The following is a 55,738-nucleotide window of genomic DNA, read 5'->3' on the forward strand; positions in this document are numbered from 1 at the left end:
GTGCCGGAGAATACTTCTCACCGCGCACTTCGACCCAAGCGTCACCATTGCCGCCGTTGGTGATCTTGTAGGGCATGTTCTTCTGGTCTTTGACGATGACCGGATCGTCATGGCGACGACCAATCAAACGCTTGACCGCGAAGATGGTGTTGCTGGCGTTGGTGACAGCCTGCCGTTTTGCAGCTTGCCCGACCAGACGTTCGGTTTCCGTGTAGGCGACGATAGACGGCGTGGTGCGCGCGCCTTCCGAGTTTTCGATGATCCGGGGTTGCGATCCGTCCATGATGGCGACGCAAGAGTTGGTCGTCCCGAGGTCAATCCCAATGACTTTGGCCATAAGTAGGTCCCTTTCCTTCGGCGATGTTGTGGTGCGGAACCCAAGCAGGCATTCCGTCCCGATCCCATGAGACCCGGAAGGGCTACTGCCCGTTTCCGGCTTCTGGGCGTATATAGGCAGGCTGATTTGACCCTGCAAGCGCTGCGTGGGGGGTAAAACTCAATGAATGATCGGAAAAATTGCCGGAGTTGGGTTACACGCCAGATTCAGGGCACCAAACGGCAGCAGCCGTGCAGGGTTTGCGCAGTCTGATTTGGGCGGGCAGACTGGAACAGATCAACGCTGATGCCAAAGCTTTGGTCCGACATGCCATCCGAACAGGCCTGACCGCGCAGCACGGCCATGCCACTGGCGTCTGCGCTGCTGTATTGCACGGCGGCAGTGGGGTGAAAGGCGCTGCCCGGCCATGTACCGGTCACGTCCATTTCGGGCCCCTCCTCCTCGGGGGTGGTGATCTGTGCCGAAAGCGTGACGGGATCAACCGACAGCGCCCAGAACGGCTCGGTCCCCGCACAATGCAGGCCATGCTCCAGCGCAAACCAGTCGGGCCGATCTTGTTTGTGCAAAAAGCGCAGCGCGACCCAGCCCGCGCCCTCACCCGCATTGATCTGCGCCCATTTGCCATCAGCGCTGAGTGCTACCACCTCGACGGCTTTGGCATCCGGGGGCAGCGCACCCATCACCGGGCTGGAGGCATCCGCCCCAGAGCGGATGTTCAACACGTCATCACTGGCCACCCCGGCCACGTCATAAAGCGCGGGCAAAACCTGCGCCCCCGCCAGCCCTGCCCAAAGCAGGCCGATCCACAACACCAACCACTTCATCGCCCGGCTCCCCAACTGGCTGAGACATGTTTGCGGGTGTAGTTTTCACCCATCAGGCCAATCACGATTAGCACGAAGGTGACCCAGATGGTGTATTCGATCGAGCTGTTGTGCGGATGATAGTTCTGAAACATATAGCCGCGGGTCTGGTCGATGGAGTGAAACAGCGGGTTCCATGTGTAATAGTGCAAAAGGCTGGCGGGCATCGAATTGGCCAAAAACATCTTGCCCGAAAAGATCATGTTGGCGCGTGCATAAATCGAGGTGGCAATGCTGAAAAACTCTGGTTGCCAAGGCGTTGCGGCCTTGAAGATCATGCCCACGCCGACGCCCGAAGCCCAGGACAGCATGTAGATCCCGATCACCGGGACCGGCTCATAGATGGTGATCGGTGTCCACAGCGCATGGTAGGCAAACAGGATGCAGCCAGCCGACAGGGTTTGCAGATAAAGTGCACCAAGCGCGGCGGACGAAATAGAAACGATGGTATTCATCGGCGAGTGTTTCATCATCGCCGAGGTTGGCCCATCAGACTTCGATACGGCACTCAGCGTCTTGGCATGGGTGGCAAAGTTGAACACCCCCGACATGATATACAGCACGAAATCGCCGCGCAGCGCCGAGCCACGCATCCCCAGCAGATCGAACAGCAACACCATGATCACGACCATCAGCACCGACTGAATGATGCTCATCAACAGGCCGATGACCGCATTGCCATGTTGTTTGCGCACGTTGCGTACGGCGGCGTGAAAGATCAGCTCCAGCATGCCAAAGGCGCTGGTCACCTTGGTCCGTTTGACTTCCGGGCGAAACATCTACCGCAACCTCATTCTGGGCTTGACCCATTATAGCGCAGGAAATCTTGCTGTTCCCTTTCCAAGCGATGATAAAGGCGAAGCATGTAATAATCAACAACGCGGCAATTCGATGGCGCGCTTGTCAGGAGAGCCTATGAACTTTGACCATCTGATCCCCGTCATCCGCCGCCTCGCGCTTGAGGCTGGCGACCGCATCATGCAGGTCTACAATGGCCCGGATTTTGAGGTGAAGTCGAAATCTGACACCAGCCCGGTGACCGAGGCCGATGAGGCTGCCGATGTGATCATCTCGGCTGGCCTGCGCGCGGCCTTCCCGGATGTCGTGCTGATCACCGAAGAGCAGGCCGACAGCCACGCGCTGACGGCGTCAACCTTCCTGATCGTCGATCCGCTGGATGGCACCAAGGAATTCGTGCAGCGCCGTGGCGATTTCACTGTGAACATTGCCTATGTTGAAAACGGGGTGCCGTTGCGCGGTGTGGTCTATGCCCCGGCGCAGGGGCGGTTGTTTTACACCCAAGCGGATGGCGTCACGGTCGAAGAGACGGGGGCCTTTGCCAAGGATGCGGCTGGTCCGGTCAGCGTATTGTCGGTGTCAAAGCCCGACAATGCAGCGCTGATGGTGGTGGCCTCGAAATCGCATCGCGATGCGGCAACCGATGACTACATCGCGAAATATGCCTGCAAGGATATGAAATCTGCAGGCTCCAGCCTGAAATTCTGCCTGCTGGCGACCGGAGAGGCGGATCTCTATCCGCGCCTTGGCCGCACGATGGAATGGGACACCGCTGCAGGCGACGCCGTGCTGCGCGGCGCTGGTGGTCATGTCGTGCGGTTTGATGATCACACCCCGCTCGCCTATGGTAAGCAGGGCTGGGACAACCCGTTCTTCATCGCCTACGCCCCCGGCGTGACCTTGAAAAAATGAGCGTGCTTCTCGTCATCCCCGCCCGCTACGCAAGCACGCGCTACCCCGGCAAGCCCTTGGTTTCGCTGAAAGGCAAGGATGGCGAGAAGTCCCTGATCCGTCGCAGTTGGGAGGCCGCAATGGCCGTGCGTGGCGTCAGTCGTGTGGTGGTGGCCACCGACGTCGACCGCATCCGCGACCATGCGACGGGCTTTGGCGCCGAGGTGGTCATGACCTCGTCCACCGCGCAAAACGGCACCGAGCGCTGTGCAGAAGTCGCCGCCTTGCTGCCGGGCTATGACATGGTGGTGAACCTGCAAGGCGACGCACCGCTGACGCCCGCATGGTTTGTCGAAGACCTGATCGCGGGCCTGCGCGCCGCACCCGAAGCCGATATCGCCACCCCGGTTCTGCGCTGTGACGGTCGCGCGTTGAACGGCTTTCTTGCGGATCGTCGAGCGGGTCGCGTTGGCGGCACAACGGCGGTTTTCGGTGCGGGGATGCGAGGCCTATACTTCTCGAAAGAGGTTATCCCCTTCACCACCCGCAGCTACGCCGATAATGAACCCACCCCGGTGTTCCATCACGTTGGCGTCTACGCCTACCGCCCCGCAGCACTGGCTGCCTATCCAGACTGGCCCGTTGGCCCGCTGGAAACCCTCGAAGGTCTGGAACAGCTCCGCTTCCTGGAAAACGGCCGACAAGTTCTGTGCGTTGAGGTCGATGGCAAAGGTCTGACCTTCTGGGAGTTGAACAACCCCTCCGACGTGCCGGTGATCGAGGCCGCTTTGGCAGCGCTTGGATGACCACCCCGCCCGTCAGCGTCATCGTGGTCAGCCGCCACCGCACGGCGGCGCTGATGCGCTGCATTGTGGCTCTGACTCAGCAGGATCACCCGAATTTCGAGTTGATCGTGGTCGCTGACCCCGAGGCGATAGGGCAAGTTGAAACCCTTCCCTTGCCGCTGAAATGCGTGCGTTTTGATCAGGCCAACATCAGCGCCGCCCGCAACGCAGGGTTGGCTGTGGCCGCAGCCCCGGTGGTGGCTTTCATTGACGATGATGCGGTCGCCGAGCCGACGTGGCTATCTCGGCTGACCGTCCCCTTAGCCGATCCAGACGTAACCGCCAGCACCGGCTTTATCCGGGGCCGCAATGGCATTTCCTATCAATGGCAGGCCTGCGAAGTCGATCAATTCGGCCAAGACCATCTGCTGATGATCACAGAGCCCACGCTGCGCCCCGCTACCCCAAAACGGGCGGTGAAAACCCAAGGCACCAACTGCGCCTTTCGCCGCGATGCCTTGCTGGCCATCGGCGGCTTTGATCCGGCCTATCGGTTTTACCTCGACGAAGCCGATGTGAACCTGCGCCTGCCCGGACTGACCGCGATCATCCCCGACGCCCAAGTCCATCACGGCTATCTTGCCAGTAACCGCCGCGCCGCCAATCGGGTGCCGCTCAGCCTGCATGACATCGCGGCCAGCACCGCGATTTTCCTGCGCCGCCATGCACCAGAGGCTGATCTGGCTGAGGCAATGAAGGCTCTGTCTCTGCGGGAATCGAGCCGTATCGCCGCACATCGCCGCGCTGGTCGTATTGACGCTGTGGCCGAACTTGCCCTGCTCACCAGTCTCACCCAAGGCTGGGCCGAAGGGCTTGTCCACCCGCTGACCGCCCTACCGCCCCTTCCCCCCGCCACTGCTCCGTTGCAGCCGTTGGGCACTGGCCCGCGCCCCGGCAAAATTCTTGCCGGAAGGTTCTGGCAAAAGCGCCGCCTGCTGGCCGAAGCCGCCGCCAGCACCACAACCATCACCACGGTTTTTCTGTTCAGCCCCACCGCCCGCCCGCACAAGCTCAGCTTCCAGTCGGAAGGCTATTGGCTGCAAATCGGCGGTATATTTGGCCAATCCACCCGGCAAGGCCCGCGCGTTCGGCTGGTGTCTTTCCGCAAGCGCATCGCCGAAGAAACCGCGCGGCTCGCCCGTTATCGCCCCACGGATTGACCGGAAGAACGTCGCGCTGCGTCGGCGCAAATTTTCCCCGCAGCTTGTCATTCAATTCCGTGGTATTACATTGCTACAAACACAGACGCCAAAAAGCTGACAGATTGTTCTGTCAAGCATTGTGCGTTAGTGTGTAACCTGCCCAAAAATGCTTGGGCAGCGCGAAAGATTGGGCAAATGAAGATCAAAAAAGTCACGAAAGCAGTGTTCCCGGTTGCCGGCATGGGCACACGGTTCCTGCCAGCCACCAAATCTATCCCGAAAGAGATCATGACGCTGGTTGACCGGCCCCTGATCCAATACGCGATCGACGAGGCGCGCGCGGCGGGCATCAAGGAATTCATTTTCGTCACCTCGCGTGGCAAATCCGCGCTTGAGGATTACTTTGACCACTCGCCCGAGCTGGAAAGCGCCCTGCGCAAGTCTGGCAAAGATGATCTGTTGGAGATTCTGAAAGAAACCAACATGGATTCCGGCGCAATCGCCTATCTGCGCCAAACCCGGCCCTTGGGGCTTGGCCATGCTGTCTGGTGCGCGCGTCGCCTGATCGGGGATGAGCCGTTTGCCGTGCTGCTGCCGGATGACGTGATCGCCGCTGAAAAACCCTGCTTGCAGCAGATGATGGAAGCCTATGAGCAAACCGGCGGCAATATGGTTGCCGCGATGGAAGTGCCGCCGCACAAGGCATCCTCCTATGGCGTGTTGGATATTGCCGAGGATATGGGCGCGATCGTGAAAGCCAAAGGCATGGTTGAAAAACCGAAAGCCGAGGATGCACCGTCGAATCTGGCAGTGATCGGGCGTTATATTCTGTCGCCCAAGGTGCTGAATAACCTGAATAAAATGAAGCAAGGCGCGGGCGGAGAGATTCAGCTGACCGACGCGATTGCCGAAGAAACCAAGACCGGCAACGTCTATGGCTATCGCTTCCGCGGTCAGCGCTATGACTGCGGCTCGAAGGCGGGATTCCTGCAGGCGACGGTGGCCTTTGGCCTTGCGCGCCCTGATCTGCGTGAGGAATTCAGCGCCTATCTGAACGACATGATCGCGCTGCAAAAGGCGGCGCAGTAAGCTGTGGCCCCGGCGCGGCTGCTTGACCTGACGCGGCTGATGTCGCGTCTGGGCAAGGGGCCGATGACCGGGGTAGACCGCGTCGAATACGCTTATCTTGAGCAATTCTTGCAGCTGGAAACCCCCTGTTTGGGCCTTGTGCGTACAGCTGCGGGTTTTTTGCTTTTGGACCATGTGGGTATGACCGCCCTGCGCAACGGCAGGCTTGATCTGACCCGCAATGACCTGATTGGCCGCATCGCTTGGCGCCGCGATCCTGCAAGGGGCGGGGCAGAGGCCGCTTTGCGCCGCCTCGCCATCGCCCGCTGCATCAAGCGCGGTCTGACCCGTCTGCTTAAGCGTCACCTGCCCCCCGGCTCCAGCTATTTCAACACCGGCCACGCCAATCTCGACGACCGCAGTTTGCGCCAGATCCGCGCCGCTGGGCTGAAGATTGCCGTGCTGGTGCATGACACCATCCCGCTTGATCATCCCAGATTCGCCCGCCCCGATAGCGTGGAGCCGTTCCGCCGCAAGATGCAGGCGGTTGCCAGCCATGCCGATCTGGTGATCCATACCACCCACACCACCCGCGCCCAGACCGAGGCGCAACTGGCGCAGCTGGGCCGCGTGCCAGACGGCATCACCGCCAATCTGGGCGTTCCTGTTGCGAAACCTGTTGCCACAGCCCCGCCAAGGCAGCCCTATTTCGTCGTGCTTGGCACCATCGAGCCACGCAAGAACCATGCCCTTCTTCTCGACCTTTGGGCGCAGATGCCTGACCCGCCCGGACTGCTGATCATTGGCGGCCGCGGCTGGTCCAACGCCGCTGTCACCGCGCGGCTGGATGCGCTGCCAGCTGATTCCCCAATCCAGGAATGCGTGGGCCTGAGCGATGGCGAAATCGCCTTCCTGTTGCAAGGCGCACAGGCTTTGCTCTTTCCAAGCTTTGTCGAGGGCTTTGGCATCCCCGCGCTAGAGGCCGCAGCGCTGGGCACCCCGGTTGTCACATCAAATCTGCCAGTGTTTCAAGAGCTTCTGGGGGAGTTCGCAGTTTACCTTGACGTTGCGGACAGTTATTCTTGGATGGAAACAATCAGCCGTCTTACTATGGCTGATAACACCGACAGGAGGGTACAGACGCCGCCGCAGTGGGCAGAACATTTCAGGCTTGTGTTAACCAGAATGTGATACCCCGTTCGGATCGGTGACGGGGCGATTGGAAGTTTAGGGTTGAGCGTACTTTCAAGATACATGCTGCGGCTGGCGCGAAAACGCTGGCGCATCCGCGCTTTTCGAAAGCGGCGGGAGTTGCGCGGTGTTGTTGATCGCACCAATCTGATCGGCTCGGATCATATCCTGCTGTTCTCAACCCTGCGCAATGAGCGTATCCGCCTGCCCTATTTCCTGCGCTACTACCGTAATCTGGGCGTCAACCATTTCATTATCGTGGATAATGACAGCGACGATGGCAGCCGCGAATATCTGCAAGCCCAGCCCGATGTCTCGCTCTGGACCACCCAGCACAGCTACAAACGTGCCCGTTTTGGCGTTGATTGGCTGAACTATCTGCAAAATAAATACGCCCACGGCCATTGGGCGCTGATTGTCGATCCCGATGAGTTCTTCGTTTACCCGTTCTGCGATACGCGGCCGTTGCGGGCGCTGACCGATTGGCTGGACGCCTCGTCAATCAAATCCTTTTCGGCGATGTTGCTGGATATGTATCCGAAAGGCCCGTTCGACGCCGCCCCTTATGCCGAGGGCCAAGACCCATTTGAGGTGGCTCCGTATTTTGATAGCGGCAATTACATCATTCACCGCAACAAGAAATTCGGCAATCTGTGGATCCAGGGCGGCCCGCGTTTGCGAATGTTCTTCCAGGATCTGCCCGAACGCGCGCCCGCGCTGAACAAGATCCCGCTGGTGAAATGGGATCGCGATTACGCCTATGTGTCATCGACCCACATGCTTTTGCCACGGGGCTTGAACCAAGTTTACGACGAATGGGGCGGTGAAAAAGCCTCAGGTTGCCTGCTGCATGCCAAGTTCCTCGATACCTTCGCCCATAAGGCCGAAGAAGAGATGGAACGCCGCCAGCACTACGCCAACAGCCACGAATACCGCGCCTACCGGGCCGGGATCAGCACCCAGCCCGATCTGTGGTGCAAGTGGAGCGAGAAATACATCAACTGGCGTCAGTTGGAGATTTTGGGCCTGATGTCGAAGGGCAACTGGGCATGAGCGTGGGCATCGTCATGCTGTGCCATACCGCGTTTGATCGTGCGGCCCAAGTGGCGCGGCATTGGGCGGTGCGCGGTTGTCCAGTGGTGATCCATGTGGATCGGCGGGTGAAGCGCAAGGCCTATGACGGCTTGGTCAAATCCTTGATAGACCTTGATAACATTCGCTTTTCGGGCCGCCATGCCTGCGAATGGGGCACTTGGGGCATCGTCGCCGCCACGCAAGAGGCGTCAACCATCATGCTGCGTGATTTCCCGCAGGTGCGGCATGTCTATCTGGCTTCGGGTTCCTGTCTGCCGCTGCGCCCGGTCGAGGAAATGGTTGCCTATCTGGCGGAACGGCCGCGCACCGATTTCATCGAATCCGTCACCACCGAAGATGTCGGCTGGACCATCGGCGGCTTGGATGTGGAACGTTTCACCCTGCGATTCCCCTTCAGCTGGCGCAAAAAGCGCCGGCTGTTTGATGGCTACGTCCGCCTGCAACGCCGTCTTGGTTTCCGTCGCCGCATTCCGGCAGGCATCGTGCCGCACTTAGGCAGCCAATGGTGGTGCCTGACCCGGCAGACCTTGTCGGCCATTCTGGAAAACCCCGAGCGTGCCGAGATTGATCGCTATTTCCGCCGCGTCTGGATCCCGGATGAAAGCTATTTTCAAACCTTGGTACGGCAGGTCTCGGCCAATGTCGAAAGCCGCTCGCTGACGCTGTCGAAGTTTGATTTTCAGGGCAAACCGCACATCTTTTACGACGATCACCTGCAACTGCTGCGGCGGTCCGATTGTTTTGTTGCCCGCAAAATCTGGCCCCATGCCGGGCGGTTATACAAGACATTTCTGTCCAATGACCCCGGCGGCCAAGCGGCGGCAGAGCCTAATCCCGGCAAGATTGACCGGCTGTTTGCCAAAGCGGTGGAACGCCGCACCAAGGGCCGCCCCGGTCTTTACATGCAGTCGCGCCATCCCAATGAAAACTGGGAAAATGGCCGCACCGCAGCCCCCTATTCGGTGTTTGAAGGCTTTGCCGATCTGTTTGAGAATTTTGAAATCTGGCTTGGCAAAGCCACTGGCACCCGCGTGCATGGCCATCTGTTCGCCGCAGAGTGCATCGAGTTTGCCGGTGGTGAGAAGATCTACAACGGTGCGGTCTGCGATTCCGCCGCCATCCGCGACTATAATCCCACCTCGTTTCTCACCAACCTGATCTGGAACACCCGAGGTGAACGCCAGTGCTTTCAGTTCGGCCCAAATGACAGTCAGGTGCTGACCAATTTCATCGCGGGCGATCCAAACGCGCAAATCTCGGTGATTTCAGGGGCTTGGGCGATCCCGCTGTTTCACTCCAACAGCAATTTCGGCGAAATCCGCAAGGAAGCCGCCCGCCTGCAAAAGATTGAAGCCGAGTTCCTGACCGAGCTGCGCAAGCCTTGGGTCAAAGCGCGGGTGCGCAGTTGGTCTTTGGCTGAATTTGTCGAAAACCCGATGGAGCCTTTGCAAACCATCGTTGATGAAATCAGCCCGCGCGCCATGCGCCGCCTGACCGAAGCGCCGCGTCTGGCCGATCTGACGGGCTTTGGTCAATTCCTGCAAAACCTGCGCAATCAGGGCATGCAGCCCGTGTTGATGGGTGATTTTCCGACCGGCGATGGCCCGCGCCCCTCGACTTCGCGGCGCGGCCGCCCCTATTTGGTGAAGTGATTTGCCCGACCTAAATACCCGATTCAGCTCTTTCGTGATCTTCGCCGAAATGCGCACCGGATCGAACTTTCTTGAGGCCAATCTCAATTCCCTCGACGGCGTCACCTGCCACGGTGAGACCTTCAATCCCTACTTGATCGGCGGCGAAGGCAAGCAAGAGATGTTCGGCATCGACATGGCCGGGCGCGATGCCGATCCCGCAGGCTTTCTGCGCGCCATGCGGATGCAGACCAAAGGGTTGGCGGGTTTCCGCTATTTCTCAGATCACGACCCTCGGGTGTTTGATCTGGTGATGGCCGACCCTGCCTGCGCCAAGATCATCCTGACCCGCAACCAGCTGGAAAGCTTCATCAGCTGGAGGATCGCGATGGAAAGCGATCAGTGGTGGCTGGCCAATACCAAACACCTGAAAACCGTGCGGCCGCGGTTCGATCTGGCAGAGTTCAACGCGCGGATTGACCAGCTTCAGCAGTTTCAACGCAAGCTGGTGCATGCGCTGCAAACCACCGGCCAGACCGCTTATTACATTGATTATGAAGACATTCGTGACTTGGATGTGCTGAACGGCCTTGCCAGTTTCCTCGGCGTGCCCGCCCGTATCGAGGCCTTGGATTTCCGTTTCAAAAAGCAAAACCCCGAGGCGATTGCGGAAAAAGTCTCCAACCCGTTGGAGATGCAGCAGGGTCTGGCGACGCTGGATTGGTTCAACCAAAGCCATGTGCCGAATTTTGAGCCTCGACGTCTGGCCGCCGTGCCGCAGTATGTCGCGTCAGAAGGGGCCGATCTGCTGTTCATGCCGATCAAATACGCACCCGAGGCGCAGCTGAAGAAATGGCTGCAAAGCTACGGGCCGCTGTTGCCCGGCTTTGATCGGCAATCGCTGCGCAAATGGAAAGCCGCACATCCCGGTCAGCGCAGTTTCACTGTGCTGCGTCATCCGCTTGCCCGTGCCTATACTGCGTGGTGCGACTTCACCGCCAAGGAATGGATGCCAGAGCTGCGGCCCTACCTGAAACGCGTGCATAAATTCCAGCTGCCGCCAAAGGGCAAGCCCTTTGAGACGATGGAAGAGTTTCGCGCGGGCTTTCTGGTGTTCCTCGAACTGATCAAGCACGTTTTGGCAGGCCGCACCGAATTGCGGGTGATGGCACAAATCGCCTCACAAGGGGCGATCCTTCAAGGCTTTGCGCAGGTGCAAAGCCCGGATTTGTTGATCCGGGAAGACAAGCTTGCTGAAGGTCTGACCTGTCTCTGTGCCGATCTTGGCATTGACGCCAAAGCGCTGCCAACTGTGGCTGACAAGCACCCCTACCCCCTGGCGCAGCTTTACGGCCCCGATCTCGAAGCCGCCGCGCGGGAAGCCTATTGGCGGGATTACGAAGGCTTCGGCTTTCGTAACTGGGCTTAAGCGAGCTTCGGCAGTGGGGCTTACGCCGCCACCTGCGGCGTCCGCGCTTCGGTCAGGATCGCATACAGCTTGTCGGGGTCGGTGTTCGCCCGCAGCTTGGCGCAAATCCCCGGATCACGCATGGTGCGCGACACTTGTGCCAGCGCTTTCAAATGCTCAACCCCGGAATCCTTCGGTGCAAACAAGCCGAACACCAGATCCACCGGCTGGCGATCCACGCTTTCATAATCCAGCGGTTTCTCCAGCCGGATGAAAACGCCGAAAATCTTCTCAATTTCCTCAAGCCGCGCGTGGGGCAGGGCGATGCCGTTGCCCACCCCGGTTGGCCCAAGGCTTTCACGTTCCTGCAAGCCATCGACGACGATCGCCGAAGACAGCCCATAGGCCTGAAAGGTCACCTCTCCCAGTTCCTGGAAGAGGCGCTTTTTACTGGTTAATTGACCAAGAACCCGGACAGCTCCCGGTATCAGAAGTTTAGATAGGTCCATCCGGCGTCTCGTCCTTCCGCGCCCTGAAAGAGCTGCGTTATTTGGTGTTGCGCGGGTCAATCCAGCCAATATTCCCGTCGTCGCGACGGTATACGACATTCACGCCCGCATGTCCTTCATTACGAAACACCAGAAACTTCTGACTGGTCAGTTCCAGCTGCATCACGGCCTCACCCACGGTGATCGACGGAATCTTGGCTTCCATCTCGGCAATGATGATTGGCTGCGCGACCGCGTTGTCATCGTCTTCCGGTTCTTCGGTTGGAGCGAGGATATAGGACGAGCCTTCGCCGAATTCAACCGGCACCGGACGGCTGTGGTGATGGTTGCGGATACGCCGCTTATAGCGCCGCAACTGTTTGTCCATCTTCTCGCGGCAAGATTCAAAAGCTGCGTAAATCTCGGTCGCATGACCCTTGGCTTGGGCGTTCAGCCCGGTCGACAGATGGATCACCGATTCGCAAACAAACTCATGCGCCGACTTGGAAAAAACGATGACGGCCTCGGTCGGACGCTGAGCGTATTTCTCAACAACCTCGCCCAGTTCGGACTTCACATGGGTTTGCAAAGCCTCGCCGATGTCAATTTGTTTTCCGCTGATCTGGTAACGCATGATGCCTCCTTTAGCGCATAGGGTCATAGACTTCCGCAAGACGCGGAAGGGTAGACTTGCTTTGATTTACAGGTGGTTAACGAGACCAATCGCCAACAGTGGCGGGGCCTTTTAGGGGCCGCTTCCGTCTGATTGGGCAAGGCGCAATGGGCTCGCATCCTTATCATTTGGGGATGCGACAGGGCACTTGTCAACAGGGCTGTCACGCCATTGTTAAACTTGCGCTAGATGATGCGGAAATTCTCGCCCAGATAGACCCGGCGCACCATTTCGTCTTTGACGATTTCCTCGGTCGTGCCGGTTTTCAGCACCACCCCATCGTGGAGGATGTAGGCGCGGTCCACGATCTCTAGTGTTTCGCGCACGTTATGGTCGGTGATCAGCACGCCGATGCCGCGTGATTTCAGATCATGCACCAGATGACGGATTTCGCCGACAGCGATGGGGTCCACCCCAGCGAAAGGTTCATCCAGCAGCAGATATTTCGGATCAGCGGCCAGACAGCGCGCGATTTCGACTCGGCGACGCTCCCCCCCTGACAGGGCCAGCGCAGGCGCGCGGCGCAGGTGGGTGATCGAAAATTCGGACAGCAGTTCTTCCAGCCGCTCGCGCCGCTTGTGGTGATCCTTCTCGCGGATCTCCAGCACGGCGAGGATGTTGTCTTCCACCGACAGCCCGCGAAAAATCGAGACTTCTTGCGGCAAATAGCCAATCCCCAACTGCGCCCGCCGATACATCGGCAGGCTGGTCACATCGCGCCCGTCGATCACCACCTGCCCGCTTTCCGGCGTCACCAATCCGGCGATGGTGTAAAATGTCGTGGTCTTGCCGCAGCCATTCGGCCCCAGCAACGCCACAACCTCACCCCGGTTCAGATGCAGCGACACGTCGCGGATCACCGGGCGGCGTTTGTAGCTTTTGCGGATATGCCGGATCGACAGACCAAGTTCAGTCTGGCCCGCATCGCCATCCGTCATCGTCGGATCAGGCATCACTTCTTCCCCGGCACGAAGGTGGTCTTCACCCGGCCTTCCATGCGGCCCATGCCGGTTTTCAGATCAATCACCAGCTTGCCCGCGGACATCGCCGCCTGGCCTTGGGTCAGCAGCACATTGCCGGTCATCACCACCTCGCCCGAGGCGATGGTATAAACCGCGCTATCCGCCTGCGCCGCATCGGTGGCATTCACCAGCAGCACCTTGCCGGTCGCATACAGCGTCTCGATGCTGGTCTTGTCGGCACCATAGGCGACACGCACCTCATTGGCCGAAAGCTTCATCGCGCCCTGACTGACCACGACATTGCCGGAAAACATCGCGGTGCCATCGCCTTGATTGACCGTCAGGGTGTCGGCGTTCACCTCAACCTGTGCTGTCGGGTCAGCCTTCAGCCCACCGAAGGCCACTTCCGCCCCTTGGGCCAAAGCAGTCTGTGCAAGCGCCACAAGCAGTGCGGCGGAATAGGCGATATTACGGATCAGCATCGGAAAATCCTGTCATCTACCCGGCTGGTATAGCAGCCGCACCTTGCCGTTGAAAACCAGAAGATAGGGGCCCGCCGTGCCTTGCTGCGAAAGCAGCATATGATCAGCGGTCAACTGACCACCCGGACCCATTGCGCTGATCGGGCCACGGCTTTCGATGCGGGTGGTATCTGTCGCCACGCCCATCCCCTGCGCCTGCACGACATAACCATTGGACGAGCGCAGTTCCGCCCCGTCGGTCAGCTCGATCATCTTCTGCGCGGTATCCAGCGCCACCGCAGCCGAAGCGAGTTCGGTCTTTGTGCCATCGGGTGTTTGCAGCAGACCTTGCACCAGCTTCAGGCTGCCACCCTCTGCCGTCGGTTTGGCTTCGCCCGCCGTGATGCTCAGCGAAGCGCCGTCCGAGGTCATCCCGGCAAACCCCGCATCTGTCATCTTCGGGTCGCGCAAGCGATCCTCAACATCAACCGCGGCATAGGGGATCGCGTCTTCGGGATTGATCTTGCGCGAGAACAAGAACAGCGTCGACAGCAACACCAGCGCGATCAGCGGCAGCAGCACTTTCAACACGGCCACCAAGCGCGAATGCCACTTGTCACGCAGCGGGATCGCCATCAGATCACCCCTGCGCGCAGGCAATCATGGATATGCACGATGCCATGCGCCCGACCGGGCTGTGCCGGGTCCACGGCGAACAGGCAGGTGATCTTGCGTTCGTTCATCACAAGCACCGCCGCTTCGGCCAAAGCATCCGGTGCCACCGTGGCAGGGCTGCGGGTCATCACGGCACCGGCGGTCAGGCTAAGCAGCCCATCCATATGCCGCCGCAAATCGCCGTCGGTGATGATCCCCACCAACGCGCCGGCCTCGGTCACCCCCACCACGCCAAAGCCTTTCTGGCTGATCACCAGCAAAGCCTCGGTCATCGGGCTGTCAGCCTCGATCAGCGGCAGATCGACATGCATCAGGTCACGCACCTTCAGCAGCTTTGCCCCCAGCTTGCCACCGGGATGAAACAGCCGGAAATGCTCGGGCGTAAAGGCGCGATGCTCCATCAACGCCACCGCCAACGCGTCACCCAAAGCCAGCATCATCGTGGTCGAGGTGGTCGGCACAATGCCGGTCGCGCAGGCTTCCGGTGCATCTGGCAGCAAGATCGCCACATCCGCTTGCCGCACCAATGTGCTGTCGCGGCGCGCGGCCACAGCAATCAACGGAATGCCAAATCGCCGCGTGTGCGCGATAATATCGGCCAGTTCCACCGTCTCACCCGAGTTCGACAGCACCAGTGAAACATCGCCCTTGGTCAGCATCCCCAGATCGCCATGACTGGCTTCGCCCGGATGCACGAAATGCGCGGGCGTGCCGGTGCTGGCCAAAGTTGCCGCGATCTTGCGCGCGACATGCCCCGACTTCCCCATGCCGGACACGATCACGCGCCCGGTCGCGGCCATGATCAGCTCTGCCGCCTGCGCAAAGCTTGGCCCCAGATGATCGGCCAGGATCAGCAAAGCCTCGGCCTCGCGCCGGATCACCCGTTGTCCGGCTGCCAGAATATCTGTGACGCCCGGATCAAGTGTGCCCGTCTCAGTGGTGGAAAAGGTCATTCGGCTCGTCCCATCCCAAAAGATCCAACTCGGCGCGGGTGGGTAGGAAATCAAAACAGCGCTGCGCCAGATCCAAGCGATCTTCGCGGATCAAAATGGCCTCCAGCGCCTTCATCAACTTGTGCAGGTAAAGCACGTCCGACGCCGCATATTCCTTCTGCGCCTCCGTCAGCGTGACCGATCCCCAATCCGAAGTCTGCTGTTGCTTGGATACATCCACGCCGACCAGCTCATTCAGCAGGTATTTCAAGCCATGCCGATCCGTAAACGTGCGGATCAGTTTCGCCGCAATCTTGGTGCACCACACCGGAGCGGTCGTCACCCCAAACGCCTGTTTCATCGCGGCCACGTCAAAGCGGCCGAAGTGGAACAGTTTGATCACCTCCGGGTCGGTCAGCAATGCCTCAAGGTTCGGAGCCGATTTTTGACCTTTGGCGATCTGCACCAGATGCGCATTGCCATCGCCCGACGACAGCTGCACCAGACACAACCGATCCCGCATCGGGTTCAGCCCCATCGTCTCGGTGTCAATGGCCACAACCCGGCCAAGTTTCAGCCCAGCGGGCAGGTCGTTTTGGTAAAGATGAATGGCCAAGGGTGCCGCCTTTTGAGATTGCTTTGAGTGACATGGTGATAGGCGCAAACCCCCGCAAACTCAACCAGCCCTGCATTGCCAACCCTGCATTGATTGACTTGAACCGCCGAAAGCGCGGAATTTGCGCGCTCAATGGGTCGCAGACTCCGTTTGTCGAAGCCACCAAAACCAGAGATTTACGCCAAAGGCTCTTTGGAATCAGAAGCAGAAACAGTGTACCACATCCCTCCGAGGCCGTGGCCGCGCGCCAAACCTTAACAAATCCTTAATGTGGCTACCCTAACCAACAGATATATAACAATAAAATTTGGTCCCGAGTTGGGACCGCCGCTTCAGGCCGTGTTGCGCACCAAACGCGCCGCGTTTTGCAATGCCTTGAAGGCCTCATACCGGGCGCTGTGGACCCCAATATGCCGCCCCAGACTGGGCGGAAAGCTTTGCTTCGGCCGCGACATCGCCGCCATCGCCTGCGGGATCGACCCATAGCGCCCCGCCGCAACCGCCGCCAAGATCGCCGAACCCAGCAGCACCGGCTCCTCCGCCGCTGTCGCCACCACCGTCACCCCCGTGCTGTCAGCCAAAACTTGCCGCACCAGATCATGCTGCCCCGCACCCCCGCTGATCATCACCCGCTTGATCGGCGCACCATGGGCCGCCTGCGTGTCGATGATCTGCCGCAAGCCATAGCCGATACCGCAGAGACCCGCGACATACAGCTGCACAAGGCTGGCAAGGTCTTCCTCCATCCCCAAGCCCGCAATTAGCGCGCGGGCATGTGGATCAGCGAAAGGCGCGCGGTTGCCCAAAAATTCCGGCACCACATGCACCCCCCCGGCTAGGTCGACCGCATCCGAGGGGTTGGCCGAGGTCTCCGCCGCCTGATTGGCCAGCCAGACCGCCAACGGCAGTCCCGCAGCTTTGGCCGCAGTTTTCGCGTCGGCATGGGCGGGGTGCAGCTTCAGCAAGTGATCAATCGCGGCTCCGGCAGCCGACTGGCCACCTTCGTTCAGCCACATGTTCGGCACCATCGCCGAGAAATACGGCCCCCAAACGCCGGGAACGAACTGCGGCTTTGCCGTGGTGGTCATAGTACAGGATGAGGTGCCAAACACATAGGCCATATTCTCGGTCGCATCCGCTCCCAGCGCGCCAACGGTGCCGACACCCCCAGCATGGGCGTCGATCAGCCCCGCCGCGACCGGGGTTCCCGCGCACAGCCCAAGGTCATCGGCGGCCTCAGCCGTCAACCCTTGCGCCAGCGCCGTGCCGGGTTCAACCATCTCGGTGCCGATGCGGGCAAAGCCTTCATCCGCCAGTACGCCCAACCCGATCTGCTGAAAGTAACTCGCATCCCAGCGTTTTTCATGCGCGAGGTAGGTCCATTTGCAAGTGACGGTGCAAGTAGACCGCGCGCGGCTGCCAGAAGCTTTCCATGTCAGGAAATCGGCCAGATCGAAGAAATCCGCCGCCGCATTGAAGGTCGCTGGGCGGTTTTCGTGCAGCCAGAGCAGCTTTGGCGTCTCCATCTCGGGCGAGATCACGCCGCCGACATATTTCAGCACATCATGCCCTGCGGCATTGATCCGCTCGGCCTGTGCCAAAGCGCGGTGATCCATCCAGACGATGATATTGCGGGCCGCGTCTTCCGATGGCCCGACCGCTAGCGGAACCCCGCCCGCGCCCAGCACCACCAGCGAACAGGTGGCGTCAAAGCCGATCCCCGCCACCTCTGCCGGAACAATCCCTGCCGCTTTCACCGCCCCACGCACCGATTGGCAGACGGCATCCCAGACCTGATCTGAGGATTGCTCGACAATCGACCCCGCCTCGCGCCACATTACCAGATCGGCTTTGGCCGAGGCCAGCATTGCGCCCTTCGCGTCGAATACCCCGGCGCGCGCGCTGCCGGTGCCAACGTCAATGCCGATCAGGTACATGCTACAAATCCACCGAGTTGGGCAGGATCACCAGATCCCGGATCGTCACATTGCGCGGGCGGGTCAACATGAACAAGACCGCATCCGCGACTTCCTTCGGCATCATCAGGCTGCCATTTGCCAAAGCCTCGTCCATCTTCGCCTTGGGCCAATCATCCAGCAGGGCGGTGACAACCGGGCCGGGGCACACCGCGCCAACCCGAATGCCATGCTTGGCAACCTGACGCCGCACCGTATGCACAAACGCCTGCACCGCGAATTTCGACGCAGTGTAGATCGGCTCCCACACCACCGGCACGATGCCCGCAATGGAGGACGTCATCAGGATATCCCCTGTCTGCCGTTCAACCATATGCGGCAGCACGGCTTGGATGGTGCGGAACGAGGCGTTGATGTTCAGGTTCAACATCCGGTCCCATGCGTCAGGATCGCCCGTCACCACATCGCCACCAACATAAGCCCCGGCATTGGCGTGGAAGATATCCAGCTGCCCGGCCTTCGCCAGAATCTGCGGCATCATCGTCGCCACACTGGCAGGGCTGGTCAGATCAATCACTAGGGGGATAGCATCCGGCCCAAGTTCGGCACACAGGGCAGCCAGCCTATCCCCGGCACGGTCGATCAGCACCACCCGCGCCCCGGCCGACAGCATCGCCTTGGCACATTCCAGCCCGATCCCCGAGGCCGCCCCGGTCACGGCGGCCACTTTTCCATTCAACTCTTGTGACATGATCATATTCCTGAATTAAGCCCGGCCATGCGAGGCACGGCTTTGGCGGGCAAGGCTGTCTACGATCACGGCAATGGCCAGAACCGCCCCGGTGATCATGTAGCGCAGGGATGACGACAGGTTCAGCAGCGTCAGCCCATTGGCGATGGATTGGATCACGATGATCCCCAACAGGGCTGAGAACGCCGAGCCCCGTCCGCCAAACAGGCTGGTGCCACCGATGACTGCCGCTGCGATGGCGTTCAGGTTAACGTCGCCCGTGCCTGCCTGTTGGCTGGAGGAGGCTAGGCGCGCCGCAGACAGCACACCTCCTAGCGCCGCAAGGCTCGAACACAGCGCAAAGGCACTGATATAGATGGCACGCACGTTGATCCCCGCGCGCCGCGCCGCTTCGGCATTGCCGCCCACGGCTTTCATTGAACGGCCCCATTGCGTGCGGGTCAGCGCGTAATTCATTGCCAGAACCAGCGCCACAAACAGCGCGAACATCCACGGCACACCGCGACCAAGGCTTAGGTAGGCGACGATAGCCAGTAGGGCGATGGTGGTCAGAACCGCTTTCAGCACGAGACCCGAGGACGATCCCGCCGACAGGTTTGCCGCCCTACGCCGCGCATTGGTGGAACGCCCAACCACCAGCATCACAATGCCGGGGATCAGCGCCAACGTATAGGACAGCCACGCGGGCAGGATCATCAACTGGCCAAACTCAACCATTTTCGAGCCATAAGGCAGGTTGATCGAGCCCGTCGCGCCCAGCATGTAAAGCTGCAAGCCCAGCAGGGCCAGCAGCCCGGACAGGGTGGACACGAAACTCGGCATCCCCAGTCGATTGCGCAGGGCGGCATAGACCGCGCCAATCAGCGCACCTAAGGCCACGGCGGTGCCGATGGCGACAGGCAACGGCACGCCTTGGTTGACCCAGATCACCCCGACCAGAGCCGATCCGACGCCGCTCATCGAGCCGACCGACAGGTCAATTTCGCCCAGCATCAGCACGCAGACGATGCCCAAAGCGATCACTCCGGTGGTCGAGCAATCGAACAACAGATTCACAAGGTTGTTTGGCGACAGGAAAATCGGGTTCAATGCGGTAAACACCGTCCAGATGATCGCCAAGCCGACCACCACGGGCAAAGACCCCAGATCGCCGGATTTCACCCGATCCCAGAACGCTTTGATGGTGCCGGAAAGCCCGGTGGCATGGGTCACGCGCGCATCGGCGCGGTCTAATTGCTGGCTTCCAAGTTTCTGGCTCATTGCTGTTCTCCTGCGGCTTCGCGCAACCGCTCGGCACGGCGCGAGACGGCGTTATCGGTGGCCCCAGTGATGGCGCCTACAAGTTCTTGATTGCTGGCATCTGGTGTGAACACACCATTGTTGCGCCCCAAGCGCAGCACCACGATGCGGTCGGCAACAGCACGGACATCTTCCATGTTGTGGCTGATCATGATCACGCCCAGCCCCTTGTCACGCACCCGCTCCACAAGGTTCAGAACCTCAGCGGTCTGCGCCACGCCAAGCGCAGCGGTGGGTTCGTCCAGCATGATGATCTTCGGGTCCAGCAGCAAAGATCGCGCGATAGCGACGGTCTGCCGCTGGCCACCTGACAATGATGCGATGGGCTCTCGCACAGAAGGAATACGCGCGGCCAGCTCGTTCAGCAGCGTCCAGGCGCGAACCTCCATTGCGACCTCGTCCAGCCGCAGCGGCTTAAGTTCCTGCCCCAGAAAGATATTCGCCACCACATCCAGGTTTTCACACAGGGCAAGATCTTGAAATACCGTTGCAATACCCAGTTGCAACGCCGCCGAGGGGCTGGTCATCGCAACGGGTTTTCCGTGGAACTCAATGCTACCGGATGAGGGTTGATGCACCCCGGCCAGCACCTTCACCAGCGTCGATTTGCCAGCACCATTGTCGCCGACCAAGGCCACGACCTCGCCTGCATGGATATCAAGATCAATATCCGTCAGCGCCGACACCGCGCCGAAATTCTTGGAAATACCACGCAAGGAAAGCAGCAGCTCTCCGGGGGCTTTGCGGGAATGGGATCGGTCCGACATGGCGGCTCCTTTCAAAGCGATAAAATCCGTCTGGGCCGGGGAGGGCGGCCCAGACGGCAGGGACGCGTTACTTGATGCCAAGTTCCGCGCAACCAGCGGCGTAGCGATCCACACACAGCTCGGCTGCGGTCAGGATGCCCTTGTCGATGATCTCGGCCTTCAGGTTTTCCCGGGTCACCACGGCAGGCACGAACAGCTGCGACGGGGTGTCATAGAGGCTCATTTCGGCTTTCGGGGTTTCGCCATTCAGGAACTGCACCGCAACTTGTGCCGCAGCTGCCGCCACGATTTCCGAAGGTTTCGAGATGGTGTTGTATTGATCGCCCGCGATGATCAGTTGCAGCGCGGCCAAGGTCGCGTCGTTGCCGGTCACGGGTGGAACGGGGTCCACGCCTGCCGCTTTGAACGCGGCAACCGCACCGCCACCCGTGCCATCATTTGCCGCGACCACACCGATGATATCGGCACCAAAGCGGGTGATCTGGCCCGCGGCCCATTCCTGCGCTTTCGGCGGGGCCCAATCCGGGGTGTCGAATTCGGCCAAAGTCGCATAGCCGCTGGCCGCGATGCCTTCATGGATACCGTCTTTGATCAACCCGGCCGCGGCATCGGTGGGCGAGCCGTTGATCTGCAATACGCCACCCTTGTCGGTGGGCAGGCCGAGGTCTTTCAGATGCGCCATCAGCGATTCCGCAATCGCTTTGCCGATGCCTTTGTTGTCAAATGAAACATAGTAATCGGCGGGCTTGTCGGGGATCGGTCGGTCATAAGCGATCACCTTGATACCCTGACTTTGCGCAAGGCTGACCAAAGCGGCGGCGGCACTGCTGTCGACCGGGTCCAGTACGATCACTTTAGCGCCCTGGGTGATCACCGAGTTGAATTGCTGCTGTTGCAGCGCCACATCGGCGTTGGCGTTCTGATAGATCACCGTGCAATCGGCACACAGCTTTTTCATCTCGGCCTCAAAGCCGGGAAAATCGTGCTGCTCATAGCGGGTCGAGGCTTGGTCGGGCATCAGAAACGCCACCGTGCCAGCGGTTTGCGCGAAAGCCGCGCCAGAGATCAGGGCTGTCGACAGCGCCAAGGCACCCGCCAGATGCGATACGATAAGTTTCATTGGTCGTCCTCCATGTTGACCGGTTTTGTTGGAACCTCGGCGGCGCGGGTCAGCACCGCCGAGGCTTGTCGGCTTGTCATCGGGCAAAGCACGGCCAAGCGGGTGCAGTAGGGGTCTGCCACCGTTACCTTTTGCCTTCAGTCGAGCCGGGTCTTCGCCACAAGATTTGCCGGGGCGGGGTCCTCCTCCCGCCGGGCTTGGCCTATGGCTGAATATCTCCCGCTGTCAGGCCGCGAGGGCCGGGTTTTGGTTCTCGGCCAGCAGTTCGCGAAAGCGCGAGGGCGTCATGCCCTTTTGCGCCTGAAACTGCCGGTTAAAGTTGGATATGTTGTTGAAACCAGAAGAAAAACACACATCGGTGATCTTCATCTCATCCCTGCCCATCAGCAACTGGCAGGCCAGATTGATCCGCAAGCGGTTGACGTATTTCACCAAGGCCTGCCCGGTGTGCCGGCGAAAGCTGCGCGAAAACGCCGAGGGCGAAAGCCCCGCAATCGCAGCCAGATCGCTCTCGCTGAACGGCTCCGTCAGGTTGGTGTTGATATAGGCCAGCGCCTCGTTGATCCCGGTCGACATGAAGCCGGAAGGGTCTGGCAGGTAATTCGTCGAGGTGAGTGTGGTCACTTCGGCCCGCTGCAACAGGCCCAGCAAACCGATGAAAACTTCAATCCGCCGAATGCCCTGCGCGGTCACAAGCTCTGCCAACAGCGGCGCTGCGGCCTCGGCGGTCGCCGGGCTGAACAGCGCCCCCCGACGGCTGGTTTCCAGCAGCCCTTCACAGGCGGCCAGTTCCGGCAGCAGTGCCATGGCATCGCCGATAAACTCTTCGGTAAATTGCAACACGCGCCCTCGCAGCGGCACGCTTTCGCCCTCGGCGAGATGGCTGACCCAGTTATGCGGCAGGTTCGGCCCGGTCAGCACCAGATTGCCGGGTTCAAAATTACCAATGAAATCGCCAACAAAGTAATGGCCCGACGTCGCCACCACATGATGAATTTCGTATTCCGGGTGAAAGTGCCAGCGCACCGTGTGATACGGATAGCCATGCGCCCAGGCCTTGAAAGATTCCGAGCGTCCAATCTGGACGACCTCTAGATCCGGTTTCATCCGCGTCTCCTCCCTGCGCAAATCCAGACTCAGGGCCCGGTGATTGCGTCGTCTGGCCCGGCAGGTTTCTCCGTGGCGTCTGACAAAGCTAACAGGGCGGGTAGGGGCAGACTACTACAGTAGGGCGGCAAGGCTGATACTTTTTTGCCGATTCCATCTAAAGTTCGGCTGAAATATCGACATGTTTGGCGACGCCATGTGCCGAGGGCGTCGATGGGAGGGCGAAAGAATCAGTCCTTGCGTCCGAATTTGGTTGACCCATTGCACCCAAATTCAGACGGGTTGGGGCTTAGGCCGCCGCGGGGGAAGGCTCGCCAATCGACAGCATCAGCCGATTGGCCCAGTTGAAGAACGATGCCGACAGCACCAGATCGACCTGCTCTTGCACGTCAAACCCAGCCTCCAACAGCGCCGCCGACTCTGCCGCCCTAAAAGCGGGCGGCGTCTGCGACAGTGCCGCAGCCGCGCTGACCACCGCGCCATTGCGCCCAAGCAAAGGCGAAGGGATACCCTCCTCCAGCAGCACATTCACCTCATCTGCACGCTTCAGATGATGAATGGCAAATCGCGCATGCACCGAGGCGCAGAAGATGCAACCGTTCAGCCGCGACACTGCCGCCGCCGCCAATTCGCGCTCGGCCCGAGGCAGCCCGCCCTTTGTGTTGTAGAATATGTCCTTATCGGTGCGGGTACGCGCGCCCAAAACTTCCGGGTCATGCGCCAGCAGCATGAAATATTCGGATTTCGAGCGGGATCTATCCACCAACCCGGCCCAATGCCGCTCGGTTAGATCGGTCTCAGCCAGTGGTTGCAACCAAGGCAGCCAGCCCAGTTCATCGGCGGTGAAGCTGACGGGTTCATGATTGTCGGGGTGGGTGATCACAGTATCGGTCATAATATCCTCAGGCGGGAATAGCAGTGGCGGCATGGGCGGCAGCAACCGCTCGCAGGCCAAAGACGACGCGGATCTGAAAGCTGAGAAATGCCACCAGCTGCGACAGCACAACGACGCCCGTCGTGCTCCAGCCCGCATCCAACAGGCTCTGCAGCCCGGCCTGCGAGGCATCGCGCGGATGCAGCACCAACAGATGCGCCTGCTCCAAAGCAGCGGAGAGCTGATCTCCCAATGTCGCTCGAACCTCGGATGAGACGCGGTAAATCAACCCTGCGCGATCTTCGACCGACAGCGGGCCTTTCGGGAAATAGCCGTAAGGGCCAGTGGTGCGCGCAGCCTCGGCTTCCCGCAAAACCACTGCCGCAATCCCACCCGCATCACTGCGCTCTAGCAGCGCCCGATAATAGGCGCGGGTTTCCGGCTGATCATGCAGCACCGCGACAAAGGCGGCGATGGCATGACGCTCCAACAGCGACACCGCCCCCGCATCAAAAGGATGCAGCAGCAGTTGATAGCTAAGCTCCGCCTGCGCCCGCGCCTCTGCGCGTGCAGCAAAACTGGTGTCTAACGGCGATCCGGGATCAATCCCGACAAGGCGGTCAATCAGAGTGATCATGGCGTTTCCTTTCGTCAAATCTCAAACAGCAGTGGCCCGCAGGCGCGCCGGATAGGGGGTTTCGATCCACCCCAAGGCGGGGGCGACTTGGGTTGCGAACAATTCAATCGAGCGCAGGATGAAGTCATGCGGCGGGTCCACCGAATGCACCTGCACCGCGATTTCGGTGGCATGATCCAGCACCCGATCCGCCGCCAAAGACTCGGCGACCTCCTCTGGTGTGCCAACATGGCAATCCATCGCGAAGATCAGATCATCCAGCGTATCGCCGGGGAAGACATGGCCAATCGACTGAAAGTGCTGGGCAACCTTACGCAAACCGTCCTCAGCCAAAGCCCGCGCCTCTGCCCGGGTGTCCGCCACGAACACCGAGCGTGAGGCCAGAATTCGCGGTGCCACGCCTGAGGGCAGGTTGGCGTGATAGGACTCAACAATCGGCAGCTGCAGATCAGCAAGACTGGCGAGCGGGGTATCTTTTGGTCGTGGCTGGGTGCGCGACAACAGCAACCCGTCGCCGTCTTGCCCTGCTTTGATGCCGCCCCCGACCGAGAACGTCGCCTGCCACACCCGCTGATCCAATCCCGCCGCCGCCGGATAAAGCCGATTGTCCCCCGGCAAAGCATCGCCAACCCAAGCTTTGCGCAGCGTCGCCAGATGCGCATCATACACCCCCCGCCGATCCGCGAAATCGCGGCCAAATGCGGTGAAGGATGACGGCGTGCCGCCCGATCCCACGCCTATCTCCAGCCGCCCACCTGACAGAGCATCGGTCACCACCGCGTCCTCGGCCACCCGCACCGGATCCTCCATCGTCAGCGTCACAACCCCTGTCCCCAAGCGGATGCGCGAGGTTTGCGCCGCGACATAGGACAGGAACGGGAAGGGCGAGGGCAATCCCCCCTCCGCCCCATTGAAATGGTGCTGCGCCACCCAAGCCGCATGATAGCCCAGCGCCTCAGCATGGCGGATTTGCGCTGTGGCCAAGCGGTAGCGCTCTGGCGCAGGCACGTCGTCCAGCAGGCGGGTGAAAAACCCGATGCGTTTGCGGCTCATGGTTCAGGCTCCTTGCAGGGCAGGGGCGCGTTTCGCCCCCGGAATGGCGTCGATCAACGCACGGGTGTGTTCGGATGCAGGATAGGCGAAAACTTGGGCGACCGGGCCAGTTTCGACGGGTTGGCCTTTGTGCAACACCGTCACGGTGTCCGCAATGGCGCGCACCACCGAAAGGTCATGTGAAACAAACAGATAGGTCAGGCCAAGATCGCGCTGCAAATCATCCAGCAGCCGCAAAATCTGCGCCTGCACGGTGACATCCAAAGCCGAAACCGCCTCATCCAACACCACGACCTGCGGGTTCAGGATCAGCGCGCGGGCGATGGCGACGCGCTGCCTTTGCCCGCCAGAAAGCGCTGCAGGGCGGCGATCCAGCACCTCGGGCGGCAAAGCCACGCGGTCCAGAATAGCCCGCACCCGCGCTTCACGCTCGGCTTTGGCCACGGGTTCAAAATTGGTCAACGGCTCGGCGATGATCTGACCGACCGTCTGGCGCGGGTCCAGCGAGCCCCACGGGTTCTGGTAGACCAGCTGAATTTGCCGCCGAAACTGCCGCAAATCCTCGCCGCGCTTGGCGGTGATTTCTTGTCCACCAATCACGATCCGCCCCGAGGTCGGCCGCGCCAACCCCACAATCGCCCGCATTGCGCTGGTCTTGCCCGAACCGCTTTCGCCGACAATCGCATGGGTGGTCCCGCGTGGCACAGAGAAGGAAAGCCCATCCACCGCGCGAAACGCCACTGCCCTGCGCTGCACAAACTCCACCCGCAAATCCTCGACCCGCACGGCGGTATTCCCACCCAGCGGCACAGGCCGCACCCGCGCCGCAGCAAAGGCCGGGGCATCCGCCAGCAACTGCCGCGCATAGGCGCTGCTGGGTGCGCGCAGCACGTCCGCCACTACGCCCTGTTCCTGCACCCGCCCGGATTTCAGCACTACGATCCGGTCGGCGCGATCCGCCGCCACCGCCAGATCATGCGTCACGAGCAGCACCGCCGTGCCCGTCTTGCGCCGGAGATCGTCGATCAAATCAAGGATACGCCGCTGCACCGTGACATCCAGCGCGCTGGTCGGCTCATCTGCGATGATCAGCGCGGGCTCCAAAGCGATGGCAATCGCGATCAGGACCCGCTGCTTCATGCCACCTGACAACACGTGTGGATATTGGTCAAAGCGTCGTTCCGGCTCATTCAGCCCCACGCGGCCCAGCAACTCGATCACCCGCTCCCGCCGCAGCGCGCGCGGCACGCCATGCGCCGCCAGCACTTCCGCAACCTGCCCGCCAATCGTGCGCACCGGGTTCAGCGAGGCACCGGGGTCTTGCGGGATCAGGCTGACCACCCGGCCCCGGATGCCGTTCAACGCCGCATCGCGCAAGGTCGTCAGCTCTTGCCCCAAAAGCCGGATCGAGCCGCTCTCAATCCACGCGCCTTCCGCCAGCAAACCAATCACCGATTGCGCCGTGGTGGTCTTGCCCGAGCCACTTTCGCCCACCAAAGCCACCACTTCACCTGCACCGATGCTCAAGGACAGATCGTGCAGCACCCGCGTGCGCCCGCCATCCGTCGCGGCGTATGACACCGATAAATTGCGAATTGCCAGAACAGGATCGTTCATTGCAACCTCCGGGTCAGCGCATGGCCTACGGCATTTGTCGCCAGTACCGTGGCGATCACCACCAGACCGGGAAACAAAGTCAGCCACCACGAGGTTGTCATGTAGTTCCGCCCCTCGGCGATCATCAGGCCCCATTCCGGCGTTGGTGGCGGCGCGCCATAGCCCAAAAATCCCAGCGTCGAGATTTGCAGAATCGCCCAGCCAAACTGGATCGCCGCATAGGCCAGCACCGAGGTCACAGCGTTCGGCAGCACATGCCGCCACAGCACCGCAAAGAACCGCCCGCCCGATCCAAACGCGGCCTCGACATACTCGCTGCGCCGCACCGTCACCACCTCGGCCCAGATCAGCCGCGCAAACCCGGCAATCGCGGTGACACCTACCGCCACGGCCACCTGCAGCGTGCCAAAGCCCAAGATCACGATCAGCGCCAGCGACAGCAGCAGCGCCGGGATCGACAGCAACACGTCGATCAGCCGCAAGATCGCCTGCTCAGGCCAGCCTCCCACCGATCCGGCGAGCACCCCCAGCAGGCTACCAACCGACAATCCAACCGCGACGGCAACAACTGCACCGGCCAGCGATTGCCGTGCACCATAAATCAGCCGTGCCAGCACATCGCGGCCCAACTCATCGCTGCCTAACCAATGCGCCGCCCCCGGTGCTTGCAGTTTATAAGCAGGCACCCCCGCCACCGGATTGAAGCTGGTGAAGGCGCTGGGCAGCACAGCCCACAGCGTCACCACGGCCAGCACCGCGACAGCCAAGGCCAGTCCGGGGCGGGTCGCGACTTGCAATCGGGGCAGGGCGCGGCTCCGGCGCGGCAAAAGCGTATCCTGAACGGTCATGCTGCAAGGCTCCGGTTGGCGCGCAGGCGGGGATCAATCACCAGCGACACAAGATCGACAAGAAAGGAAATCGCGACAAAAGCCGCCGCCGAGATCAACACAATCGCCTGCAACACCGCGATATCCTGCGTGCGCACGGATCGTTCCGCCAACCGCCCCAAACCATTCAGTCCGAACACGGTTTCCGTCACTACCGCCCCCGCGATCAACTCGCCCAGCAGCACCCCGGCAATGGCCAGTGTTGGCAAAGCCGCGTTGCGCAGCACATGGCCCCACAACACCGCCCCACGCGACAGACCCTTGGCACGGGCCACCGGAACAAAGGCGCGGGTTGAGACATCCTCGATATTGCGGATCAGAATTTGCGCAATCGGTGCGGCAATCGGCAGCGCCAGCGTCAGAACCGGCAGCACCAGCTTTTCCCACGGTCCCGGCGCGATCACCGAAACCCAACCCAGCTTGAACGACACCAGTTGAATCAACGTAATACCCACCCAGAACACCGGCACCGACACCATCAGCGCCGGCACCGATCCGATCCAGCGCCGCAACGCAGGCCACGGCCCCAGAACCGCCCCCCAAGCCAGCACAAACGCCAGCCCCAGCGCGGTCAGCAGGCCCAAACTCGCGAGCAGCAAGGTCGGCGGCAGGTTGGTGGCAATCTCTTGCGCCACAGGCACACCCGACTGCACCGAATAGCCGAAATCGCCTGACAATACCGCCAACAGTGATTGAAAATACTGCACGAGGATCGGCGCATCTGAGCCATAAAACACCCGGATTCGCGCAATATCTTCCGGCGTCATCCCCATTTCCGGGTTCAGAAACCGAATCAACACCGCGTCCCCCGGCATCATCTGCACCAGAATGAACGAGATGGTGAAAGTAGCCAGCAGCACCAAAGCGCCTTGGCCCAGTCGCGAAATCAGATGTGTCATCGGGTTGTCTCCGGGAATAAAACCGCGCGCCCGGAGGGGACGAGCGCGCGGATCGAGGCGTCACTGCGTGGCGTTGCCTTTGGAAACACTGTAGAAAGACGGACGCCCGACGGCCTCGAACACAATGCCGCTGACATAGGGGGCAGCGGCAAACACTTGCGGTTCTTCAAAAATCGGGATCGCATAAGCTTGATCCACGACATAGCCCTGCACCTCGGCCACCAGCTCCAGCCGCTTGGCCGGATCAACTTCCGACGCAATCCCCTCCAACAGGCCGTTCAGCTTGGCATCGCTGAAGCTTTTCACCTCGGTCGCCACGCCGCCGGTCTGCAGCAGCACGTTGCGATTGGTCGGATAATACTGGCTCTTGATCACATCCGGGTCAGCACGACCCACCATCGCGGGCGACACCGGCGTTTTCGCTGGGTCCAGATTATCCACCGTCGCCGTCCCCGCATCCCCCGGCAGCACGTTCAGCGTGACCCCCAGCTTGGCCCATTGCTGCGAGATCAGTTGCAGCGCCGCGCGGTTTTGCGGCTGCGGCAGCGATTCATAGGCGGTCAGGATCAACTCGACGCCGTCCTTCTCGCGCTTGCCCGTCGTATTCAGAGTCCAACCCGCCTCATCCAGCAACTTGGCGGCCAGCACCGGATCAAACGCCAGCTTGTCGGCCAGATTGACGTAGCCCTGCGCAGTCGAGGCTAGAATAGAGGTTGCCTGCGGATAATGTTCCGAGAAAATCGTCGTGACGATCTCTTTGGTATCCGTGCCATGCAGTAATGCCTGCCGCACTTTCACGTCTGCCACCAACGGGTTATCTGGTCGGAATACCACCGAGTTGTTGATGCCTCGCGTCGGCGGCGCAAACAGTTGGAAGCCAGCACTGGTGATCTGCGCCTCATCATAGGCCTGAATCTGCCGCACCACATCGGCTTGGCCCGACAACAGCGCGCCAATCCGCACCGAATCCTCTGGCACGATCAGAAGGCGGATTTCATCCAGATAAGCCCGGCCCTGATGCGCGAAGCTTTTCGGTGCCCAGTTGTAATCCTCGCGCGCCTTGAACAGAATCTCGGTGCCCACTGTCTCGCTGGCCACAACGAACGGCCCCGAGCCGATCACTTTGGTCGCATCGCCCAATTCGTCAAACTTCCGCGCCAAAGTTGCCTGCGCCACCAATCCCGACCCAATCACCGATGTGCCTTGCAAGAACCCCGGCGAGGGTCTTTTGAAGGTGAATTTCACCGTCAGCGGGTCGATGACTTCCGATTTCTCATAATTGTTCAGCACTTCCGAAGGCCGGAAATTCTGATCTGGTTTGCCCAGACCATAGCTGTCAAAATTCGCAGCCACCGCTGCCGAATCCAGCGGTGTGCCATCCGAGAACGACACACCGGGGCGGATCTTAAAGGTAAACTCCGTGAAATCCGCGTTGATCTGCCACGACTCGGCAATCCAGGGCTCAATCTCTAAAGTCGCCGGGTTCTGCCAGGTCAGTTTGTCGGTGATCTGGCTCAGCACCCCGCTATTGGGGTAAAATCCCCCGGCTGGTGGATACAGCGCCGTATGCGCCTGCTGATCCAGATAAATCAGCGTGCCACCCTGCACAGGCACGCTGTCAGCCTGCGCAGTCAGTGGCAGCACAAGCGCAGTTGCCGCAGCCAACAGCGCGCGGCGCGAAAGTTTGAAAGCGGTAAGCGACATGATCTGATCCTTGATGGTGGCAGCGCGGCCAATCAGCCGCCGATGCCCAAGGTTAGACCTATCAATCTAAAAACACGATGAAATAGATCGTGTTATTTTTCAACCCCAACAGCAACTCTATGCTGCACAACCACACCTTGCCAAAAGTTTTGTCTTTGGGCGCGCTCTCTGCACTGAAAGCCCGAGTCGCACCGACCCCGCTAAGGCACCCGCGCCAACCCGGCCTTGACCCGCCGCAGCGGGATAGACGACTCAATCGACGCCACACCCCGCACTTTGGTCAACCGCCCCACCAGAAATCGCTCAAACTCCGGCAGACCCGAGGTCGCCACCCGCAGCAGATAATCGCGATTGCCCGTCATCAACCAGCAATCCACCACCTCGGGAAAGTCAGCAATTGCGGCCTCAAACGCCGCCAACGCTTCATCGACCTGCTTGTCCAACTGCACAGACACGAACACCGAAACACCAAAGCCCAGCGCCGCCTCGTCGATCAGCGCGGCATAGCCAGTGATGATATCGGCCTGCTCCAGCAACCGCAGACGACGGGCAACGGGTGAGGGGCTCAGACCGATCTGCGTGCTGAGATCGTTGATCGTCAGGCGGCCGTCCTTTTGCAATACCCGCAGGATTTCAATATCAAAGCGATCCAGATTGGCGGACATCGTTACATACTTCTCGATTTATGGTCATTACCACCAGATATCAGGCAAATAATGCATGATAAAGCCGAGATTCACCTTAGGATTGGCGATATACCACAGCCAATACCACAGCTGTCGCAGGAAACCGCCAAAATGCCCCATCTGAAGACCATCGAGCAGCGCTTGTTGTGGCTGTCGCATTGGATGATCCACCACGCCAACCACGTCCGCCCGAAAGTCGATGCGATCAAGATCGGCGGTCATCAGGCCTCGTCTGCCTCGATGGTGTCGATCATGACGGCGCTGTATTTCTCGGCTCTGCGGCCCGAAGATCGGGTGGCGGTGAAACCGCACGCATCGCCGATCTTCCACGCGATGCACTATCTGATGGGCAACCTCACGCTTGAGAAGATGCAGAACTTTCGCGGCTATCACGGGGTGCAAAGCTATCCCAGCCGCACCAAAGACGGCGATGACGTAGATTTCTCAACCGGTTCGGTGGGCCTGGGGGTCGCGATCACCTCGTTTGCCTCGATTGTGCAGGATTACATTGCGGCGAAAACTTGGGGGCAGGGCCTGCCCTTGGGCCGGATGGTGGCGCTGGTTGGCGATGCCGAGTTGGACGAGGGCAATATCTACGAATGTCTGCAGGAAGGCTGGAAACACGATCTGCGCAACACCTGGTGGATCATCGACTATAATCGCCAGTCGCTGGATGGCATCGTGCGCGAGGGCCTGTTCCAGCGTGTCGAAACCGTGTTCCAGGCTTTCGGCTGGGACGTGGTCCGCATCAAATACGGTGCGCTGCAACGCGCCGCCTTTGCTGAACCCGGCGGCGAAGCTCTGCGCGATTGGATCGACGCCTGCCCAAACCAGCTTTATGCCGCGCTCACCTATATGGGCGGTGCGGTCTGGCGGCAGCATCTGCTCGACGATCTTGGCGATCAGGGCGAGGTTAGTGCCTTGATCGCGCGCCGCAGCGATGCCGAACTGGCCGAACTGATGGAAAACCTCGGCGGCAACTGCGTGCAGACCATGGCCGAAACCTTCGCTGCCATAGATCATGATCGCCCCACCTGCTTTCTCGCCTATACGATCAAAGGCTGGGGCACCCCGATTGCGGGCCACAAAGACAACCACGGCGGCCTGATGACGAAATCGCAGATGGCTGAATGGCAGGCGCGTATGGCCGTGTCAGAGGGGCAGGAATGGGAACCCTTCGCCACCGTCGCCGACCCCAACGGGCTCAAAAACTTCCTTACAAAGGTTCCCTTCTTCGCCAATGGCCCGCGTCATTTCACCGACGCCACTCTCCAAGTGCCGCAGATCACCGCCGGATCGGATCGCGATATTTCCACCCAAATGGGCTTCGGCAAAATCCTCGACGATCTGGCGAAGGGCGATTCCGATCTCGCCGCCCGCATCGTCACCACTTCGCCCGATGTGACAGGCACCACCAACCTCGGCCCTTGGGTCAATCGTCGCAAACTGTTCGCCCGCACTGCACAGGCGGACACCTTTCAGGATCAGAAAATCGCCTCCACCGCGAAATGGGACTTCACCCCCGCAGGCCAGCATATTGAGTTGGGCATTGCCGAGATGAACCTGTTTCTGCTGCTGGGTGCTGCTGGCCTGTCGCACGCGCTGTTCGGCAAACGTCTGATCCCGATCGGCACGGTCTATGATCCCTTCGTCGCCCGCGGCCTCGATGCGCTGAACTACGCCTGCTACCAAGACGCCCGCTTTATCATCGTCGGCACCCCCTCCGGCGTCACCCTCGCCCCTGAAGGCGGCGCGCATCAATCCATCGCCGCGCCCCTGATCGGCATGGCGCAAGATGGCCTCGCCGCCTTCGAGCCCGCCTTTGTCGATGAACTGGCCGTCATCATGGCTTGGGCCTTTGACTACCTGCAGCGCGATGGCGCGGGCGACCCGGATGAGCGCACATGGCTGCGCGATGAAACTGGCGGCGCTGTCTATCTGCGGCTTTCCACCAACCCTATCGAGCAACCGGGCCAACGTGCCGATCAGGCCTTCCGCCAAGGTGCCATCGACGGCGGCTACTGGCTGCGCCCACCGGGGCCAAACTGCGATGTGGTGATCGCCTACCAAGGCGTCATCGCCCCCGAAGCGATCAAAGCCGCTGGCCTTCTTGCCGAAACCCGCCGCGATGTGGGCGTGCTGGCCGTCACTTCCGCAGATCGGTTGAACGCAGGTTGGACAGCCGCCCAACGCGCCCGCGCCCGTGGCAACCAAGCCGCGATTTCCCACATCGAACACCTGCTCGGCACCCTTCCCGCGCATTGCACTCTGCTGACGGTGATAGATGGCCATCCAGCCACCCTCGCATGGCTCGGCGGCGTGCGCGGCCATCGCACCATCCCGCTGGGTGTCGAGCATTTCGGCCAGACCGGCACGATTGGCGATCTTTACCGCCATTTCGGCATCGACGCCGCCAGCATGGTTGAACGTATCGCGGGCTTAACGCCGGGCGCACGCCCAACAGGCCATTAGCCCGGCGCACCATCCTGTTTCAGAATAACCATCGTCGTGGTTTCCGCCACGGCGGGGATAGATTGCAGCACATCGCGGATGAAGACCCCCAAAGCCTCAATATCGCGCACCCAAATCCGCAGCATGTAATCCAGATTGCCCGTCACCAGCAGGCATTCGGTAATCTCAGGATGCTTTGCCACAGCCGACAGAAACTCCCGTGTTCCCTCCGGCCCATGCCGCGCCAACCGCACCGAGACCAGCACGCAGACCTGCAGCCCCAAAGCCCGCCGGTCGATCTGCGCCGCATAGCCGGTGATCACCCCGGCCTCCTCCATCCGCTTCACCCTGCGCCCGCAGGGCGTCGGCGATAACCCGACCTGATCCGCCAAATCCAGCATCGAAATCCGGCCATCCCGCCGCAGCACGTCCAGAATCCGGTGATCAATCGAGTCGAGATCAAGCATAGCGATAGTCTCTCAAAAATGGCGAGTGTGTAGAGAATAACTGCAAGAAATCTGTCTCACCTGCAAGTATTTGCAGAGTTTCCCCACAAATCTTGCCGTAATCTTTCCGCCAAACAACGAGTCTCACATCATGCCACAACCCATCCCCCCACGCCCCGCCTTCGCCAAATGGCTGAGCGACACCAATGATGTGACGCAAATTTTCCTCTCTGCAGGCCAAATTCCCGGCCTGATCAACATGGCGGGCGGCCTCCCTGACCCGGCCACTTGGCCGATCACCGCCCTGTCCGACCTCGCCGCCCGCGCCATCACCGACCACCCCACCAACGCCCTCGCCTACGCCCCGATCGAAGGCCTGCCCGCCCTGCGCGATCTGATCGCCGACCGTTTCAACGCCCCCGGCCTGCACCTCTCGCGCCAAAACGTGCTGATCACCTCAGGCGGCATGCAGGGCCTTGATCTGATCGGCAAGGTTTTGCTGGAGGAAGGCAGCCTGATCGCCGCACAAACCCCGGCCTATCTCGGCGCACTCGACGCATGGCGCCCCCGCCGCCCCAGCTACCGCCCGATGCGGCTGGAGGCCAACGACTTCACCCCCGCAACCGCCCTGCACGGCGCGCAATTCGCCTACACCGTGCCGAATTTCTCCAACCCCACCGGGCGCCTGGTGCCACTTGAAGACCGCCAAGCCCTTGTCGCCGCCGCCCAGACCACGGGCACTTGGCTGATCGAAGACGATCCCTACGGCACACTCTATTACGACAGCCCGCCCCTGCCGCGTATGCTGACCCTCGCCGCCACAGGCACGCCTTACAACGGCCCGGTAATCTACCTCGGCACTCTGTCAAAAGAACTCGCCCCCGGCCTGCGCGTCGGTTGGGTGATCGCCGCGCCTCAGATGATCCAAGCCCTCGTGATGGCCAAACAAGGCTCGGATATGTCCACCTCCGGCCTCAGCCAGCGCATCACGCTCGATGCCTTCACCTCGGGCCTGACCGACAGCATCCTGCCCAACATCCTAAGCCTCTACCGCGACCGCCGCGATGCCCTCTGCGCCGCAATGCACACCCATCTGGCAGACCTGTTCGATTGGCAAACCCCGTCAGGCGGCATGTTCGTCTGGGCCACCGCCCGCAATCCAGCGCTGAACACCGACCACCTTCTGCGCGCGGCCCTCGCCCACGGCGTCTGTGTCACGCCCTCCAGCGTCTTCGACCCGACAGGCCAAAACCGCCGCGCCATCCGCATCAACTTCACCTTCAACGACCCGGAGAGATTAGCCGAAGGCATCCGCAGACTGGCCGCCGCCACCCGCGCCTGCCTCACCGAAGCTGCCTGACCTTCCACCTCCTCAAACATGAAAGGCACTGCAATGAACCTGAAGACGTTTCTACCCATCGCCCCGCTGTTTGCTCTGGCGCTTACCACCCCGGTCCGCGCCGAAGAGCCTGGCCTCTGGCAGGTCTACAACGACACCTTCAAATCGGCGAAATACGTTGATCTGACCCACACGATCACCCCCGATATCCCGGTCTGGAGCGGTTTTGGAAATTCCACCTTCTCGCCTGCCAAAGCGGGCACCGACCTCGATGGCTACGCGGCGAAAGGCGAGGTGTTCACATTTGAAAAACACGGGTTTGAGGCCACAAACTATGTCCTGCAAACCGACCAGCTTGGCACCCAGCTGGACCCACCCGCGCATTGGGCTCCGGAATATCCCGCGATTGATGAGCTGCCCGCCACCTACACCATCCGCCCGCTGGTGGTCATCAACATCGAAGATAAGGTGGAAAAAGACTTTGGCTATGCACTGCAAGTCTCTGACATCACAGATTTTGAAGCCCAGTATGGCACAATTCCCGAAGGATCGGTGGTCTTCGTCCGCTCGGGCTGGTCAAAAGATTGGCCAGACCCCGAACTTGCCAAGCGCAAACCTTTCCCCGGTGTCGGTCTGGATGCGCTGAAATTTCTGCATCTGGAGCGCAAGATCCTGTTCCACGGTCACGAGCCCTTGGACACCGATGCCACCCCGACATTGGAAGGCGAATACTGGCTGATGCACAACGGCTTTGCACAGGCCGAGGGCGTGGCAAACCTTGATAAAGTGCCCCCAGTCGGCGCGCTGGTCGCCATCGGCTTTCCGAAGTTTGGCGGCGGCTTGGGTGGCTATGCTCGCTACATCGCGATCTGCCCACCGGATTGGCAATATGGCATCTCGGTGGGTGAAGTGGCCGAAGCGCCGCTGCCGAAATCCGATAAGCCGCTTGCCTTCGATCCAGCGCGCGGGATGCGTGTGCGGCAATAACAGCTACGGCCAGCCGCCACATGGTCGGCTGGCCCTTCTATCCTCAAAGGACACCAAATGCCCGTGACACAAGCCAATCCGACGCTCGATCCACTGTCACCCGACCTGCTGAATCGCTGGCGGCGCATCCCGGTTGCCGTGGCGGTTGATCTGGCCCCCAGCCAGCAAATCAGCCCGCAAATTCGGCCCCTGTGCCCCGCTGGCCAGCAGCCTCGCCTTTGCGCGCGCGCCGTCACCGCCTATTGTGTCGCCCCCGATTTCGGCGCGGTGCTGCATGCCATCGGACAGACTGGCCCCGGTCAGGTGCTGGTGATCGCCGCCGCGGGCCATGCCACCAACGCGATGATCGGTGATGTGCTGGGCGGGCAGTTGCACGCGCAGGGCGCTGCCGGGATCATCTGCGATGGGGCGATCCGCGACACTGCCACGCTGGCGGGCCTTGCCGATTTCTCTGTCTATAGCCGCTCTGTCACCCCACGCGGCCCAACGAGTGCTGCACATGGTGCGGTGAACATCGCGGTCAGTGTGGGTGGCTGTGTGGTGCAGCCCGGCGATCTGATCCTAGGCGATGATGATGGGTTGATCGCTCTCCCTGTTGACCGTCTCGCCGAACTGATCGAGGCCGCCGAAGCCAAACTGGTGCTGGAAGCCGAATGGAGCCGCCGCCTTGCGGCTGGAGATCCGGTCAGCAGCATCTTTGGCATCGACTAAACCTCGGCCCGTCTGCGCAGGCTTAGCCTCGCCCCCAAGAATAGCACCGGTTTGAACGCAATGCTCCTCAGCGGCCGATCAGGCCGATCCTAGATGGCGCAATGAAGACTCATCACCCGGTCGTCGGGTGCTTGCCCATGTCGGGAAGCGGTCTGCGTTCAAATTCAGCCCCGACACAGGCAATACATTCCCCCACCCAACCGATCTTTGGAAAAATAAATCACGATTAGTTTGATAGAGTAATTATAAGCAACAACGTGAGGCTGCTATGGTGAAAACGCTTCTGGTTCCCGGTCTGGATGGATCACTCGCGCCACATTGGCAGCATTGGTGGGCCGCAACCGATACCCAAGCGCTGATGGTCGATCTCTCTGATCCCGCGCGCCCCGATCCCGTGCGGTGGGAGGCGGAACTCGCAGGCACTATCCTGCGCCACCCCGGCGCGGTGCTGGTTGGCCACAGCCTCGGTGCCGTCCTGATCGCCCGCGTTCTGAACGCCTGGCCGCAACTGAACGTCCGCGGGGCCCTGTTGGTCGCCCCCGCCGAACCCGACGGTCAGCCGCGTATTCAAAGCTTTGCACCAATCCGCGAACTGCCGCTGCACGTTCCGGCCACGGTGGTTGCCAGCCGCAACGATCCTTGGATGCGCTTCCCCCGTGCCCGCCAGCTTGCGGCAACCTGGCAGGCCGATCTGATCGATCTCGGTTTTGCTGGCCATATCAACACCGACGCAGGCTTCGGTCCTTGGCCCGCGGGCAAGCAGCTGCGCGATGATTTGCTGCTGCAATCAGCGCCCCGCCTGCCCATCCGGCACGCCGCCGTTTCACTTTCCCCCCAACGATAGGAGACATCCGATGTTCTACTGCGGTTATGATCCCGGTCTTGAGGCCTACCTTGCCAGCCAAGGCATCGACACTCCCCCCGCGCCTGCTGAACCCGCGCATATTTGGGCGGCCTCGGCGCTGCTGGCGATCACCATCGTCAGCCTGATTGCCATAGGTCTGGTATGAAAGACCTGTTCACCCCCCCGACCTCGGGCAACGGCCCTTCGGCCAATCTGTCCTCCGGCCCGCCGAAAGGCGCGCATGTCGCCATCATCGGCGGCGGTGCCAGCGGCGTGCTGATGGCCGTGCATCTGCTACGGCAACCCAGCACCGCCCGTGTCACGCTGATTGAACGCTCGGGCGCGATGGGCACTGGCGTCGCCTATAGCACCATCGACCCCGAGCATCTGCTGAACACCCGCGTCCATAACATGAGCGGTTTCTCCGAGGACTCACAGCATTTCCATGCTTGGCTGCAACGCCACCAGGACACCACGGTCAGCGATCAAGGCTTTGTCAGCCGGGCCACCTATGGCAGTTATCTCGGCGCGCTTCTGGCTGAATGGGATGCCGACCCCCGCCTGACCCGCATCTATCAACACGTCACCGATCTGACCGAAAGCGACTCTGGCGTCATCCTGCATCTTGCCAATGGCCAAACCTTGCAAGCCGACCGCGCCGTGCTGGCAACCGGTCATGTCGTCCCCGACCAAGCCCGCGAATGGCCGCTGACCGACGGTTGGACTCCCCAGGAGCCGCCACCGCCGCAATCGCGCATCATCATCATCGGCTCGGGTCTGTCGATGGTGGATCAGGTGCTGACAATCCTGCGCTCGGGCCACACCGGGCCGATCCTGTCGCTGTCGCGCCGAGGCCTGTTGCCGCGCGATCACACCGCCACCAAGCCGATGCACCTCGACAGCAAACACCTGCCGCACGGGGCGACGGCTTCAACCCTGCTGGCATGGGCCCGCGGTCTGGCCCGCGCCGCCATCGCTCAGGGCGGCACATGGCGCGATGCCATCGATGGCATCCGTCCGCATGTCGCAACCCTGTGGCGCGGTCTGCCGGTGCCCGAGCGCGCCCGCTTTCTGCGCCACGCCGCGACATGGTGGGACGTGCACCGCCACCGCATCCCACCGCAATCACAGGCCGCCTTGCATCAGGCCATTCTGGACGGTCAACTCACCATCCGCAAAGCCGCCTTCCAAGACGCCGTTGTGCGGCCCGAGGGTGGTTTTTTCGCCTATATTCGTCCCTTCGGCAGCAAACAGACCGATGCAATCACCGCTTCGCGCATCATTGATTGCCGGGGTATCCGCCGCGATCCCGAAAGGAATGCCTCGCCCTTGGTGGCCAGCCTGCTGGCCCAAAAGGCCGCCCGCATCGACCCGTTGCGCATCGGGCTCGAGGTCGATGGCCAATGCCGCCTGATCCGTCAAGACGGCTCGGTCAGCCCGCGCATTCATGTCATAGGCCCCGCCTCGCGCGCAGCGTTCTGGGAGATCACCGCCATCCCCGACATCCGCGAACAGGTCGCTCGTCTGGCCGTCGATATCGCGGTGATTTAAATCGCCATTTCAACCCAGATGCTTGGACGCAAGACAGCTACTGCAAACCAAGCGCTTAGCGGCGCAATGGCTTGACCAGCCAATGATGGGTCCAGATGAAAAGCGGGATGCAACCTGAATTGCACCCCGCAAAAAACTGCTTATGTCGTTCAGAGGAAGTCAAAACTCGTTTGGTCGTCGAACTTGATATGATTGCCGAGATCGAAGGGTTGGGTGGCACCTTCAAGACGCATCGTCTGCCCACCAACGTAAATGGTTGCTCCGGTCCTATCCGAGGAGACAGCAATATCGCCGAAGTCGAGACCGCGAGAGGCCAGGAATAGGATCTCGTCGACCTGTGCGGCAGAGAAACCTGTCACCCGGTCGCCAGTGCCGAAGACAAAGCTATCGCCGCCAAACCCGCCGATCATGACCTCGCGACCGGCGTCACCAAGCATGCGATCATCGCCGAGCTCGCCCTCGATGCGCTCATTTCCTGCGCCACCTTTCACCGTGCCATTGCCGCCAAGCGAGCGGATTGTATCTTTGCCCCCTAAACCATTCATCGCATTGGCTGCAGCAGTACCGTCAGCGTGCGTGCCATTCAGGGTCACTGGGTCGGGCGGTGGTGGGGTGACGCCACCATTGGGAGTCCACTTGCCTGTCGCATCATAGATCGGTGAGGTGCCGGCACACAGCGCGACGTCGGAAAGCAGAGTTTTCTCTAGTTGTAGTTCAGCATTGGCCCACCAACGCCCAAAGCGGGCTTTCGGAGATATACATGAAGTTGCAGCCGTTCTTGGAGTGATCCGGGTCCACCTCCAACGCGTTGGCAGACGTGACGCCAAAGGTTGTCACTTGGCCAAGCCGTGGTCACACTCAGACCGATGATCGAAACTGCTCCGCCGTTAGAAGCACCGTGAGGAGGTTGATGGCACCCGGAGCGGTGGACAGGGGAATGGTGTCAGTGGCGGCAAACCAGACGCGGCCAACCTCGACCGTTACCGTATTGCCGTTTTCCTGAAATTGAAGCGCTTTGCCGATCTGGTTGCAGCGCAGATTAGTCGTTGTCATTCTTCCAATCCTTTCGCTGGATGTTGCTAGGGGAGTATCTGTTCCGCCTTCACAATGCGCGTAGCCAGGGATCTATGCCCGGAAGAAGGAAAGATTCTGTAATACTCGGTTTTCTGAGTCTTTGTATCTGCTCATTGATAAAAGCCGAAGCCGCACCAGCATCGGTTTGTGACAAATCGGGCTGTCAGGGAAGGCCCCGCTGATATATCGAAGCGGACCCGCTTCAACTTCAAGAATTCAGGCCAAGGGCAAGGCCAGGAGCGCATACAAGATCAGCGGCCTACCCCCCAGCCTTGCCGCAAAGCTCTGACAGCAACAGTACACCTGCACCGAATACCTCATCTGCGCCCTTGGCACCAACGTTGCTGATCAGTGCACGCAAGCGTTCCACGGCGGTGGCAGGGGTCATCAGAGGATCGCCCGACATCAGGATGGCCACGGCGGCGGCGGCAAAAGGCGCTGCATAAGACGGTCCGTTGCACGGCTTGACGCCCTTTGCCAACGCCGCCGACCAGACTTCGACACCTGGCGCCGCACATCGAGGTGTGGGCCGCGCTGAGCATGCCGATAGATCCGGTCACGGCCATCCACCGTAGGTAGCGCAAGCGCAGTATTCGCCGCCGCAGGCCAAGACGGACGTGCCGCAGGGCCACAGCGTTCCCGGCGGCTGCCACAACAAGCATCCCGCCTTCTTCGACCGTTGCGAGCATCGCGCTCAGAACCCCGTTTTCTCGGCCCGTGAGCGACAAGCTCACAACCCGCACATCACGCCGTGCTAGCAGGTCTAGCGCGTGCCCCAGATGCACTACTTCCGCACGTTCGTCCCCGCCCTTGTGGGAAAAGATGTCAACCGCGACAATCTTCGCTTCAGGCCGCAAACCGGGTGCCCGCGCCTCGGTCTTAACCAAAAGAGCCACAACGGCAGTGCTGTGGGTCTCGCCTGAGGCGGGTAAATCTTCATCCGACATGCGGACAAAATCAATCTGCGCATCCCCAAGGCCAGCATGGTCAAGATTCACGCTGGTGTCGATGACGCCGATCTCGATCATCGCCTGACGGTCGCGCAGGCGCAACACTGGCCATACGATCTGGTTCAGAACACCGCAGTTCAGATGCTGGCAGAACGCGGGCGCGGCGATCACATCAGCTTTGGGGCGGCTGCGGGGATGGCATCCTGACCCACTCGGAAGTAGCGATCGAAATCCGCGCTACGACCAGTTTCCAACGCTCGCGTGCAACCTCCAGCGACAGCCCTCTGGGCGACTTCAGCCGATGCTGTGCCGGACCGCTGCGCGTCGCCATCACCACCATCGTTGTCGTCGGCAAAAGTTGGGCCAGCGAAATCCATGCTCGAACCCAGGGGCAAAATCGAGTTCAGCTCCAACATGCAACGGTTTCGAGGGTAAGCAGGACAACAGAGCGGGCGTTGTTGTTCATTTTCTCGGACCCGTTCCTTGGCAAGCAGAGGACTGCTCCATTGCTTTCAGGCAAAACGCGTTTACGCGGCACCCTATTTCCGAAGATGCGAGAAAGTCCCAGTTATGATCGGGTGGCACCACAAAATCGAAAAGGAAGCTGTTTGCACTTCAACCGCAGAGAGTAGACCCAATAGCAGGGCCGTTGTCGCAGTAGGCAGCAATGGAGGTTTTCGTGCCCAGCCAGTTTCAATGTTACCTTTTCGCCGCTGTGCCAAAGCCGCGATGTTTTGCGATAAGCCTGACCGGCAATGCGACCGATGGCGACGATCTTGTGCAGTCGGCGTGCGGGAAGGCGCTGCGCAATCACGATCAAGTCCAGATCGGCACGCGGTTTGACAGTTGGGTGTACCGCATCGTTCAGACGCTGTGGCTGGACGATATACGCAAGCGCAAAGTGTGTGGCCCCATCCTTGACCCGGACGATATACGGTCGGTGACGAAGGCAAAGGCGCCCGTCTGCCCGAAGATCGCATGATGCTTTCCAGTGCCGCTTCGGCAATAGTGGCCCTGCCAGAGCCACAGCGCACGGCGCTTTCACTGGTGGCGATTGGGGCCTTGAGCTATCAAGAGGCGGAGTGATCGACCGCGCGGCAGGCCGCATTGACACTGCCCAGAGCTGCCGCTCCGTCACTGGCTAGGACCGTCGAAGCCGCCATTGCCGAAGTGATCGCTGCAGGCACGAATCCAGGTTTTGTGCCTGCCGGCGGAACCGAGATCGACACGCTTACGCAATGTATAGAACGATCGAGTGCGCCCGTGCTGCTGGATCTGACCACCGAAACGGCGGTGATGGCGCAGGGCTGGACGCGCTGACCAGCGCGGTTCTTGTAACCTATAGGTCGTCCGGGTTCCTGCCCTTCCGTGGGCGATAAACCGGAAGCGCCCAGTCCAGCGAGATCGCCAAGCTGCGGATCGCAAAAGCCAAAGCTGCGCCGAATGTCATCGCAGCCGACTGCGGAATACCAAGTGGCTGCACAGCCACAAAGGCAGTCGCACCGATGACGGACGCCGTAACATAGATTTCGCGGCGCAGGACGATGATGGTTCATGACCCAAGAGATCGCGAATGATCCCGCCAACCGAGGCCGTCACCACGCCCATCACAATAGCGACCAACATGCCCGCCCCGGCATCCGTCGCCTTGGCAGTGCCCATAACCGTCACCAAAGCCATGCCAATAGCATCCAGCCACAGCAACAACCGACAGCGTGACGAAATCAGATGGGCAGTAAATGCACGATCCCGGTAGCAATCAGGCAAACCGCAATCGGGACCGGATCAATCACCCAGAACACTGGCTGGCCCAGTAGCAGGTCGGGTACCGCCCCACCGCCGACACCTGCGGTTGCGCCAAGCCAAAGGAAGCCAAGGAAATCCATTTCCTTGCGCGAAACAACCAGCGCCCTGCTCAAGATTCAGGGCGCAAACAGCCCGGTTGACGCCGGGTGAGACGCTGCCTAGACTGCCCATACTGTCGGGGGAGTCCTGCCTAAAGGACTGAGAGGCTGATGACAGGACAAACAGCAATGTTTGGCCTGCGGTGAAGCGACCCTTTGAACCTGACCCAGTTCATACTGGCGTAGGAAGCACAAATGGTCGCTCTTTTCCACGCTATGGCGGGGGCGATTTCGGGGCACTCCCGGCTTCTTTCCCTTTTTGACGGGTCATCAACGCAAAGAGGCTTTGATGAACCAAATTGACCCTATTCCCACCGCTGCCACAACTGTGCCCGTGGTGACAACCGGGGCGTTACCAGCCTCGAGCAAAGTGCATTTGCCGGGGGCGATCTTTCCCGATCTGCGCGTGCCGATGCGGCAAATCGCGGTGCATCCTTCGGCGGGTGAACCGCCGGTGATGGTCTATGACAGCTCGGGGCCCTACACTGACCCCACGACTGTCACCGATATTGCAGCGGGGCTGGCGGGTATTCGCGCAGGCTGGATCGCTGCGCGTGCCGATTGTGAAACCTACCCCCGTCGCAGCATCACCCCAGCCGACAATGGCTTTGCCACCGGCGCACGCCTGACGGCAGAGTTTCCGCAAAAACCGCAGCCGTTGCGGGCCAAGTCGGGCGCGGTCACGCAGTTGGCCTATGCCCGGGCCGGGATTATCACACCGGAAATGGAATATGTGGCGATCCGGGAAAACCTTGGCCGGGTGCCGCCGCAAGCAGCTCTGATCCGCGACGGCCATGACTGGGGTGCGGCAATCCCGGACTACTTCACCGCCGAATTCGTCCGGCAAGAAATCGCGGCGGGGCGGGCGATCATTCCCGCCAACATCAACCACCCCGAGTTGGAGCCGATGATCATCGGGCGCAATTTCGCGGTGAAGATCAATGCCAACATGGGTACATCCGCCGTCACCTCGTCGATGGAGGAAGAGGTCGACAAGCTGGTCTGGTCGATCCGCTGGGGCGCCGATACGGTGATGGATCTGTCTACCGGGCGCAACATCCACAACACCCGCGAATGGATCGTGCGCAACAGCCCGGTGCCGATTGGCACGGTGCCGCTGTATCAGGCTTTGGAAAAGGTCGATGGCATTGCCGAAAACCTGACATGGGAAATCTACCGTGACACGCTGATCGAACAGGCCGAACAGGGGGTGGATTACTTCACCATCCACGCAGGCGTCCGTCTGGCCTATATCCATCTGACGGTGGACCGGGTGACAGGGATCGTGTCACGCGGCGGCTCGATCATGGCGAAATGGTGCCTGCATCATCACAAGGAAAGCTTCCTCTACACCCATTTCGATGAGATTTGCGACATCATGCGGGCCTATGACGTCTCATTCTCCTTGGGTGATGGCTTGCGGCCTGGTTCCATCGCCGATGCCAATGACGCGGCACAGTTTGCCGAGTTGGAAACCTTGGGCGAGCTGACCAAGATCGCATGGGCGAAGGATTGTCAGGTGATGATCGAAGGTCCGGGTCACGTGGCGATGCACAAGATCAAAGCCAATATGGACAAGCAACTGGCAACCTGTGGCGAGGCCCCGTTCTACACGCTCGGGCCGCTGACCACCGATATCGCACCGGGCTATGACCATATCACCAGCGCGATCGGGGCGGCGATGATCGGTTGGTTTGGCACCGCGATGCTCTGCTATGTGACGCCAAAGGAACATCTGGGCCTGCCCGACCGCAATGATGTGAAGGTGGGTGTGATCACTTACAAGATCGCAGCCCATGCCGCCGATCTGGCCAAGGGCCTGCCGGGGGCGCAGGCGCGCGATGATGCCCTGTCGCGGGCGCGGTTTGAATTTCGTTGGGAGGATCAGTTCAACCTGTCGCTCGATCCCGATACCGCGCGATCTTTCCACGATGAAACCCTGCCGAAAGACGCGCATAAGACGGCGCATTTCTGTTCGATGTGCGGGCCGAAGTTCTGTTCGATGCGGATCAGCCATGACATTCGCGCAGAAGCTCAGAAAGACGGCATGGCGGCGATGGCGGCGAAGTTCCGTGAGAAAGGCGAGATCTATTTGCCCGCCGAGGAGGTCAGCCCATGATCACCGTTCTGGGTGCGGGGGTGGCGGGTCTCTGCGTCGCCACCGCCTTGGCCGAGCGCGGTGTGGCCGTGCAGGTGGTTGACGCAGGCCCCGATCCGCTGCTTGCGCAAGCCACCGGGGCAAGCTGGCTGGCCGGGGGCATGTTGGCCGCTCAGGTTGAGGCCGAAGACGCCCCGTCAGAAGTCGCGCATCTTGCCGAAGGTGCTGCGAATTGGTGGCACAATCGGGTGCCAGGGGTGCAGTCGCGCGGGATGCTGGTGGTGGCCGCCGCGCGCGATCAGGCCGAATTGGCCCGCTTTGCGCAGCGCACTACCGGGCATAACCGGATCGGGGCTGATGATCTGGCCGCATTGGAACCCGATCTGGCTGGGCGTTTTGCAACCGGGCTCTACTACCGTGCTGCAGCGCATCTTGATCCGGCGACGGCTCTCATCGCTCTCACCCAAGGCCTGCGCCGCCAAGGCGTGTCCCTGCGCTATGGCACCCGCGCCCAGCCCAACCCCGGCGACGTCGATTGTCGCGGCCTTGCCGCCCGCGCGCATCTGCCCGGATTACGACCGGTGCGCGGCGAGATGCTGGTGCTTTACAGCCCTGAGGTGCGGCTGTTGCGGCCAGTGCGACTGCTGCATCCGCGCTTTCCGCTTTACATCGTGCCGCGTGGTGACGGGCGTTTCATGCTTGGGGCGACGATGCTGGAAAGCGATGATGCAGGGCCGATTTCCGCCCGCAGCATGATGGAACTGCTGTCCGCCGCCGTCACCCTGCATCCGGCTTTTGCCGAGTCGGCGATTGTGGCAACGGGCGTGGGCTTGCGCCCGGCCTTTGCCGATAACCTGCCGCGCGTGACGCAGGCGGGGGGCATCTGGCATTTGAACGGGCTTTACCGCCACGGCTTTCTGACAGCCCCGGCCTTGGCCCTGCAACTCGTCGCAAGTATGGAGCCGTGCCATGCTGTGCATTGAGGTGAACGGGGTGCCGCATCAGGTGCAAGCACACACCCTTCAGCAAGTGTTGGCCGAGTTGGGTCATGCTGCCGCCCCGGTGGCGACGGCGGTGAACGGCAGCTTTGTCGCAGCCGCCAACCGCGCTCAGATCGCGCTTCAGCCGGGCGACCGGATCGAAGTGCTCTCGCCGATGCAGGGGGGATAAGCCATGCAGATTTATGGCGTTACTTTGCCGTCAAGGCTGTTACTTGGCACCGCGCAATACCCGTCGCCACAGGTCTTGGTGCAAGCGATTGACGCATCCGGGGCAGGGCTTGTTACCGTATCTTTGCGGCGTGAAACCGCGCGCGGCGGCGATGGTGCGGGCTTTTGGCCGCTGCTGCACGCCAGCGGTTGCCGCATTCTGCCCAACACCGCCGGGTGCCATTCGGTGCGCGAAGCGGTGACCACCGCTCATATGGCGCGCGATCTTTTTGGCACGGCTTGGATCAAGCTAGAGGTGATCGGCCATGCCGACACCCTGCAACCCGACCCATTCGCGCTGGTCGAGGCCGCTCGGATTCTGGCCACCGATGGTTTTCAGATTTTCCCCTATACCACCGATGATCTGGTGGTCGGTGAGAAGCTGCTGGAAGCCGGTTGTGAGGTGCTGATGCCTTGGGCCTCTCCCATCGGCTCGGCGCAAGGGTTGCGACATGTGGCGGCACTGGTAACGATGCGGGCGCATTTTGCCGGGGTGCCGCTAATTGTCGATGCCGGGATCGGCGTTCCCAGCCATGCGGCGCAAGCGCTGGAGCTGGGTTTTGATGCGGTGCTGGTGAACACCGCCGTGGCACGGGCGGGCGATCCGGTGGCGATGGCGCGGGCCTTCGGCCAGGCCGTAGAGGCGGGGCGCATGGCGTATCAGGCCGGGCCAATGCTGCCACGCGATATGGCGGTGCCCTCGACCCCGATCTTTGGCATGGCCAATCTGGGCAGCGGAGGCGGGCGATGATCTTGCCACGATTTTACCCGGTGCTGCCCGATGCGGTTTGGGTCAAGAAAGCGGTGCGCTGCGGCGCGCGGTTGGTGCAGCTGCGATTCAAGGGGGCATTGGCCGAGGTGCCTGATCAGATCGGCACAGCGCAAGCGGCTTGCGCGCGCTTTGGCGCGCAGCTGGTGGTGAACGATCACTGGCAGGCGGCTTTGTCGTCAGGGGCGAATTTTGTGCATCTGGGCCAAGAGGACCTCGACAGTGCCGATCTGCCTGCTCTGGCGCGCGCGGGAGTGCGCTTGGGGATCTCCAGCCATGATCGCGCCGAGCTGGCGCGCGCCTTGGCACTGAACCCGGCCTATGTCGCGCTGGGCCCGATCTATCCGACCACGCTCAAGGTGATGAAATGGCAGTCGCAAGGGTTGGAGCGACTGGCGCTTTGGCGGCAGTTGGCGGGCAACATCCCGCTGGTGGCGATTGGGGGGCTGACCCTGTCGCGCCTGCCGGGGGTGTTTGCAGCAGGCGCAGACAGTGCAGCGGTCGTGACCGATCTGATCACCGCTGCTGATCCCGAAGCCCGCATCAAGGATTGGCTCGCCGCCTGCGAGGTCGCGCCATGAGTCGTTATATCCGCCAGACCGTGCTGGCCGAAATCGGTGTTGCCGGGCAACAGAGACTGGCCGAAGCCAAGGTCTTGGTCGTCGGCGCGGGCGGCTTGGCGGCTGCGCTGTTGCCCTTGCTTGCGGGGGCAGGGGTCGGCCAAATCACCGTGCTCGACCCCGATCTGATCGAGGACCACAACCTGCACCGCCAGACCTTCTTCACCACGGACGATCTGGGGAAACCCAAGGCACTGGTGATGGCGCTGCGCTTACTGGCGCTGAATCCCGACATCTGGGTCACGGCACATTGCATGGCGCTCACCCCTGAAAACGCAGATGATCTGGTGGCGCAGGCCGATGTTGTGGTGGATGCAGCCGACAGCCTGATGGCGACCTATGTGCTGTCGGATCAATGCTTGTCCGCCGGGGTGCCGCTGATCAGTGCCTCGGTGCAGGGTATGGCGGGCTATGCGGGGGGGTTTTGTGCCAGTGCGCCCAGCTATCGCGCGCTGTTTCCCGATCCGCCGGGGGGCGAGGCGAGCTGCGCAACGGCGGGCGTGATGGGGCCGGTGGCGGCGCTGCTGGGGGCCTGTCAGGCGCAGATGGTGCTGGCGCAACTGTTGGGTTTGGCCGCCTCACCGTTGGGCCAGTTGGTCCGGTTCGATCTGACCAATTATCGCAGCAGCACGATCCGCTTTGATGTGGCCCGCGAACCAACCAGCTTTCCGCCGTTCTTGTCGCCAAGGCAGCTTACCCCACAGGATCGGGTCTACGATGTGCGCGACGCCTGCGAAGCCCCGGTAATCGCCGATTTCGCCCAGAGGCTCGGGCATGGCGTGAACCCGATTGTGCCAGAAAACGGGCGGTTGGTCTTTGGTTGCCGCAGCGGGCTGCGGGCTTGGCGGTTGGCCAATCTTTGGGCGGCGCAGGGCGTAACGCGGCTTGGGTTGATGGCCTTTGCTCCATGAGCAGGGTGTTGATCATCGCAGGCAGCGACCCCAGCGGCGGCGCGGGCATGGCGCGCGATCTGGAAACACTGGCGTTGCATGGCGTCAGCTCTGCCATCGCGCTAACCACGATCACGGTCCAGACCGATGCGGGTGTGACCGCGACGCATCCGCTGGCGCCCACCTTGGTGGCTGCCCAGATTGCGGCCGCTCTGGTGGGGGGCGTAGCGGCGGTCAAGATTGGCCTGTTGCACAGCGCCGATATAGTGGCGGCGGTGGTGCAGGCATTGGACGGAGTTGCGGCCCCGGTGGTGCTGGATCCGGTCTGGCGGAGCAGCTCCGGGGCCATGCTGTTGGATACGTCAGGTCAGGCGGCTTTGCAGCAGGCTCTGATCCCAAGGGTCAGCCTTGTCACCCCGAACCTGCTAGAGATCGCCGCAATGCCGGGCTGTGCAGCGGCCGCGGCGATGTTGCTTAAGGGTGGTCATGGTGTGGGCGTGCAGGCGGTGGATCAGCTCTGGGTCGCCGGGACACTGCGCGCCGAGTTCAGCCGTCCGCGCCATTCCGGCACCATGCGCGGCACAGGGTGCGCGCTCGCCTCTGCCATCGCCTGCCGTCTGGCGCTGGGGCAGGATTTGGCAACAGCTTGTGAGGGGGCAGGGGATTGGCTGAACACACGCATCGCTGCGGTCTCTGTCAAATTCTAGCTTGGACCCCACGGCAGCCAATAGCACATCGCAAGCCTCGCATAAAAAGCGCCCCGACCGTTTCCAGCCGGGGCGCAGGGCCTAAGGCGCTTGGGTTCGCCCTAGGCAGGTGTGGCCGTAATCGGAGCCTTGGTCTGGCCCCGCGAGAACAGGCGGTTGATCAGCACGAAGAACACCGGCACGAAGATGACGGCCAATGCGGTGCCGGTGATGGTGCCAAACAGCGTGGCATAGCCGATGGCTTCACGCGCCCCGGCACCCGCGCCCGAAGACAGCACCAGCGGCACCACCCCCAGACCGAAGGCCAGCGACGTCATCAGGATCGGACGGAAGCGCAACCGCGCCGCCTGTGTCACCGCTTCCACTGCCGACTCGCCAAGGCTGGCCATGCGCTCGCGGGCAAATTCCACGATCATGATGCCGTTCTTGCCGGTCAGACCCACCACGGTCAGAAGCCCAACCTGGAAGTAAACCCCGTTCGACTGCCCGCCAATCCACGCGCCAATCAACGCACCCAGCACACCGACCGGCATCGCCAACAGCACCACGATCGGGATCGTCCAGCTTTCATACAGAGCTGCCAAGCACAGGAACACCGCCGCAAGCGCCAGACCATACAGCGCCATCGCCCCGGCTCCGGCTTCCTTTTCTTCCAGCGACATACCTGTCCACTGCAAGCTGAAACCCGGCGGCAGTTTGGTCGCAAGCTCTTCCATCGCGGCAATCGCCGCACCCGAGGTAAAGCCAGGCGCCGCGGTTCCGTCGATACCCATCGACGGCAGGGCGTTGTAACGGGTCACCTGTTGCGGCCCATACACCCATTCATGCGTTGCAAAGGTCGAGAAGTCGACGAAATCGCCGTTCACGTTCTGCACGCGCCACAGCGCCAGATCTTCGGGCGTGGATCGCGCTGCCGGTTCGCCCTGCACGAAGACCCGCTTGACGCGGCCTTGATACAGGAAGTCGTTGACATAGGCGCTTGACCAGATCGTGTTCAGGAACGTGCCGACATCAGCCGCCGTCACCCCCACGGCCCCCGCTTTGGCCCAGTCGATGTTCAGACGGAACTGCGGCGCATCTTCAACGCCACTTGGCCGGACACCGCTCAAGGTAGGGTCCTGCGCGGCCATGCCCAGCAGCATATTGCGCGCCGCCAGCAGTTCTTCATGGGTCTTGCCGCTGGTGGCTTGCAGATAGGCGCTGAAACCGTTCGACGTGCCCAGCTCTGACACCGCCGGAGGTGCGAAGGGCACCACCATCGCCTCGTTGATGCCAAAGAACAGCGGCCCAAAAGCCCGGCCCGCGATGGCCTGAACCGACGACTCGACGGTTGTGCGCTCGCCCCAGTCTTTCAGCTTGGTGAACAACAGGCCCATGTTCTGACCCTGCCCACCAAACGAGAAGCCGCGCACCGAGAACACCGCTTCGGCATTGGCGGCCTCACCTTTCAGCCAGTAATCCTCGACCTTGCGCAGAACCTTTTCGGTGGCCCCGGCTGTGGCACCCGACGGCAGCTGCACGATGGTAATCAGCGAACCCTGATCTTCGTCCGGCAAAAACGATGTCGGCGTGCGCAGATACAAAGCTGCCATACCGGCCACGATCACCGCGTAAATCAGCAACATGGTCAGTGGCTTACCGGTCACAAACCGCACCAGCCCGGTATAAGCAGTGGTCATCCGGCCAAAGTTGCGCTCAAACCAGCTTGAAAAACCGCCTCCCAATCTCGCCAATATGCCCTGCCGCTTTGCGCCATGCACATGCGGCTTCAGCATCGTGGCACACAAAGCAGGCGTGAAGATCAGCGCCACCAGCACCGAAAGCCCCATCGCCGAGACGATGGTGACCGCGAATTGCTTGTACATCTCACCCGTGGCACCGCCAAAGAACGCCATCGGCACGAAAACCGCCGACACCACCATCGCGATGCCCACCAGCGCGCCCGAGATTTCGTCCATCGACTTCTCGGTCGCCTCTTTCGGCCCAATGCCTTCTTCCTGCATGATGCGCTCGACGTTTTCGACCACCACGATGGCGTCATCCACCAACAAGCCGATGGCCAGAACCATCGCCAACATGGTCAAGGTGTTGATCGTAAAGCCCAGGCTGGCCATGATGCCAAAGGTGCCCAGCAAAACCACCGGGACCGCCAGCGTCGGGATCAGCGTGGCGCGGAAGTTGTGCAAGAAGATCAGAATCACCAAGACCACCAACACGATGGCTTCGATCAGCGTCTCCACCACGGCCTCAATCGACAGCAGCACGAAGGGCGTGGTGTCATAGGGGATGACATAGCTTGCGCCCGCCGGGAAGTCGCGCGACAGCTCTTCGATCTTGGCTTTCACCAGATCTGCGGTCTCCAGCGCATTCGCACCTGACGCCAGTTGCACCGCCATAGCCGCCGCGGGCTTGCCGTTGTAAAAGCCCGAGATTTCATAGGTCTCGGCCCCCAACTCGGCGCGTGCGACATCGCGCAACAGCACAAGGCCACCGTCGGTATCGGCGCGCAGCACGATGCGTTCAAAATCCTCGGGTGTTTTCAGCAGCGATTGCGCGGTGATGGTGGCGTTCAACTCTTGCCCTGCGGGCGCAGGCATCGCACCAAAAGCCCCTGCCGAAATTTGCGCATTCTGCGCGCGGATCGCGGCAATCACCGTTGCAGGCGACAGGTCGTAATACTTCAGCTTCAGCGGATCAAGCCAGATCCGCATCGCATATTCCGAGCCAAACACCTGCACCTTGCCCACACCATCAAGTCGCGAAATCGGCTCGACCAAATTGGACGCCAGATAATCCGCAAGGTCGATGTCGCTTTGCGCCCCGCCTTCCGAGACCAGACCGACAATCATCAAAAACCCGGTCGCGGATTTCTCAACGGTCACGCCCTGTCGCGTCACGGTTTCGGGCAGCCCGGCTTCGGCCTGCGCCAGCTTGTTTTGCACCTGCACCTGCGCAATGTCAGGATCGGTGCCGATGCGGAAGGTCAGCGTGATCGAGATTTGCCCGGTCGAGGTGGTGGACGAGTTGATATAACGCAGGCCGTCAAGGCCGGTCATCTCTTTCTCGATGATCTGCACCACGGTATCGGCAGCGGTTTCCGCCGACGCACCGGGGTAACTCGCGCTGATCACGATCGAAGGCCCCGCAATCGACGGATATTGTGAGATCGGCAAACGCATCACCGACAGCACGCCCACCGCCATCACGATGATCGCCAACACCCATGCAAAGATCGGGCGATTGATAAAGAAACGCGACATGGATCAGTTCCCTTCAGCGGGGGCGGCAGCCGGAGCAGCCGCAGCAGCATCCTCTGGCGGCAGGATCACAACATCAGCGCCCGGTCCGGCCTTCTGAAAGCCCGATGTCACAATCTGATCGCCTGCGTTCAATCCCGAGGTCACCACCCAGTTGCTGCCCGAGGCCCCCAGAATGGTGACCGGACGCACGGCAACCTTGCCGCCCTCTGCGCCACCTTCGACAATCCAGACATTCGCCCCGCCGCTGACATCCCGCATCACAGCGCTTTGCGGCACAAGGATTGCGTTCTTCTCAGTGGCTTGCGGCAGCTCGACCTCAACATAAAGACCCGGCAACAAGTAGAAATCCGGGTTCGCAAAGCTGATCCGCAGCGTCACCATGCCAGTGGTCGGCTCGACCTGCGGCTCGGCGGCTTTCAACTGACCCTTCTGGCCAAAGGTCGCGCCATTCGGCAGGATCATCGTGGCTTCGGCACTTTGCAAAAAGTCGCGCGCCGCACCGGGGCTTTTCCAGCGCAGCAAGTCATTCGCAGATTGGGTGACATCGACGAAAATCGGGTCCAGCGTGCGGATCGTCGCCAGCGTCGCCGCTTGCTGTGCGCCCACCAGCGATCCGGTATTGGCTTGCGACAAGCCAATCACCCCGGTGATCGGCGCGCGGATCGTGGTGTGATCAAGATCAATCTCGGCGCTGACCTGCTGGGCCTTGGCCGATTGCAACGCCGCCGCCGCCGCATCGCGCGCGGCGATAGCCTTGTCGCGGTTGGCGGCAGAGCCTGCATTGCTCGACAGCAATTCCTCGGCACGGTTTCCGTCCGATAGGGCAAGATTATAGTTTGCTTGCGCTTGCGCAACAGCGGCTTTGGCCGCAGCGACGGTGGCGGCATAAAGCTCGTCTTCGATCTTATACAAAGGCTGGCCAGCTTCGACCCAGGTGCCTTCCTCGAACATCCGTTCGCGGATGATGCCCGACACTTGCGGTCTGACCTCGGCCACGGTCGAGGCTTTGATCCGGCCCGGCAGGCGGGTGGTCAGGGTATATTCGCCAACTTTCGCGGCCAGAACCCCCACGGCGGGCGGCGGCGGTGCTTGCTGGGCAAGCGCGGCAAGCGGCGTCACGCACAGCGCCAGCGCGATGAAGGATGCACGCAGCGGCGCATGTCGGATAAGGTTTTTCATGGGTTGGCCTGTTCGCAGTTGAGGAGGTGTCGGGACAAGGTCGGGAAAGCGTAGATCAGGAGGCGGGCTTGCGGAAGAGCGCCATTTGCTTGCGGAGAAATCTGTTGCCAAGGTCAGACAGCGAGAAACATTTGCCCGAGCGTAACCACTCGCTCAGCAAACCATTCATCGTCGCCATCAAGATCCCCGCGGTTTCTTTCGGGGTGAAATCATCCGAGAGCGTGCCCTGTTCGTGGGCAAGTCCGATCAAAGCCGAAAGCGTCAGAAACATATCGGCGTTCATTTCCTGCATCCAGGCCATGCCCTCAGCATCGGCAGAATGCGTGTTGAGGATGATAAAGATCCGTTGCTGACGCTCATCTTGCTCAAAGCTGCGCAGCACTTCTTCAGCGACCTGTTCCAGCAGCCCCAGCGGATCGCTGTGCCCCTCTTGCGCTGCCCTGCGGATCAATACCTTTTGCGGCGGCTCATTGCGTTTGTGCAGCGCACGCAGCAGGTCGATCTTGTCCTTGAAATGCCAGTAAAGCGCGCCACGGGTGACCCCGGCCCTGCGGGAGATTTTCTCCAGCGTCGAGGCCGAAACCCCCTGTTCGCAGAACATCTGCTCAGCCGCATCCAGAATCGCGCAGCGAGTCTGTTCGGCATCTTCTTTGCTTCTGCGCATACGAATCTCCGGCGGCTTCGCGGTCTCTTTACAAACATTCATGGATGTATGTAAAGAGGCGCTGAAAAATACTTGGCCGATACAATGGGGTAGCTTCCCGATGCACCAGCCACACATCATGATTGAACATCAAGGAGCTTCCCCCATGCCCCAGCATCCGGCTGTAATCCCAAGCGCGCAAGGCCTTTCCGCATCCCCGGCGCATCCCTCGCGCCGCATGCTCCTGCTTTGGTCGGCTGCTGCCCTGACATTGGCAGGCTGCACCCAGATCGCCTACGAATCGCCCACATCCGGCGTCGCCGCAGACTTTGAAAAGGGCGCGCCCGCCCGCAAAGATGCCGCCGCCACCCGCAACTGGTGGCTGGCTTTCCGCGACCCGACCCTCAATCAACTGATCGACGCGGGCATGACCCGCAACCTTGATGTGCGCCAAGCGGTGGAAGCCATCAACGAGGCCCGCGCAAATTCGGCAGGGGTGATCGCCAACGACTTCCCGCAGATCTCCGCCCAAGGCACAGCGCAGCGTGGCGATAGTCAGGGCGCAGGCGTCAGCGAAACCTCATCGGTGGCGGGCAACGTCTCTTGGGTGGCGGATGTGTTTGGCGCCAATAGCAATGCCCGCCGCTCGGCAGCCGCACAGCTCGACGCCGCCTATGCCACGGCGGATGTGGCGCGGTTGGTGATGCAAAGCGG

59 protein-coding genes, 2 pseudogenes and 1 riboswitch (1 of these 62 cut by a window edge) are annotated in these 55,738 nt (G+C 61.1%); of the genes and pseudogenes, 26 read left to right on the forward strand and 35 right to left on the reverse strand.

Annotated features, from left to right (window positions below; genetic code table 11):
- The 3 genes from U1A24_RS07805 to U1A24_RS07815 form a co-directional block, all read right to left on the reverse strand.
- The coding region (locus U1A24_RS07805) for an Hsp70 family protein (protein WP_322321417.1) at positions 1–337 on the reverse strand (337 nt) is incomplete at its 3' end.
- 206 nt (positions 338–543) lie between these two features.
- Complete coding sequence (locus U1A24_RS07810; protein ID WP_322321418.1) at positions 544–1,161, reverse strand: SH3 domain-containing protein; 618 nt, start codon at positions 1,159–1,161, stop codon at positions 544–546.
- Positions 1,158–1,979, reverse strand: a complete 822-nt coding sequence (locus U1A24_RS07815) for an ABC transporter permease (protein ID WP_322321419.1) — start codon at positions 1,977–1,979, stop codon at positions 1,158–1,160. The genes U1A24_RS07810 and U1A24_RS07815 overlap by 4 nt, the downstream gene beginning before the upstream one ends.
- A gap of 136 nt (positions 1,980–2,115) precedes the next feature.
- Here U1A24_RS07815 and cysQ point away from each other — a divergent pair, with 136 nt between their 5' ends.
- From cysQ to U1A24_RS07855, 8 genes are all read left to right on the forward strand, one after another.
- On the forward strand, positions 2,116–2,910 hold the full coding sequence (gene cysQ / locus U1A24_RS07820) for a 3'(2'),5'-bisphosphate nucleotidase CysQ (protein WP_322321420.1): 795 nt from the start codon (positions 2,116–2,118) through the stop codon (positions 2,908–2,910).
- Complete coding sequence (locus tag U1A24_RS07825) at positions 2,907–3,695, forward strand: manno-octulosonate cytidylyltransferase (RefSeq protein ID WP_322321421.1); 789 nt, start codon at positions 2,907–2,909, stop codon at positions 3,693–3,695. The genes cysQ and U1A24_RS07825 overlap by 4 nt, the downstream gene beginning before the upstream one ends.
- Complete coding sequence (locus U1A24_RS07830; protein WP_322321422.1) at positions 3,692–4,894, forward strand: glycosyltransferase family 2 protein; 1,203 nt, start codon at positions 3,692–3,694, stop codon at positions 4,892–4,894. The genes U1A24_RS07825 and U1A24_RS07830 overlap by 4 nt, the downstream gene beginning before the upstream one ends.
- Positions 4,895–5,071: 177 nt before the next feature.
- Entirely contained in the window at positions 5,072–5,965 is an 894-nt protein-coding gene (gene galU / locus U1A24_RS07835; RefSeq protein WP_322321423.1) for a UTP--glucose-1-phosphate uridylyltransferase GalU, read from the forward strand.
- A gap of 3 nt (positions 5,966–5,968) precedes the next feature.
- On the forward strand, positions 5,969–7,135 hold the full coding sequence (locus U1A24_RS07840; RefSeq protein ID WP_322321424.1) for a glycosyltransferase family 1 protein: 1,167 nt from the start codon (positions 5,969–5,971) through the stop codon (positions 7,133–7,135).
- A gap of 63 nt (positions 7,136–7,198) precedes the next feature.
- Positions 7,199–8,188, forward strand: a complete 990-nt coding sequence (locus U1A24_RS07845; protein WP_322321425.1) for a glycosyltransferase family 2 protein — start codon at positions 7,199–7,201, stop codon at positions 8,186–8,188.
- On the forward strand, positions 8,185–9,882 hold the full coding sequence (locus tag U1A24_RS07850) for a beta-1,6-N-acetylglucosaminyltransferase (protein ID WP_322321426.1): 1,698 nt from the start codon (positions 8,185–8,187) through the stop codon (positions 9,880–9,882). Before U1A24_RS07845 ends, U1A24_RS07850 begins: the two co-directional genes overlap by 4 nt.
- 34 nt (positions 9,883–9,916) lie before the next feature.
- Entirely contained in the window at positions 9,917–11,290 is a 1,374-nt protein-coding gene (locus U1A24_RS07855) for a nodulation protein NodH (protein ID WP_322321427.1), read from the forward strand.
- 20 nt (positions 11,291–11,310) lie between these two features.
- Here U1A24_RS07855 and U1A24_RS07860 read toward each other — a convergent pair whose 3' ends face one another.
- The 22 genes from U1A24_RS07860 to U1A24_RS07965 form a co-directional block, all read right to left on the reverse strand.
- Positions 11,311–11,778 carry a PTS sugar transporter subunit IIA gene (locus U1A24_RS07860; RefSeq protein WP_054006688.1) on the reverse strand — a complete coding sequence of 156 codons (468 nt, stop codon included), beginning with the start codon at positions 11,776–11,778 and terminating at the stop codon, positions 11,311–11,313.
- Positions 11,779–11,815: 37 nt separating this feature from the next.
- Entirely contained in the window at positions 11,816–12,391 is a 576-nt protein-coding gene (gene hpf, locus U1A24_RS07865; RefSeq protein ID WP_322321428.1) for a ribosome hibernation-promoting factor, HPF/YfiA family, read from the reverse strand.
- Positions 12,392–12,615: 224 nt separating this feature from the next.
- A complete protein-coding gene (gene lptB / locus U1A24_RS07870) occupies positions 12,616–13,368 on the reverse strand; it encodes an LPS export ABC transporter ATP-binding protein (RefSeq protein WP_322321568.1) in 753 nt (250 codons plus the stop codon).
- Positions 13,369–13,382: 14 nt separating this feature from the next.
- On the reverse strand, positions 13,383–13,874 hold the full coding sequence (locus U1A24_RS07875) for an LptA/OstA family protein (RefSeq protein ID WP_322321429.1): 492 nt from the start codon (positions 13,872–13,874) through the stop codon (positions 13,383–13,385).
- 12 nt (positions 13,875–13,886) lie between these two features.
- Complete coding sequence (locus tag U1A24_RS07880) at positions 13,887–14,489, reverse strand: hypothetical protein (protein WP_322321430.1); 603 nt, start codon at positions 14,487–14,489, stop codon at positions 13,887–13,889.
- On the reverse strand, positions 14,489–15,481 hold the full coding sequence (locus U1A24_RS07885; protein WP_322321431.1) for a KpsF/GutQ family sugar-phosphate isomerase: 993 nt from the start codon (positions 15,479–15,481) through the stop codon (positions 14,489–14,491). The genes U1A24_RS07880 and U1A24_RS07885 overlap by 1 nt, the downstream gene beginning before the upstream one ends.
- Positions 15,462–16,076, reverse strand: a complete 615-nt coding sequence (locus tag U1A24_RS07890; protein WP_322321432.1) for a ribonuclease D — start codon at positions 16,074–16,076, stop codon at positions 15,462–15,464. Before U1A24_RS07890 ends, U1A24_RS07885 begins: the two co-directional genes overlap by 20 nt.
- A gap of 332 nt (positions 16,077–16,408) precedes the next feature.
- Positions 16,409–18,013 carry an FGGY-family carbohydrate kinase gene (locus tag U1A24_RS07895; RefSeq protein ID WP_322321433.1) on the reverse strand — a complete coding sequence of 535 codons (1,605 nt, stop codon included), beginning with the start codon at positions 18,011–18,013 and terminating at the stop codon, positions 16,409–16,411.
- A 1-nt stretch (position 18,014) separates the two neighbouring features.
- Complete coding sequence (locus U1A24_RS07900; protein ID WP_322321434.1) at positions 18,015–18,743, reverse strand: SDR family oxidoreductase; 729 nt, start codon at positions 18,741–18,743, stop codon at positions 18,015–18,017.
- A 15-nt stretch (positions 18,744–18,758) separates the two neighbouring features.
- On the reverse strand, positions 18,759–20,003 hold the full coding sequence (locus U1A24_RS07905; RefSeq protein WP_322321435.1) for a sugar ABC transporter permease: 1,245 nt from the start codon (positions 20,001–20,003) through the stop codon (positions 18,759–18,761).
- Complete coding sequence (locus tag U1A24_RS07910) at positions 20,000–20,809, reverse strand: ATP-binding cassette domain-containing protein (RefSeq protein ID WP_322321436.1); 810 nt, start codon at positions 20,807–20,809, stop codon at positions 20,000–20,002. Before U1A24_RS07910 ends, U1A24_RS07905 begins: the two co-directional genes overlap by 4 nt.
- A gap of 67 nt (positions 20,810–20,876) precedes the next feature.
- A complete protein-coding gene (locus U1A24_RS07915) occupies positions 20,877–21,929 on the reverse strand; it encodes a sugar ABC transporter substrate-binding protein (RefSeq protein ID WP_322321437.1) in 1,053 nt (350 codons plus the stop codon).
- A complete protein-coding gene (locus tag U1A24_RS07920; protein WP_322321438.1) occupies positions 21,926–22,051 on the reverse strand; it encodes a hypothetical protein in 126 nt (41 codons plus the stop codon). The genes U1A24_RS07915 and U1A24_RS07920 overlap by 4 nt, the downstream gene beginning before the upstream one ends.
- Before the next feature lie 103 nt (positions 22,052–22,154).
- Positions 22,155–23,036 (reverse strand): AraC family transcriptional regulator, encoded by an 882-nt coding sequence (locus U1A24_RS07925; RefSeq protein WP_322321439.1) that lies wholly within the window; start codon positions 23,034–23,036, stop codon positions 22,155–22,157.
- Positions 23,037–23,325: 289 nt separating this feature from the next.
- The gene (locus U1A24_RS07930) at positions 23,326–23,931 is read right to left on the reverse strand and encodes an alkylhydroperoxidase domain protein (RefSeq protein WP_322321440.1); all 606 of its coding nucleotides are present in this window, start codon (positions 23,929–23,931) and stop codon (positions 23,326–23,328) included.
- A gap of 7 nt (positions 23,932–23,938) precedes the next feature.
- Positions 23,939–24,547 (reverse strand): CMD domain protein, encoded by a 609-nt coding sequence (locus U1A24_RS07935; protein WP_322321441.1) that lies wholly within the window; start codon positions 24,545–24,547, stop codon positions 23,939–23,941.
- Between the two features lie 21 nt (positions 24,548–24,568).
- Positions 24,569–25,600 (reverse strand): putative FMN-dependent luciferase-like monooxygenase, encoded by a 1,032-nt coding sequence (locus U1A24_RS07940; protein WP_322321442.1) that lies wholly within the window; start codon positions 25,598–25,600, stop codon positions 24,569–24,571.
- Between the two features lie 3 nt (positions 25,601–25,603).
- A complete protein-coding gene (locus U1A24_RS07945; RefSeq protein WP_322321443.1) occupies positions 25,604–27,217 on the reverse strand; it encodes an ABC transporter ATP-binding protein in 1,614 nt (537 codons plus the stop codon).
- Complete coding sequence (locus U1A24_RS07950; RefSeq protein WP_322321444.1) at positions 27,214–28,065, reverse strand: ABC transporter permease; 852 nt, start codon at positions 28,063–28,065, stop codon at positions 27,214–27,216. Before U1A24_RS07950 ends, U1A24_RS07945 begins: the two co-directional genes overlap by 4 nt.
- Positions 28,062–29,003 carry an ABC transporter permease gene (locus tag U1A24_RS07955; RefSeq protein WP_322321445.1) on the reverse strand — a complete coding sequence of 314 codons (942 nt, stop codon included), beginning with the start codon at positions 29,001–29,003 and terminating at the stop codon, positions 28,062–28,064. The genes U1A24_RS07950 and U1A24_RS07955 overlap by 4 nt, the downstream gene beginning before the upstream one ends.
- Positions 29,004–29,063: 60 nt before the next feature.
- Positions 29,064–30,707 (reverse strand): TIGR04028 family ABC transporter substrate-binding protein, encoded by a 1,644-nt coding sequence (locus U1A24_RS07960; RefSeq protein ID WP_322321446.1) that lies wholly within the window; start codon positions 30,705–30,707, stop codon positions 29,064–29,066.
- Between the two features lie 200 nt (positions 30,708–30,907).
- A complete protein-coding gene (locus U1A24_RS07965; RefSeq protein WP_322321447.1) occupies positions 30,908–31,372 on the reverse strand; it encodes an Lrp/AsnC family transcriptional regulator in 465 nt (154 codons plus the stop codon).
- 132 nt (positions 31,373–31,504) lie between these two features.
- Here U1A24_RS07965 and U1A24_RS07970 point away from each other — a divergent pair, with 132 nt between their 5' ends.
- Positions 31,505–33,865: a transketolase gene (locus U1A24_RS07970; RefSeq protein ID WP_322321448.1), complete on the forward strand. Its 2,361-nt coding sequence runs from the start codon at positions 31,505–31,507 to the stop codon at positions 33,863–33,865.
- Here U1A24_RS07970 and U1A24_RS07975 read toward each other — a convergent pair.
- Positions 33,862–34,311 (reverse strand): Lrp/AsnC family transcriptional regulator, encoded by a 450-nt coding sequence (locus tag U1A24_RS07975; RefSeq protein ID WP_322321449.1) that lies wholly within the window; start codon positions 34,309–34,311, stop codon positions 33,862–33,864. The two genes, U1A24_RS07970 and U1A24_RS07975, sit on opposite strands and share 4 nt — an antisense overlap.
- A 130-nt stretch (positions 34,312–34,441) precedes the next feature.
- Between U1A24_RS07975 and U1A24_RS07980 the strand changes: the two genes are divergently transcribed.
- The 6 genes from U1A24_RS07980 to U1A24_RS08005 all read left to right on the forward strand — a co-directional run bounded on the left by U1A24_RS07980 (position 34,442) and on the right by U1A24_RS08005 (position 39,722).
- Complete coding sequence (locus tag U1A24_RS07980) at positions 34,442–35,650, forward strand: PLP-dependent aminotransferase family protein (RefSeq protein ID WP_322321450.1); 1,209 nt, start codon at positions 34,442–34,444, stop codon at positions 35,648–35,650.
- An 18-nt stretch (positions 35,651–35,668) separates the two neighbouring features.
- The gene (locus tag U1A24_RS07985; RefSeq protein WP_322321451.1) at positions 35,669–36,616 is read left to right on the forward strand and encodes a cyclase family protein; all 948 of its coding nucleotides are present in this window, start codon (positions 35,669–35,671) and stop codon (positions 36,614–36,616) included.
- 57 nt (positions 36,617–36,673) lie between these two features.
- Positions 36,674–37,327: a hypothetical protein gene (locus tag U1A24_RS07990; RefSeq protein WP_322321452.1), complete on the forward strand. Its 654-nt coding sequence runs from the start codon at positions 36,674–36,676 to the stop codon at positions 37,325–37,327.
- A gap of 268 nt (positions 37,328–37,595) precedes the next feature.
- The gene (locus tag U1A24_RS07995) at positions 37,596–38,171 is read left to right on the forward strand and encodes an RBBP9/YdeN family alpha/beta hydrolase (RefSeq protein ID WP_322321453.1); all 576 of its coding nucleotides are present in this window, start codon (positions 37,596–37,598) and stop codon (positions 38,169–38,171) included.
- 10 nt (positions 38,172–38,181) lie between these two features.
- Positions 38,182–38,337, forward strand: coding sequence for a hypothetical protein (locus U1A24_RS08000; protein ID WP_322321454.1), 156 nt, complete (start codon positions 38,182–38,184; stop codon positions 38,335–38,337).
- Positions 38,334–39,722, forward strand: a complete 1,389-nt coding sequence (locus U1A24_RS08005; RefSeq protein WP_322321455.1) for an FAD/NAD(P)-binding protein — start codon at positions 38,334–38,336, stop codon at positions 39,720–39,722. The genes U1A24_RS08000 and U1A24_RS08005 overlap by 4 nt, the downstream gene beginning before the upstream one ends.
- A 149-nt stretch (positions 39,723–39,871) precedes the next feature.
- Here the strand turns inward: U1A24_RS08005 and U1A24_RS08010 are convergent, their stop codons facing one another.
- From U1A24_RS08010 to U1A24_RS21675, 4 genes and pseudogenes are all read right to left on the reverse strand, one after another.
- Positions 39,872–40,315 (reverse strand): hypothetical protein, encoded by a 444-nt coding sequence (locus tag U1A24_RS08010; protein WP_322321456.1) that lies wholly within the window; start codon positions 40,313–40,315, stop codon positions 39,872–39,874.
- A 265-nt stretch (positions 40,316–40,580) separates the two neighbouring features.
- Positions 40,581–40,775 (reverse strand): hypothetical protein, encoded by a 195-nt coding sequence (locus U1A24_RS08015; protein WP_322321457.1) that lies wholly within the window; start codon positions 40,773–40,775, stop codon positions 40,581–40,583.
- A gap of 280 nt (positions 40,776–41,055) precedes the next feature.
- A pseudogene (locus U1A24_RS08020) lies at positions 41,056–41,310 on the reverse strand (S8 family serine peptidase); the annotation flags it as partial.
- A gap of 178 nt (positions 41,311–41,488) precedes the next feature.
- Positions 41,489–41,824: pseudogene (locus U1A24_RS21675) on the reverse strand (S8 family serine peptidase); the annotation flags it as partial.
- On the opposite strand from U1A24_RS21675, the gene U1A24_RS08025 reads away from it, so the two are divergent.
- The 3 genes from U1A24_RS08025 (at position 41,780) to U1A24_RS08035 (ending at position 43,066) form a co-directional block, all read left to right on the forward strand.
- Positions 41,780–41,953 (forward strand): hypothetical protein, encoded by a 174-nt coding sequence (locus tag U1A24_RS08025; protein WP_322321458.1) that lies wholly within the window; start codon positions 41,780–41,782, stop codon positions 41,951–41,953. The pseudogene U1A24_RS21675 and the gene U1A24_RS08025 overlap by 45 nt on opposite strands.
- Before the next feature lie 472 nt (positions 41,954–42,425).
- Entirely contained in the window at positions 42,426–42,728 is a 303-nt protein-coding gene (locus U1A24_RS08030; RefSeq protein WP_322321459.1) for a sigma factor, read from the forward strand.
- A gap of 125 nt (positions 42,729–42,853) precedes the next feature.
- Positions 42,854–43,066: a hypothetical protein gene (locus U1A24_RS08035; RefSeq protein WP_322321460.1), complete on the forward strand. Its 213-nt coding sequence runs from the start codon at positions 42,854–42,856 to the stop codon at positions 43,064–43,066.
- Between the two features lie 126 nt (positions 43,067–43,192).
- Here U1A24_RS08035 and U1A24_RS08040 read toward each other — a convergent pair whose 3' ends face one another.
- Together U1A24_RS08040 and U1A24_RS08045 are read right to left on the reverse strand one after the other, a co-directional pair.
- A complete protein-coding gene (locus U1A24_RS08040; protein ID WP_322321461.1) occupies positions 43,193–43,450 on the reverse strand; it encodes a trimeric intracellular cation channel family protein in 258 nt (85 codons plus the stop codon).
- Positions 43,451–43,470: 20 nt separating this feature from the next.
- Complete coding sequence (locus U1A24_RS08045; RefSeq protein WP_322321462.1) at positions 43,471–43,632, reverse strand: TRIC cation channel family protein; 162 nt, start codon at positions 43,630–43,632, stop codon at positions 43,471–43,473.
- Positions 43,633–43,719: 87 nt separating this feature from the next.
- Positions 43,720–43,857, forward strand: a riboswitch (TPP riboswitch).
- An 82-nt stretch (positions 43,858–43,939) separates the two neighbouring features.
- Here U1A24_RS08045 and thiC point away from each other — a divergent pair.
- The 7 genes from thiC to U1A24_RS08080 are packed head-to-tail and all read left to right on the forward strand — an operon-like array spanning position 43,940 to position 49,942.
- On the forward strand, positions 43,940–45,769 hold the full coding sequence (thiC, locus tag U1A24_RS08050; protein WP_322321463.1) for a phosphomethylpyrimidine synthase ThiC: 1,830 nt from the start codon (positions 43,940–43,942) through the stop codon (positions 45,767–45,769).
- Positions 45,766–46,731: an FAD-dependent oxidoreductase gene (locus U1A24_RS08055; RefSeq protein ID WP_322321464.1), complete on the forward strand. Its 966-nt coding sequence runs from the start codon at positions 45,766–45,768 to the stop codon at positions 46,729–46,731. The genes thiC and U1A24_RS08055 overlap by 4 nt, the downstream gene beginning before the upstream one ends.
- The gene (gene thiS, locus U1A24_RS08060; protein ID WP_416136301.1) at positions 46,718–46,918 is read left to right on the forward strand and encodes a sulfur carrier protein ThiS; all 201 of its coding nucleotides are present in this window, start codon (positions 46,718–46,720) and stop codon (positions 46,916–46,918) included. Before U1A24_RS08055 ends, thiS begins: the two co-directional genes overlap by 14 nt.
- Positions 46,919–46,921: 3 nt before the next feature.
- On the forward strand, positions 46,922–47,707 hold the full coding sequence (locus U1A24_RS08065; RefSeq protein ID WP_322321465.1) for a thiazole synthase: 786 nt from the start codon (positions 46,922–46,924) through the stop codon (positions 47,705–47,707).
- Positions 47,704–48,306 carry a thiamine phosphate synthase gene (locus U1A24_RS08070; protein ID WP_322321466.1) on the forward strand — a complete coding sequence of 201 codons (603 nt, stop codon included), beginning with the start codon at positions 47,704–47,706 and terminating at the stop codon, positions 48,304–48,306. The genes U1A24_RS08065 and U1A24_RS08070 overlap by 4 nt, the downstream gene beginning before the upstream one ends.
- Entirely contained in the window at positions 48,303–49,256 is a 954-nt protein-coding gene (locus U1A24_RS08075; RefSeq protein WP_322321467.1) for a HesA/MoeB/ThiF family protein, read from the forward strand. Before U1A24_RS08070 ends, U1A24_RS08075 begins: the two co-directional genes overlap by 4 nt.
- Positions 49,253–49,942 carry a hydroxymethylpyrimidine/phosphomethylpyrimidine kinase gene (locus U1A24_RS08080; RefSeq protein WP_322321468.1) on the forward strand — a complete coding sequence of 230 codons (690 nt, stop codon included), beginning with the start codon at positions 49,253–49,255 and terminating at the stop codon, positions 49,940–49,942. Before U1A24_RS08075 ends, U1A24_RS08080 begins: the two co-directional genes overlap by 4 nt.
- 101 nt (positions 49,943–50,043) lie before the next feature.
- Here U1A24_RS08080 and U1A24_RS08085 read toward each other — a convergent pair whose 3' ends face one another.
- The 3 genes from U1A24_RS08085 to U1A24_RS08095 are packed head-to-tail and all read right to left on the reverse strand — an operon-like array spanning position 50,044 to position 55,045.
- Positions 50,044–53,202, reverse strand: a complete 3,159-nt coding sequence (locus U1A24_RS08085; protein ID WP_322321469.1) for an efflux RND transporter permease subunit — start codon at positions 53,200–53,202, stop codon at positions 50,044–50,046.
- Positions 53,203–53,205: 3 nt separating this feature from the next.
- On the reverse strand, positions 53,206–54,381 hold the full coding sequence (locus U1A24_RS08090) for an efflux RND transporter periplasmic adaptor subunit (protein WP_322321470.1): 1,176 nt from the start codon (positions 54,379–54,381) through the stop codon (positions 53,206–53,208).
- 55 nt (positions 54,382–54,436) lie between these two features.
- Positions 54,437–55,045: a TetR family transcriptional regulator gene (locus tag U1A24_RS08095; protein ID WP_322321471.1), complete on the reverse strand. Its 609-nt coding sequence runs from the start codon at positions 55,043–55,045 to the stop codon at positions 54,437–54,439.
- Positions 55,046–55,262: 217 nt separating this feature from the next.
- Here U1A24_RS08095 and U1A24_RS08100 point away from each other — a divergent pair, with 217 nt between their 5' ends.
- Positions 55,263–55,738, forward strand: partial view of an efflux transporter outer membrane subunit gene (locus U1A24_RS08100; RefSeq protein ID WP_322321472.1) — the 5' end (the start) only. It continues 877 nt past the right edge of the window; 476 of the gene's 1,353 nt are visible here — the first part of the coding sequence; the start codon lies at positions 55,263–55,265; its stop codon lies beyond the right edge, outside the window.

It is taken from the genome of Cypionkella sp. (assembly GCF_034376685.1).
Taxonomy (GTDB): Bacteria; Pseudomonadota; Alphaproteobacteria; order Rhodobacterales; family Rhodobacteraceae; genus Cypionkella.

Bases quoted from the DNA above. Each gene is read 5' to 3' on its own strand.
- U1A24_RS07810 (WP_322321418.1), bottom strand. From the start codon at position 1,161: ATGAAGTGGTTGGTGTTGTGGATCGGCCTGCTTTGGGCAGGGCTGGCG.
- U1A24_RS07815 (WP_322321419.1), bottom strand. From the start codon at position 1,979: ATGTTTCGCCCGGAAGTCAAACGGACCAAGGTGACCAGCGCCTTTGGC.
- cysQ (WP_322321420.1), top strand. From the start codon at position 2,116: ATGAACTTTGACCATCTGATCCCCGTCATCCGCCGCCTCGCGCTTGAG.
- U1A24_RS07825 (WP_322321421.1), top strand. From the start codon at position 2,907: ATGAGCGTGCTTCTCGTCATCCCCGCCCGCTACGCAAGCACGCGCTAC.
- U1A24_RS07830 (WP_322321422.1), top strand. From the start codon at position 3,692: ATGACCACCCCGCCCGTCAGCGTCATCGTGGTCAGCCGCCACCGCACG.
- galU (WP_322321423.1), top strand. From the start codon at position 5,072: ATGAAGATCAAAAAAGTCACGAAAGCAGTGTTCCCGGTTGCCGGCATG.
- U1A24_RS07845 (WP_322321425.1), top strand. From the start codon at position 7,199: ATGCTGCGGCTGGCGCGAAAACGCTGGCGCATCCGCGCTTTTCGAAAG.
- U1A24_RS07850 (WP_322321426.1), top strand. From the start codon at position 8,185: ATGAGCGTGGGCATCGTCATGCTGTGCCATACCGCGTTTGATCGTGCG.
- U1A24_RS07860 (WP_054006688.1), bottom strand. From the start codon at position 11,778: ATGGACCTATCTAAACTTCTGATACCGGGAGCTGTCCGGGTTCTTGGT.
- hpf (WP_322321428.1), bottom strand. From the start codon at position 12,391: ATGCGTTACCAGATCAGCGGAAAACAAATTGACATCGGCGAGGCTTTG.
- lptB (WP_322321568.1), bottom strand. From the start codon at position 13,368: ATGACGGATGGCGATGCGGGCCAGACTGAACTTGGTCTGTCGATCCGG.
- U1A24_RS07875 (WP_322321429.1), bottom strand. From the start codon at position 13,874: ATGCTGATCCGTAATATCGCCTATTCCGCCGCACTGCTTGTGGCGCTT.
- U1A24_RS07880 (WP_322321430.1), bottom strand. From the start codon at position 14,489: ATGGCGATCCCGCTGCGTGACAAGTGGCATTCGCGCTTGGTGGCCGTG.
- U1A24_RS07885 (WP_322321431.1), bottom strand. From the start codon at position 15,481: ATGACCTTTTCCACCACTGAGACGGGCACACTTGATCCGGGCGTCACA.
- U1A24_RS07895 (WP_322321433.1), bottom strand. From the start codon at position 18,013: ATGTACCTGATCGGCATTGACGTTGGCACCGGCAGCGCGCGCGCCGGG.
- U1A24_RS07900 (WP_322321434.1), bottom strand. From the start codon at position 18,743: ATGTCACAAGAGTTGAATGGAAAAGTGGCCGCCGTGACCGGGGCGGCC.
- U1A24_RS07905 (WP_322321435.1), bottom strand. From the start codon at position 20,003: ATGAGCCAGAAACTTGGAAGCCAGCAATTAGACCGCGCCGATGCGCGC.
- U1A24_RS07910 (WP_322321436.1), bottom strand. From the start codon at position 20,809: ATGTCGGACCGATCCCATTCCCGCAAAGCCCCCGGAGAGCTGCTGCTT.
- U1A24_RS07915 (WP_322321437.1), bottom strand. From the start codon at position 21,929: ATGAAACTTATCGTATCGCATCTGGCGGGTGCCTTGGCGCTGTCGACA.
- U1A24_RS07925 (WP_322321439.1), bottom strand. From the start codon at position 23,036: ATGAAACCGGATCTAGAGGTCGTCCAGATTGGACGCTCGGAATCTTTC.
- U1A24_RS07930 (WP_322321440.1), bottom strand. From the start codon at position 23,931: ATGACCGATACTGTGATCACCCACCCCGACAATCATGAACCCGTCAGC.
- U1A24_RS07935 (WP_322321441.1), bottom strand. From the start codon at position 24,547: ATGATCACTCTGATTGACCGCCTTGTCGGGATTGATCCCGGATCGCCG.
- U1A24_RS07940 (WP_322321442.1), bottom strand. From the start codon at position 25,600: ATGAGCCGCAAACGCATCGGGTTTTTCACCCGCCTGCTGGACGACGTG.
- U1A24_RS07945 (WP_322321443.1), bottom strand. From the start codon at position 27,217: ATGAACGATCCTGTTCTGGCAATTCGCAATTTATCGGTGTCATACGCC.
- U1A24_RS07950 (WP_322321444.1), bottom strand. From the start codon at position 28,065: ATGACCGTTCAGGATACGCTTTTGCCGCGCCGGAGCCGCGCCCTGCCC.
- U1A24_RS07955 (WP_322321445.1), bottom strand. From the start codon at position 29,003: ATGACACATCTGATTTCGCGACTGGGCCAAGGCGCTTTGGTGCTGCTG.
- U1A24_RS07960 (WP_322321446.1), bottom strand. From the start codon at position 30,707: ATGTCGCTTACCGCTTTCAAACTTTCGCGCCGCGCGCTGTTGGCTGCG.
- U1A24_RS07965 (WP_322321447.1), bottom strand. From the start codon at position 31,372: ATGTCCGCCAATCTGGATCGCTTTGATATTGAAATCCTGCGGGTATTG.
- U1A24_RS07970 (WP_322321448.1), top strand. From the start codon at position 31,505: ATGCCCCATCTGAAGACCATCGAGCAGCGCTTGTTGTGGCTGTCGCAT.
- U1A24_RS07975 (WP_322321449.1), bottom strand. From the start codon at position 34,311: ATGCTTGATCTCGACTCGATTGATCACCGGATTCTGGACGTGCTGCGG.
- U1A24_RS07980 (WP_322321450.1), top strand. From the start codon at position 34,442: ATGCCACAACCCATCCCCCCACGCCCCGCCTTCGCCAAATGGCTGAGC.
- U1A24_RS07985 (WP_322321451.1), top strand. From the start codon at position 35,669: ATGAAAGGCACTGCAATGAACCTGAAGACGTTTCTACCCATCGCCCCG.
- U1A24_RS07990 (WP_322321452.1), top strand. From the start codon at position 36,674: ATGCCCGTGACACAAGCCAATCCGACGCTCGATCCACTGTCACCCGAC.
- U1A24_RS07995 (WP_322321453.1), top strand. From the start codon at position 37,596: ATGGTGAAAACGCTTCTGGTTCCCGGTCTGGATGGATCACTCGCGCCA.
- U1A24_RS08000 (WP_322321454.1), top strand. From the start codon at position 38,182: ATGTTCTACTGCGGTTATGATCCCGGTCTTGAGGCCTACCTTGCCAGC.
- U1A24_RS08005 (WP_322321455.1), top strand. From the start codon at position 38,334: ATGAAAGACCTGTTCACCCCCCCGACCTCGGGCAACGGCCCTTCGGCC.
- U1A24_RS08015 (WP_322321457.1), bottom strand. From the start codon at position 40,775: ATGACAACGACTAATCTGCGCTGCAACCAGATCGGCAAAGCGCTTCAA.
- U1A24_RS08025 (WP_322321458.1), top strand. From the start codon at position 41,780: ATGGTCAAGATTCACGCTGGTGTCGATGACGCCGATCTCGATCATCGC.
- U1A24_RS08045 (WP_322321462.1), bottom strand. From the start codon at position 43,632: ATGGATTTCCTTGGCTTCCTTTGGCTTGGCGCAACCGCAGGTGTCGGC.
- thiC (WP_322321463.1), top strand. From the start codon at position 43,940: ATGAACCAAATTGACCCTATTCCCACCGCTGCCACAACTGTGCCCGTG.
- U1A24_RS08055 (WP_322321464.1), top strand. From the start codon at position 45,766: ATGATCACCGTTCTGGGTGCGGGGGTGGCGGGTCTCTGCGTCGCCACC.
- thiS (WP_416136301.1), top strand. From the start codon at position 46,718: ATGCTGTGCATTGAGGTGAACGGGGTGCCGCATCAGGTGCAAGCACAC.
- U1A24_RS08065 (WP_322321465.1), top strand. From the start codon at position 46,922: ATGCAGATTTATGGCGTTACTTTGCCGTCAAGGCTGTTACTTGGCACC.
- U1A24_RS08070 (WP_322321466.1), top strand. From the start codon at position 47,704: ATGATCTTGCCACGATTTTACCCGGTGCTGCCCGATGCGGTTTGGGTC.
- U1A24_RS08075 (WP_322321467.1), top strand. From the start codon at position 48,303: ATGAGTCGTTATATCCGCCAGACCGTGCTGGCCGAAATCGGTGTTGCC.
- U1A24_RS08080 (WP_322321468.1), top strand. From the start codon at position 49,253: ATGAGCAGGGTGTTGATCATCGCAGGCAGCGACCCCAGCGGCGGCGCG.
- U1A24_RS08085 (WP_322321469.1), bottom strand. From the start codon at position 53,202: ATGTCGCGTTTCTTTATCAATCGCCCGATCTTTGCATGGGTGTTGGCG.
- U1A24_RS08090 (WP_322321470.1), bottom strand. From the start codon at position 54,381: ATGAAAAACCTTATCCGACATGCGCCGCTGCGTGCATCCTTCATCGCG.
- U1A24_RS08095 (WP_322321471.1), bottom strand. From the start codon at position 55,045: ATGCGCAGAAGCAAAGAAGATGCCGAACAGACTCGCTGCGCGATTCTG.